This window comes from Clostridium thailandense (assembly GCF_019207025.1).
In the GTDB taxonomy this organism is placed as follows: Bacteria; Bacillota; Clostridia; order Clostridiales; family Clostridiaceae; genus Clostridium_AM; species Clostridium_AM thailandense.
Map to the genome: position 1 here is coordinate 1 of NZ_JAEEGC010000034.1, position 57,671 is coordinate 57,671.

Below are 57,671 nucleotides of genomic sequence, written 5' to 3' on the forward strand. Positions count from 1 at the left end.
CTCTTTTGTAATTGCTTTATAAGAAATATATACTTAATGATTAATATGTCAAGTTTATATTGACTTCTAATGCAGAAACATCTTAAAATGTAAAGAACGATAATTTTAAAGGGAGTTATATTATGAGGGATAAAAGCAAAATTAAGTTAACTAAAGAGAAGAAGGAAGAAATGATTTCTTTAATAAAAAATTATTTTTTAAATGAAAGAGAAGAAGAATTAGGTGATTTAGCTTCAAATCTAATGTTAAATTTTATAATAGAGGAGTTAGCGCCAGAATTCTATAATCAGGGGGTTTATGATTCTTATAAGTATATGAATGACAGAACTGAGGATTTGCTATCCATTCAAATATATTGATTTAGATAAATTTATATTTTTAGATGAAGAGGGAGATAAGCTTAAAGCGAAGGAGCAATTAACATTTAGAAGTCTTCCTAATGTTCAGGAAGGATTTGTTGCACTTATGGAAAACTAACTAGTTGATTTACATATAAGTGCAACAACCTCTTATGTTATTTAATTCATTACTTATTGTTTTCAGAATAAAATTTTGTGATTTAGTAATTTTAAAAAATAAGTTGAAATACATTTTAAAGCATTATATGATGAATTCAGGCATCGATGTACTCTATTAAAAAAGAAGGTTAGTTATGGATATTAATATTGAAATGATATCATCATATAAAATTGCTTATATACGAAAAACAGGCCCTTATGGTTCGGAAAATGTGCAAATAATGGAGCAATTAAAAAGTTGGGCCAGAGAAAAAAAAATACTTAATGAAAGTTCAATTATATTAGGAATAGTCCAAGATAATCCTCAGTTAACAGAACCTAAAGATTGTCGTTATGATACATGCTTGGTTGTTTCCAATGAATTTAAGGTTGATAACAAGTATATCAATTTTGGAAAAACTATGGGTGGAAAATATTGCGTATTTAAAATAAGGCATACGGTAGATGCTGTGCAAAAAGCATGGATGGAAATATTTCCGGAGTTATCAAGAATGAATTATGAATTTGATGATAGAAGACCTATTATTGAACGCTATGCAATGGAGATGATAAATAATCATTATTGTGAAATTTGTGTACCAATATTGTAAAAAAATATTAAAACGAATTCAAAAAGGTTACAAATAAATCTAAGGCAGCCTAAAAAGTCAGGTATAAGGATTGACAATTCTTGTACCTGTTTTTTTATTAAATATTATAAAGATTTTATAATATTTAATAAAATAGGCAGTTAAGTACACTGGATATTATGGAGTGTTTTTGTATAAGTACCAACTATTGACATGTTGTGATTTTTGAGTTAAAGTATATCTATAATTAATATATCAAGACGATATATTAATTATAAATATATAATTGACATTTATGGAGGAAATTATGTTGGAATATGTTATCGAAGGTCTGCTGATGCAGAATGACATGAGCGGGTATGATATTAAACAGAATATTGATAGCGTAAAATATTTTAATGCGAGCTATGGTAGCATTTATCCAACACTAAAAAAAATGGAGGCTGAAGGACTAATAATATCAAAAGAAATAGTTGAAGGTGGAAAGTATAAAAAAATATACAGTATTAACGACAAAGGTAAGAAAAGGTTTTCGGAATGGCTTCAGAAACCTGTTGATATAGTACGGTCGGATAACGAACACCTTGTTAAAATGTCTTTTTATAGCTATGTGCCAAAAGAAAAATTAAAAGATTTAATCTCTGAACTTATTATAAATGTAAGTGCAATGATTCGTAGATTAGAGGTTCTTAAGATGAGACTTGAAAAAAATATGGATGATTTTCAAACCTGGACAGTTGTGTTTGGAATTGACTATTATCGTTTTTTGAAGGAGTGGTATCAGAGGCTTCTAAAAGAACTTAATTAAGAATAAATTTAATTAATGGGGGGATTTTGATGTCAATTGATTTAAATGATTTAGTGAAAGATGCATTGGAACTAAATGCAAGTCATGCAGCTATAGCTGATACGTCAAAAATTAAGTTTCATGAAGAATTTAGAAAGGCGTGTGAGAAAAACGTTTGCCGCAAATATGATACAAATTGGATGGGACCACCTGCAATCGGTCCTATAGAAGTTTTGATGGAAAAAGCAAAAAAATATAAGCAGGGTCTTTTATTCCAAACCGTAATCCAATTGAAAAGTTCATTTGATTTAAAAGGCATGAATGAGGGGTACACTAAACATTGTGAAAACTTCAGAGTAATTCTTGACCATATAAAAACAAAATATGGTTTTAAGGATATGCTTCCTTTAAATGCAGGCTGCTGCAGTGTATGCTCGAAATGTGCTTATCTAGACAAGGAACCATGTCGTAATCCTGATAAAGCTTTTTCTTCCGTTGAAGCATATGGAATGGATGTTATGGCTCTTGAAAAAAACAGTGGAATTCCAATTTATAACGGTAAAAATACGGTATCTTATGTAGCACTCATTCTTTTTAATATAGATGAATAGAGTGGCTTTTTAAAATATACTAGTGATTCTAAGTTGGTTGACAAGCTTTTTTAAGCAAAAAACAGATACTCATGGAGGGATAACAATGAATAACTATACCATAACTTTTGAACCAGGAAATCGTAAAATAATTGTTCCTGAAGGAAGTTCAATTAAAGAAGCACTTACATCAGCTGGTTTAGATTTTGATTTTCCTTGCGGCGGTAGGGGAACCTGTGGAAAATGTCGTATTAAAGTTTTAGAGAAAAACTTAGACCCTACTGAAAAGGAATTAAAATATCTTGAGGAAAAGGAACTTCTAGAAGGTATACGCCTTGCTTGTCAAATAGAAATCCATGATAATATTACTTTGCAGCTCAATACAGAAAAAGAAAATACCCACAACATACTAAAGACTTCTACTGAAAGATCTTATAGTGTTGAACCTCTTATTCAAAAAGTTTATACAGCAGTAAAAGCTCCTACTCTAGAAGATCAATCATCTGATTTCAAACGTTTAAAAGAAAGTATTATGTTAAAATATCCTAATTGCAAGGCTGTTAAAATTAAAATCGATGCACTACAGGATTTGCCTTATAAAATTAGAGAGTCAGAGCAGTCTGTCACAGTAATTATTGATAAAAATGAAATTATAGGTGTTGAACAGGGGAATACTACGAATAAAATGCTAGGTATAGCTTTTGACATAGGTACGACTACTATTGTAGCATATCTGATGGATTTATATACTGGAAAGGAACTAGCGGTTTCATCCTCATTAAATCCGCAGGTTAAGTTTGGAGCAGATGTAATTTCTCGTACTTCCTATGCTAATCAAAATGAAGATGGTATAAAAACAATGCAGGATGCGCTTTTAAAGATAATGAATAAGCTTATTGATAATACTGTAGAAATATCTGGTCTATCAAGGAAGGATATTTATGCTATTACTGTAGTAGGAAATACCTGCATGCATCATCTATTTTTAGGTTTAACACCTCGTTATATTGCTGCTGCTCCTTATGTTCCTGTAATAAGTGAAACTATTGAGCTAGATGCCTTTAAACTTAATTTTAATATTAATAAGGCTGGTAAGGTTTTCGTCCTTCCAAATATTGCTGGCTTTGTAGGAGCAGATACAGTTGCAGTAGTTTTAGCAACTGAAATGGATAAAAGCAAAGATATAAAACTAGCCATTGATATCGGTACTAACGGAGAAATGGTTTTAGGTTCTTCTAAAAAGCTAGTTTCATGTTCTACTGCTGCTGGGCCAGCCTTTGAAGGAGCTCAAATTAGCAGTGGAATGCGTGGTGCTTCAGGAGCTATTGATCACATAAGATTTGGAGAGGCTCTTACATATACGGTAATTGATAATGAAAAGCCAAAAGGAATTTGCGGCTCTGGGTTATTAGATATTATTGCCTGCTTCGTTGAATTTGGAATAATCAATAAAAGAGGAAAAATATTGTCCCCTGATAAGTTTACTAATCCCGCAGCAAAAGCATATGAAAACCATATTATAAGTTATGATGGAGCAAATGCTTTTTTAGTAGTACCTGAATCTGAGACAAGTCATGGTAGGCCTATAATGATTACACAAGACGATGTAACATCCTTACAACTCGCAAAAGGGTCTATTGCTGCTGGTATAAAGATACTTATTGATAAATGTGGTGTGAATATAGATGATATAAATGAAGTACTTCTTGCTGGTGCTTTTGGTAATTATATGGATCCGCATAGCGCTTGTATGATAGGTTTAATACCTAAAGAGCTCGAAAGTAAAATAAGAATGGTAGGAAATGCTGCCGGCACAGGTGCAAAACTAGCTTTGGTATCACGTAGTGAATATGAGCATTCGAATACTATTGCGTCTTCAGTAAAATATGTAGAATTAGCAGCTGAGCAAAGTTTCAATAAAGCATTTGCAAAAGGATTACAATTTTAAAATATAGAAAAATTATACTTGTTTACTTCTGTTTTCAATAACGAAAATTGTTTAGATATGTAAAATAAAAGAAATTCAGTCCGAATTGAGTTTAAGTGAAGAAATACTGGCAGCTTACTATAGAATGTAGGAGCTGCCAGTTATTATTTTAATAAACTTATTTATCTAAAACAAATTGAGGATAAAAAGAGAAGATATTATTTCAGTTCATTTTTGACTAATATGTTTCTTATAAGTTTTTATGACATTAAGAATATAAAGTTGTTCATCTTCTGATAAATCCTTAGAAATCGAATAAATTTCAGATAATATTCTAGAACTTTTAAGCTCTTCAGAATTATTCATTTCCCCAGTACCATTAAGCAGCCATTCTTTATTAATTTCTAAAACGTTGCATAAAGCATTGATAATTAAAGGTTGGGGCATTTCAGTTTTATTATACTCTATATTAGTGATTACACCTCTAGATGTGCCAATTTTTTCTGCAAGCTCATCTTGAGTTAGTCCTTTAGACTTACGAGCAACTTTTAATCTTTCACCTAAATTCAATTTGAACACCACCTTCATCAGTATAGTAGCATAATTTTTTTGTATTGTAAATACAAAAAAAGTATTTTCAATACAAGCTTAAAGTATTTTGAATACATTGATTTAACTGAAATATCCCTATCGATTATTGTTAATTAAAAGACTATAGAGCAAGAAAAAAATTTGATTTGTTTGGGTATTGTGAATGAAATAATGTATTGACAATACAATAGACAAACGTTATTATGTAGTTACAATACAAAAAAATGTAAAACAAAGGGGGATGTTTTTATGAATAATGAAACTATTCTGAATGAGATTATGTTAAATGCAAGAGAAGTACCACTAGAGTGTCAAGAAAGAATTCTTGATATTCTAAAAGGAATGGCGTTCGCAAAAAAATGTTTGATTAAAAATTTATGTGTAGATAATGAGAAAAAAACTCATGAAAAAAATGTATAACTTTATAACAAGTTGGTGTATTAAGCTAAAGTTGAAGATAACAAGTATACTAATTTATATATGGTTATTTTAAAAAAATTGATGTTGAAATATATAGGGGGATATCTATGAACTGCTTTAGAAATATGAAGACAATACAAAAATTATTAATAGCATTTGTTTTAGTTTCACTATTTATCGTGATAGTTGGGTGTATTGGAATAGTAAATATGAAATCAATTAAAATTAATGCTGATTCAATGCATGATTATAATCTTGAGTCCATGAAACAATTAGCAACTATCAGACAAAATATAGGAGATATTCGTTTTGACGTACTAAAGGTTGATGCTCAAAGAAATTTAAACAATCAAAATGAAGAACTCGAAAAAGAAATTAATAAATTATATGATGAAAATACAAATATAATATCAAAGTATGAAAATTCAATATTATCAGATGAAGAAAAGCCAATATTTACAAAACTTAAAGATAATATGCAAACGTACAAGAGTACATATGAAGTAATTATAAAATTTGCTGGTGAAAATAATTATGAAGAAGCTGATGCTAACTATTCAAAACTAACTACTATAAGAACAGAGGTATATGATAACTTGAATGAATTAATTAAAATAAATACGAGGCAAGCAGACACTGCATATAAACAAAACAATTTAACTTATAGTAGTTCTCTTTATGAAATAGCAATAATAACCTTTTTAAGCCTGGTTGCTGCACTTGTTTTAGGAACTCTTATATCTCTCTGGATATCTAAACAAATAGGTAAGATTGGGAAATTTGCAGAAGCACTTGGAGATGGAGATTTGACGCAATCAATAAAAATTAATACTAAAGAAGAATTTGGAAAATTATCTAAAGCATTAAATCAAGCTAATAGCAATATAAAAAAATTAATAAGTGAACTGATGAACAGTGCAGATAATATGAGTACAACAAGTGAAGAACTATCAGCGACTGTTGAAGAAGTTTCAGCTAAAATGGAAGCAGTAAATGAATCAGTGGAACATATATCTAGAGGAGTACAGGATTTGAGCGCAACCACGGAGGAAGTGAATGCATCAACGGAGGAAATAAACTCAAATATAAATGAACTTACCAACGAAGCAAATGCTTCGAAAATATCTGCAAATGAAATAAAAAAGCGAGCATTTGATATAAAAATTAAAGCTTCAAAAAATATAAAAGAAGGCACAATAATATATGACAAGAGTCATTTAAACATTTTAAATGCAATTGAAGAAGCTAAAGTTGTAGAAGAAATTAAAATTATAGCTGAATCTATTGGTGATATATCGAAACAAACAAATTTATTAGCTTTGAATGCTGCGATAGAGGCAGCAAGAGCTGGGGAACAAGGGAAAGGATTTTCAGTAGTTGCAGATGAAGTAAGAAAGCTTGCAGAGCAATCTGCACAAGCAGTTGTAAACATTCAAAATATGGTTAGTCAAGTACAAGGAGCTGTTACTAAACTTTCACAAAGTGGACAAGACGTACTTAAGTTTATGGAGAATAATGTGAAACCAAACTATGAATTAATTCAGGATATTGGCATTCAATATGAAAAAGACTCGGAATTTATGAACAATATTACAGAAGATACTTCGACTTCTTGCAAACAAATAAACGAAGTTATTGAGCAAATAAGTACTGCAATTCAAAATGTATCTGCAACTGCTGAACAGTCAGCAGCAAGTTCAGAGGAAATATACAATAGTGTCAATGAAGTGACTTTTGCTATTAATGATGTTGCAAGATCTGCACAAAGTCAAGCTGAATTTGCACAAAAGTTAACCGATATGATACAAAAATTTAAGCTTTAAAGACAACAAAATTTTAAAAAAGATTTTATGTTTCCTTGTGCGTTAGGAACTTATTCAAAATGAGAGGTTGAGAACAACTCACTCAACCTCTTTAATATTTATACTAAGTCTTTGGAAACTAACAATGCTATTTATTATTTTCATAATTATAGTTACAATCACAATAGCATGAATTAAAATACAGAGGATGGACATATTTACCACAAGGATAGTATTCTCCCATAACTTTAGGTGGAACGATTTGACCCTCAGGCACATTCTTTGCCGTATAAGGGAATACCTGGGACACCTGATTGTTTCTGTAGAAAAGGGTAAGTGGAACTAAAGGCAGGTTACTAATATCAATCCAATTAAAACCATTTTCGGTTGTCACACAAGATGGACGTGATGCTCCAAAGCTTATAACAAGATTGACATAACCATTTTTATCTATAACTGTCTGAAAGTCACCAAGGGTATAAAGCCCAAATAATCCCACTCGTGTTATAAAAGACATACTCCAGTACCGCATGTTCTCATTGCCTAAGATTCCAATATTATGATAGGTGTCAGGGAATGTTGGAGCTTTCCAGCGAATAAATAACAACTTACCTGGGTCTCTTTTAATTTGATTTGAAAGTATATAGACCGTATTTAGGTCAGGTTGCAAAATTCTTGTTGCAATAACACCTATACGACTCCAAGTTAAATCGCAATTTTGGTCTACCATATCACAACAATACTGGAATGAAGTTTCTTTAGTAAAAACATCTGCTGGATTTATCAGATTCTTAGGCTGAGTGGTTTTGCAAACAGTTCCGGAAATGCTTGTATTTAAGCAATTCTTTTTTGCGGCACAGTAAGTGATTTTTGGAAGTCCTACACCACCTGTCTGATCATAGCCAATACTTGGAACATAAATTCGAAGTCCAATGAGCCCAAATCTATTGGGGGTGCCATCCTTTAAAGTTCCTGCATATAAGGTATTATTACCGGCCTCTGGAACAAAATGATCAGAGCCCTGTGGTGGGGCGGTAGACCGGATTTTTATAGTGTAATTACGATTATCTGCATTCCAATCAGCACCAGGCAAAAAAGGATTGGTGCTACCAGGGTCTGGAATTAACATTCGATCAGACGCTGTAGCTATAACAGTGTCAATTTGACCAGCTAAAGTAAAAGACATATATCTTGCATATGGGAATTGTCCCTTGATAACAATTTCAATATCGGGATTCACTTCATAGGGAAAAACATAATAGTTAGCATTGAAGTCTCCCAGCATTAATAAAGAATTACTGGGTTGTTGAATCCATTTCTGCATAAGAAACGCTCCTTAAAATAATATTTTTTGCTTTATAATATGCAGGTATTGATTGTTTGTGATTAAATAGAGGATGTAAAGCGCATCAGATATACATATGATGTAGAGGTTGCGAAACATGATATGCTAGGGCATTGAACATAGGAATCTAAAAACAATAATAATAAGTACAGATACTTCAAATAGAGCAAGAATTCAGAAGTGAAAAAACAGACTTTCTATTATAATAAGAACTATAACAAAGATATAGCTTAAGTTGAAAGGAGTCTGAAAAATGTTTGATATAAGAAAAATTCAGGAACAAGTAATTTATGGAGTTGTCAAAAGTGCGAGTAATGATAAAACAGCAAAAGAAATAGTATATGGAAAAGATGAACCTGCAAGAACAGAGGACAATCCTACATGGGTGAAGTCCACAATGAAGAGATTAGAAAACCATTTTGATAGTACTACTGTTAAGCAGATAAGAATGCACTGTCAGTGTGGATATGGAATGGATGAGAAATTAAAGCTGGTGAAAGAACTGGTAGAAGCATCTTCGAGTATGGAGGAACTTGGAAATTTATATAAGGCAAAAGCAGCAGGTTTATATTCAGAAAATGGAGAACTATATCTTCAATTTTCTTTTTGTCCATGTCCTATGCTTGAAGGCGTGGATAGATTAGAGACAAATACTTGGTGTCAATGCACGACAGGGTATAGCAAAGTTCTTTTTGAAAAAGCCTTTGGATGTAAAGTAGATGTGGAGTTATTAAAAAGTATAAAAATGGGTGATGAGAAGTGCCTTATGAAAATAATTCCACAGAGGAATATTTTTTAGATTGTATAATGAGCAGAAAGACGAACTTTTGAGGTTCGTCTAAAATTTTTTTTGTTAATGTATAAAAGTATTTGTAAAGAGAGAAAGTTAGTGCAGTCGTTTAGAAAGTTGGTTATAATATAAATAAATATAATTAGTCGAAGATTAAAAAGTGAGGAGATAGTATAGTGGAATTAGAAAAGAAAATTAGAGATAAAATTGCCATTTTAGTAGTTTTGGCATTTTTACTTTATATAGGATTTAGCTATTGGAATAATATTATAAAAATATTCATTGAAGGATATACTTTGCTTTTTCCGTTTATTTTAGGAGGATGTATAGCATTTATTCTTAATATTCCAGTTACATTTATATCGAAAAAACTATTAAACTGCAATGATAAAGGTATGGGGAAAATAGTAAAAAAATATAGTACAGGCATTAGTATAGTAGTTTCATTCTTTGTTATAATAGGAATTTTTGCTTTGATTTTCTCCATTATCATACCAAATATTATTGAAACTGCTGCAATGCTACCAAAGACCTTTGACAATTCAACAAAAGCATTTCAAAAATGGATAGATAGTAATACTAAATTATCTAGTAATATTGTTAACTTGGTCAACAACATGGGTATAGATTGGGATAACATTTTCAATAAGGTGAAGTCAATTGTTTTTAATGGTTTAGGCTCAATGTTACTATCAACAGTAGAAGCAGCAACCACTTTTGCGAGTGCTACTGTAGAATTTATATTGGGAGTTATATTTTCTATATATATATTGGCACAAAAGAAGATATTAGGTATTCAGTTTAAAAAGGTATTATACGCTTTTATGAAAAAAGAAAAAGTGGATTCAATTTTAAGAGTATTAAAACTTACCAATCTGACATTTTCAAATTTTATTACAGGACAATGCATTGTATCTGCAATTTTAGGAATGATGTTTTTTATCATAATGATAATATTAAAATTGCCATATGCTCTGATGATTAGTGTACTAATTGGTTTCTTGTCAATTATTCCTGTATTAGGTTCAGCTATTGGATGCGCTTTAGGTATATTATTAATTGTAATGGTCAATCCCGTAAAAGCAGGTGTTTTTATATTAGTCTTTTTAGTAATTAAGCAGATAGAAGACAACTTGGTCTATCCCAAAATTGTAGGAGATTCTGTAGGTCTTCCGTCCATTTGGGTACTAGTTGCAATTACTTTAGGCGGTAAAACCCTTGGGGTAGCAGGGATGATTATATTCATTCCATTGTTTTCAGTAGCTTATGTTTTGCTTCGTAAAGAGGTTTATATAAGGTTAAAGGAAAAAGGCTTAGAAATAGAATAGAGATATTTTTGATGTTTTATAATACTGGGAGGTGGAAAAATGTTAATGATCCGTTTGAATCTAGCGTATTTTGGAGGTAATTTCATAACAAATACAAAACTCTATGCAGAATCAGTCTTATAGACAATGGCGATAGCTGTATAGAGATAATTTAAATCGCCATAATCATTCTAATTTTGAAGTGTTAATAAGTCTGATTTTGCAGCCTGAGCTATTTTGTAATTAGTGATGAAGGAGCGAATTAGAATGAAGTATATAAATGCCATAGAGGTATTACCTCAAGGTTTACTTAACGAGATTCAAAAATATATTTCTGGTGAACTGGTATACATTCCTCAGCTAGAGGGTATAAAAAATAATTGGGGAAGCAAAACTGGTGCAAGAGAGAAAATTGCAAACAGAAATAAACAAATTAGACTTGAAAAAGAAAATGGAAAAACTATTGATGAACTTATGTTTAAATACAATCTTTCCTATGATTCAATTAAAAAAATCGTATATGTAAAAAAGTAGTTATTTATAAACCCCTATAGCTTAAGAACTATAGGGGTTTTGTGCATAAAATAACTATAGTAATCATTTATCTTTTACGATGAGGATAAATTGTTTATTATAATTATGGGATCACTAAGACAATTAATATTTTATAGTGAAAGAAGGGTGGTTTATATGAACAAAAAATATACAGAAATAAATTCTAAGATTATTAGTGAATGGGTTGAAAAAGGCTGGAAATGGGGGCAACCTATTAGTCATGAAGTTTTTGAAAAAGCCAGAAACAATGATTGGTTTGTGTTATTAACACCTACTAAGCCAGTTCCCAAAAAATGGTTTGGTAAAATTAAAAATATTGAAATTCTAGGACTAGCTTCTGGTGGTGGTCAGCAAATGCCTATATTTACTGCGCTAGGTGCAAAGTGTACAGTACTAGATTATTCAGAAAAGCAATTGTTAAGTGAAAAAGAGGTAGCTACAAGGGAAAATTATGAAATTAAAACAATTAGAGCAGATATGACAAAGACTTTGCCTTTTGAGGATGAAGTCTTTGATTTGATATTCCATCCAGTTTCTAATTGTTATATTGAGGATGTTATTCCTGTTTGGAAGGAATGTTATAGAGTGCTCAAAAAAGGAGGAGTTTTACTTTCAGGATTGGATAATGGTATTAATTTTACTATTGATGATAAAGAAAGAGAAATAATTTATAAACTGCCATTTAATCCGTTAAAGGACAAAGAATTATATGAGACTTCAATAAAAAATGATTGGGGAATTCAATTTTCGCATACTATTGAAGAACAAATTGGAGGACAATTACAATCAGGATTTTTACTCACAGATATATATCAAGACACAAATGGTGAAGGCAGACTCCATGAGTTGAATATTCCTTGTTTCTATGCAACAAGAGCAATTAAAAAATGATGGATTTAAATATAATTATGAAGAAAACAGTAGATTTGTCTGGCTTAAGTTACCGGAGGGCTGGGCTAATATAGATATGGAGAGGATTGCATAAAAGAAAGACATTGACAAATTATATATAGGTTTAAAATTTATGCAAGTAATTACTTGCATAAATGGAGGAAAAGATGATAGATGACACACAATGGAAAATTATGAATGCTGCAATTGAGCTTATTAAGAAAAAGGGGTATTCTGCAACAACTACAAAAGATATTGCTAATTTAGCAAAGGTAAATGAGTGTACTATTTTTAGGAAGTTTAAGAGCAAGAAGGATATTGTACTTTGTGCGTTGAATGAGAAAAAGTGGGAACCTCATATTTCTTTTGATACTTTTGAACAATGTGTTTGGGAATTGAAACCTGATTTAAAGATGTTCGCTAGTAAATACTTAGAAAATGTAACATCAGAACTTGTAAAACTTTCAATTGGACTTAGAGCACCACAGATTTATGAGGATATTGCTCCTAAGATTATGGAGATACCAGAAATATTTAAAAAATCGCTACAGAAGTACTTTGAGAAGATGTATGAAAAAAATAAAATTGCAGATACAAATTTTGAATGTTTAGCCTTAATGTTTTTATCAATGAATTTTGGTTTTATATTTTTAAAAGCTTCTTTTGAAAATAAGCTAACAAGCATTGAAAAACAGGAATATATAGATAAGAGTGTAGATATTTTTGTAAGTGGAATTGAAAAGATATAGGAGCTATAAAGTTAAGAAATAGTAGATAAGATTTTTGCTTATCCAGGGGGAATGGCAATTGATTTATTTGATGCTCTTTATGATTCAGGTATTGAAGTTATTTTGCCAAGGCATGAGCAAGCATTGATTCATGCAGCTGATGGCTATGCACGTTCTACCGGTAAAGTAGGCGTATGTCTTGTGTCAAGGGTCCTGGGGCAACAAATCTTGTTACAGGAATTACTACTGCTAATTATGATAGTGTTCCGTTAGTTTGTTTTACAGGACAAGTACCAACAAACTTAATTGGAAAACACGCATTTCAAGAGGTAGACATTGTAGGTATCAGTAAAAACATTTCTAAATATGCAGTAATAGTACGTGACAGAAAAAATTTGTGGAAAACCATTAAAGAAGCGTTTTATATTGCAAGGACCGGAAGACCAGGACCAGTTATTGTAGATCTTCCAAAGGATATTCAACAGGAATAATGATAGAATAACAGGAAAGGTTAGTGAATTTGCAAAGGGTGCTGTTATTATTCATATTGATATTGATTCAATATCAAAAAACATTGAGGCTCAAATACCTATTGTGGCAGATGCAAAGAAAGCAATTGATATTATGCTTAAGAAAGTGGTATCTCCAGATATAGATTCATGGGTAAAAGAAATAGAGGAATGGAAAAAATCTTATCCAATAAATATGAACCAATATCAAGGAATGACAGCAGAAATAATCATAAAGAAAATTAATGAAATGTTTAAAAATTCAGTAGTTGTCACTGATGTTGGACAAAATCAGCTTTGGGCAACACAGTATCTGGAATTAGATGAGAACAGGAAGATTATCACATCTGGCGGATTTGGAACCATGGGATATGGTTTGCCAGCAGCTATAGGTGCAAAGCTTGGCAATCCAGATAAAGATGTTATTTGTATTTCAGGAGATGGCGGTATGCAAATGAATATTCAGGAAATGGCTACAGCTGTTGCATTAGAGCTTCCATTAATTTTATGCATATTTAATAATTCCTGCCTGGGAAATGTACGTCAATGGCGGGAAATGTTTTATAAAAAAAGATATTCTAGTACGTGTTTAAGATATAGAAAGAGTTGTGAGAGGAATTGTAAAAATACCGATATTGGATGTCCAGAATATAATCCTGATTTTTTAAAACTTGCGCAAAGTTATGATGTAAAAGGTATCAGAGTTAATGAAATAGAAGATATTATAAAAGCATTTGAAGAGGCAAAAGCTAATAAGAAAGGGCCTACACTTATAGAGTTTATAATTGAAAAAGAGGCAAATGTTTTACCAATTATACCTGGTGGTAATGGGTTAAATGAAATGATTATGGAGTTTTAAGTGAGGTTTAGGTTATGAAGAAAAAATTGATATGTTTATATATTGTGATTCAAGATTTGTTAATATTGTGCCTATGATTAATCTGTTCCCGTAATTCTTATTAATAAGCAAAGTATTTTTTCCCAAGGTTCCAATGCCGGCGTTAACAGCTGCATGCTTCATAGCAATCAGGCCTCGTCCCTCCATTTTTTTACTGTCCCAATATTCATAGGGGCCGTCACATGGCATTGGAACTGCTATTTCATCATGTAAATCTTCGATTATTTTTGAGATCATCAATACAATCTTGTCGACTTTTTGGCAAGTCTTATAATTAAAATGTCCATATATCAAATCTGGTTTAATTTCAAGCAGGCCTTTTGGTAAAGCCATGCCAATTACTATTATGGATTTACAATTACCATAGATATCACAAGGATGAAATCCTTTTGGTGCTTGATCAAATCTTAAGGTGCTTGTAAAACCACAAACATCAGCGCCTAAACCTAAAGCTTTTTTTCTTATATCCTCTTTCATTATATCCCCCTCTATTTTAAGTTCTAATAGTAAATTGCTTTTATATTAGATATACCAATTAGTACAAATTCCACAGTTACTGCATTTATTAAAGATGAACCTGTCTGTATTTTAGCAACAAAGGAAAATTGGCTTACTGCAAAAACAGATGTAACAATATATGATTTTAAAGACGTTCCCATAATTCTAACACAGAAAGATTGCTGCTATCGTAAACGCTTCGAAAATTCACTAATAGATGCCTCGATAGTTCCTAAAGTCATCTTAGAGACCAGTAGTATTCAGGTCATTAAGGAAACTGCATTAAGTGACCTAGGTGTATGCTTACTTCCTAAGTTTACTGTACAAAAAGAATTAGATAATCATTCTATAGAGAGAATTTCTTATTCAACAAACTATAATATTTCTGCTCAACTTATTTACCATAAAGATAAGTGGATATCTCCACATCTTTTGGGTTTTATTTCTACTGTCCAAAATTGCTACTAGATGAAAGATGAACCTAAAAAATGAAGTATTTTTGTTATATCAAAAATCAGCAGTATTTTTGATATCAGATAAAATACCCTGAGTCAGCATTCTCCATATCATGATAAATAATTCATCGATGGTAAGATCGTCGTGCTCATACCAATGAAGCATTGAAGACAGTACTGCAGAAAAGCAGAAATCAAAGATATAGCCATCATGACTGTTGTCTTGTTGAAGACCCCACGCCTTAAACGCCACAGGAAAAATTGTTCGTTTTAGTTTTCTTAAAAATTGGGGATCGCCATTTTCACCTAGCAATATTTTAAGATATTCTCTTTTCGTATAAAAAAATAATTGAGTTGGTTCCGGTTTCATGCCCTTGACCAGATTCGGAAACAGTACTTTACTTGTATTTTCTTGAATATAGGACAACAGTATTTCTTCTTCCTGTTCCAGAATATCTCTAATATTTGTGAAATACACATAAAACGTGCTTCGATTATATCCGGCTATATCGGATATCTCTTTTACAGTGATCTGGTCGAGTCTTTTCTTTTTAAAGAGTTTCCAGAATGCCTGCACAATATTTTTCTTTGTCTGTTCAGTTACTTTCGGCTGTTTGTTCATCATGTATTTTCTATCCTTTCCATTTTCCAACATTTGGTTCATGTGTGTTGGTTGATGTATAAATTTAACCAATATATAATTATAATATACAACACGTTGTTGGATTATTCAAGGAAAGGATGTAAATGATATTTTAATTTAGTGAGTGGACAAGAAAAGTTTTTAAAACATTTAATAAATAGGGAGGGGATTAAAATAAAACTTAAAGAGAAAAAAAGAATTCTGATAGTACTGGGTATATTGGTTGTGTGTATCTTGATTTTAAAGAATATTACAAATAGAGGGAAAATACATGATTCAGCCGTCTCAAGTCTAATTTCAAAAATAGAGAAACTCAATTCAAAGCAAGAAAATGCAGTTTTGCAGCCGCCTGTTGTAAAAACACTCAAAATATCTGCTTCAAATAAAGATTCGCAGTATGTGTATGCTGGAGTAGTACAACCTCGATATAAAAGCCAATTGGCATTTCAAGTGGGTGGAAAGATTGTAAAGAAAAATGTGGAGGTAGGAGATAAGGTAGAACAAGGAACAGTTCTGATGGAACTGGATTCTAGAGATATAGAACAAATAGTAAAAAATAATGAGGCGTTGGTTTCATCAGCGGAATCTAAATACAAATTGGCAGAAGATAATTTAAAGCGCTATGAACAACTTTATAAGAATGGATTCATATCTCAAGCGGAACATGATAATTATGTTAACTCGGATAGTACTGCGAAGGATGCTTTAGAACAGGCAAATGCACAATATACTCAAAGCATGAATCAATTGAGTTATTGTAAATTGCAAGCGGATAAATCAGGAGTAGTCGAAAGTGTTGATGCTGAAGAAAGTCAGGTTGTTGCAGCTGGACAGAAGCTTGTTACCCTTGTACAGAATAGTGAATTAGAAGTGGAAATCAATGTTCCTGAAAACAGAATCGACCAATTAAAAAGTGCCAAAGAAATCAATGTGAAACTTTGGGCTTTACCAGATGTAAAAGAGAAGGGTACTCTAAGGGAAGTTTCTCCTGTAGCCAATGATGCATCCCGTACTTACAAAGTTAGAATAAGTCTTATTGATCCGACTTCCAGTATTAAAATTGGAATGTCTTCGAACGTTTCTATTAGTGATAATAATTCTTACGGAAAAATGTGGATACCACTTGCTGCTGTCTATCAAAAGGATTCATCTCCTTCAGTTTGGATTGTTAAAGAAGATAAAGTAGCCTTAAAAAACATTACCGTAGAGGATTTGAGCAGCGATCAGGTTACAGTAACTTCTGGCTTAAGCGAAGGAGATGTGGTGGTAACAGCTGGTGTAACCAAATTGCGTGAAGGTCAGAAAGTAAGAATAGGAAGTGATAAATAGTGAAGCGTTTCAATTTGACAAAATGGTGCCTTAATAGAAAACAACTTATTTATTTTTTAGCCTTTATAATAGTTGCAGCAGGGATTTTTGTATATCCTAAGCTTGGAAGAAATGAGGATCCTGAGTTTACCATACGGGAAATGTACATTACAGTCGCTTGGCCAGGTGCAACTGCAAGTCAGGTTGAACAGCAACTTACCGATAAAATAGAAAAGAAGCTTCAGGATATTCCTAGTAAAGATTACATAAAAAGCTATTCGATGCCTGGAAAAGCGGTTATTTTTATTGATTTAAAAGATGAAGTACCTACTGATAAAATTAGGGACACCTGGGTTGAGGTACGGAATGAAATTAATGATATGAAAGGTTCTTTGCCATCGAATATAGTAGGCCCCAATTTTAATGACCGATACGATGATGTGTACGGATGTATTTATGCATTGACATCTGATGGATATACTTATGAAGAAATGAGAGAAAAAGCGGAAAATATTCGAAGAACCTTGCTGGATGTGAAGGACGTTAAGAAGGTGGAGTTGATTGGTGTTCAGACGGAAAAAATATTCATTCAGGTAGAAAATACTAAAATGGCACAGCTTGGTATTACTCCGAATATCATTGCCAGCACTCTTCAGGCACAGAATTCTGTTATACCAGCAGGGATGATTCAGACTTCCACAGACAATGTATATCTTCGAGTGAGTGGAATGTTCGATGACGTAAACAAAATTTCTAATTTGCCCATTAAAGCGGGCGGCCAGACTTTTCGCCTAGGAGACATTGCGAGCATTACACGAAGTTACTCTGACCCACCTGATCCTAAAATGTTTTATAATGGAAAGCAGGCAATAGGAATTGCAATTTCCATGGAGCAGGGTGGCAATGTTCTAAGCTTAGGTAAAAATTTAGATAAAACACTACTTCAAATTAAAAAGGATTTACCTCTTGGTTTGAGTATAGATCAGGTGGCAAATCAGCCCGAAGCTGTCACAGAATCCATTAATGATTTCTTAGAAACCTTTGTCCTGGCACTGGCTATTGTAATGATCGTGAGTTTTGTAAGTCTGGGACTCAGAACTGGATTAGTTGTGGCCATATCTATACCTCTAGTAATTGCAGGGGTGTTTGTAGCAATGTACTTTTCAGGGATTCCGCTGCATAAAGTTTCACTGGGAGCTTTAATAATTGCCCTTGGTTTGCTGGTTGATGATGCAATTATAGCCATTGAAATGATGTCAGTTAAGCTGGAGGAGGGATGGGATAGGTTTAAAGCCGGTTGTTTTGCTTTTACCTCAACGGCTTTTCCAATGCTCACCGGAACTTTGATTACCTGTGCTGCGTTTACTCCTGTAGGTTTTTCAAAAGGAAGTGCATCTGAATATACAGGAAGTGTATTCAGCGTGGTTACTATGGCCTTGCTTTTCTCATGGATTATCTCAGTATGCTTTGTTCCAGTATTGGGCTTTGATTTAATCAAAATTAAAGATAGCAAAAAGAAAAATGATGATGTATATGATACCAAATTTTATAATATATTTAGAAAAATTTTGAACTGGTGCTTAAATCATCGCAAATTTGTGATTGTGGTAACAATAATATCCTTTTGCTTCTCTGGTTACACACTGTCTCATTCTGTTCCTAAAGAATTTTTCCCATCTGCAACACGACCTGAACTTTTAGTTGATATGACTTTGCCTCAAGGTTCTTCTATTACGGCAACGCAAGAGGCTGCCAATCGCTTATCGGAGTCTTTAAAAAAAGATAAAGATATTGTCAATTACTCTTATTATGTTGGAATGGGTTCTCCACGGTTCGTATTATCCATGGAGCCTGTGTCACAGAATACCAATGTTGCACAGTTTGTCATATTGACGAAGAATGTTGCTGCAAGAGAACGTGTAAGCAAGAGCGTCCAGAAATTGTTTGATACTAGCTTTGAAAATATTCAAAGCCACATTAAGACCATTCAGAATGGTCCACCTAGTAACTATCCGGTTATGATCCGTGTTACAGGCTACGATAGTGATAAAGTACGTCAAATTGCAGAAAAGGTACGTGATACTATGGCTGCTAATCCTAAATTGTACAATATAAATTTCGACTGGTTTGAAAAAACAAAAGTTATGTCTGTTAAAGTGGATCAGGATAAAGCCAGAATGCTTGGTATAGATAGCCAGCAGATTTCCGCAGCCCTGCAGGGACAACTATCAGGAAGCACATTATCACAATTCAGACAAAATGATAAAACTGTAGATATTGTACTGAAAATGGACTCGGCTAACAGCCGCGATCTGGGTTATGTGAAGAATTTAAATATCACATTACCTAGTGGAGGTTCTGTTCCTTTAGACCAAGTCGCTCAAATAAGTTATAACGCTGAAGATGGTTTGATAGGAAGAAGGGATTTAAAACCGACTATAACGGTTCAGGCCGAAGTACTGCCGGGGACAACCGGAAATGATGCTGCTACGAATATATATAACCAACTTGAATCCTTTAGAAACAAGCTTCCTTTCGGATATAGTATAGACATTGGCGGCGCCCTTGAAAGAAGTCAGAAAGGATTAGCTCAGGTTAGAATGGTAGTTCCCTTTATGATAACTTTAATCATCGTACTGTTGATGTTTCAGCTTCAAAATGTACCTAAAATGATAATGACATTACTTACCGCACCACTTGGAATAATCGGAGTTACATTAGCTTTAGTCGTATTTAAAAGTCAGATGGGTTTTGTTGTGGTACTGGGTATTTTAGCGCTAATGGGAATTATCATAAGAAATACTGTTATTTTGGTCGATCAAATTGGAAAACATATTAAGAAAGGGGAGTCCATACGTGATGCTATTATCAATTCGACTATTTTGAGGTTTAGACCCATTATGTTAACGGCTGTAGCCGCAATCATGGGGATGATACCATTAATTACAAATTCTTTTTGGGGGCCGATGGCAGCGGCAATGAGTGGTGGTATATTGATTGCAACTATATTGACTTTGCTGGTACTTCCGGTTATTTATGCCATCTGGTATAAAGCAGATAAAGAACTTGGAAATCAAGTAATTTTAGATAATCAAGAAGAATATGAATAGGTAGAGCGAATATGTCTGCGTCAAGATGCTTGTTAATATAATCTTAATATTTAAAATATAAAAACTATATTGACAAGTTTGATGCAGGACATTATAATAGTATCAAGATAACTAATTAGTTACTAAAAAATATTAACCAAAACATACTTTTAGTTTTACAGGTGAGTATTTTAAAGCTAAAAGTAAATATCGAAGAAAAGGGGTGAGTCCACCAAAACAGTAGGTTAACCAAAATGTGTGATTAAGTTAATTTTTAAGTCAAAGTCTCAAGTTAAATCTATTTTTAAAAAGTTCTAACTCAGTAATTTTAGTTTTAGTCTAGATTAAACTTATGTGTATTTTGTTTATTTAAAGATTCAATAATTAAGTATTTTTCTAGGTCAAGAAGTTTTTAGGTTAGAAAGAGAATAAAATAGTCAGTAAGTTTTAAATTCAAATCAATTAAGAATTAAGTGTAAATTTATAAAAAGAATTTTTCTTACTATAGTGAGGATTGAGTTACAAAGTTAATTAGTCAAATTAAATTTAAAGATTTATGTGTCACATTTAGGAAATTGTTTAAGGTGAATAGTATTTGAAAAACAGGTTCATAAAAGTATAGAAACCAGAGTACCTAATTTAATATCATGGGTAGTCTGGTTTCTGTTTTGTTATTGATAACTATCATTTTTAATAGCAGTCGATTAATCCGCTTATGTAAAATCTTTTCTAGGTATTTTCAATTTTGCATTTTTTCTATTTATTTCAAGGTTAGTTCGCCTTTTAAATCAATAAACATACAAATGAAGCCTTTTTCAGCAGCTCTTCCTGTCCTACTAATTCAATGTATATGAAGTTTCAGAAAAACAAAGGATCTGACGTTTTTTTATAGACACCCACGGCCGACATTTAACTTATGCTCCGGAAATGGCATTTACAGATTTGACCTTACATATTATAATTATCTTGGGAAATATATACTAATAGGGATAAATAGTAGTTTATTAATGATGTTGCAAACAACATTTATAGTTTTTAGTATAGTATAATATACATACAAAGTTAAATGATAAGGAAGATAATAATGGTTTATTTAAATGTCTTTATATTTCCAAATGATGATATGGAATTTGATTTTTTAATAGAGGAAAAAAGAACATGCTATGACTCATTTTATCCATTTAAGATATTATCAAGAAATGGTTTTGAAAGAATTGATTTTGCACCAATTACTATTTTATATGGTGGAAATGGTTCGGGAAAATCTACGGCATTAAATGTTATAGCAGAAAAAACGGGAATAATTAGAGATTCTATCTACAACAAATCTAATTTCTATTCTAACTATGTCAATATGTGTGAGATGCAGCTTGAAGATGATGATATTCCTGAAAATAGTAGAATTATAACAAGTGATGATGTATTCGATTATATGTTGAATATTCGTAACCTTAATGAAGGGATTGACCAAAAACGGGAAAAAATCTTTGAAGAATATTTGGATGCGAAATATTCTAATTTCCAAATGAAGTCTATGGCAGACTATGAACAACTAAAGAAGGTAAATATGGCTAGAAGTAAAACTCAGTCACGATTTGTGAGAAATGAACTGATGGATAATGTGAGGGAATATTCAAATGGAGAAAGTGCATTTCGATATTTTATTGAAAAAATAGATGAAAATGGATTATATATATTGGATGAGCCTGAAAACAGTCTTTCTCCAAAACGTCAGCTGGAATTAGTAAGATTTATCGAGGACTTTGCACGATTTCTAGGTTGTCAGTTTATTATATCAACACATTCTCCATTTCTACTTGCCCTTCGTGGAGCAAAAATATATGATCTTGATGAAAATCCAGTTGATGTGAAAAAATGGACAGAATTAGAAAATGTGCGTACATATTATGAGTTCTTTAAAAGATATGAAAATGAGTTTTAATGTTAATGTAAAAGGGATGTTGCACTCAACAATCCCTTTTTATAATGTTTACATAGGAGGCGATTAATAGAATGGGCAAAAGTAGAGAATTTTATCAAATAGGAGAAGTATCAAAAATATGTAATATTCCAATAAAAACACTGCGCTATTATGATGAAATAGAATTATTAATACCACGAAGAATTGATCCAGATAGTAATTATAGATATTATTCAAATGATCAATTGGTTTTGGTGCTTGTAATAAAGCATTTTAAAGAAGCAGGTTTTTCATTAAAGGAAATAAAAGTGCTTTTAGGCAGAGAAGATTTAGAATACAACACAAGAAAAATTAATGAAAAATGTATAGAGATTGATAATAAAATTAATGATTTAAAAATGTTAAAAGAAAAATTACAGTTTTGCATTAAAGAAAGTAAGAAAGAAAAGAAAAAACATGAGGACTTTAAAATTGAGATAAAAGAGATTCCTATTTCTTATATTGCTTATCTTAGAAGTAAAGGACCTTGTACTATTGAAGAATTTACGGTTAGATACTGCAAATTGATTTCATTAGTCGAAAGAAACAATTTTCATATTACAAAGAATGCTATGGCTATATATTATGATGATTGTATTGACTTTGAGGAAAAAGAAAAGGAGGAATATGATATTGAAGTTTGTATAGCCGTATCTGAAGAAAGAGAAATAAAGGGTTTAGTTAGAAAATTTGGAGGATTTAAAGCTATTACTGCTATTCATTATGGAAGCTATGATAATATGATAGATACTTATAGAAAGATATTCAAATACATTTATGAAAATGGATTTGAAGTTTACGGTGAGCCTATAGATAATTATCTTGTAGATATAATAAACACATCAGATGAAGAAAATTATGTGACTGAATTAATAGTTCCAATAAAATAATTAATAGTGTTTTAAATTGAAATTTAAGTAGAATAAGAGGGTTTAGATGTGAGACAAGAAAGGTTACATGAAATCGATATTTTAAGAGCTATAGCATTTGTTTTTGTTGTTACTCAACATACTTTAGGAGGATTTTCTAATATTAAAGGACTTCCTTATGCCAGTTTTGCTATAATGAAGTTAACATATGTAATTGCTAAAGTAGCAGTACCAATTTTTCTTTTTATAAGTGCAGTAGCTTTATTTTATACACATTCAGAAAAATTTGAATGTAAAAGCTATTATTTCAAAAGAATAAAATATTTATTGATACCTTATATTGTATGGTCGGCAATCAATATGATTATGTTGGATAATAAGGAAAGGTTTAATAATTTCTTGATCCAACTAATTGCAGGGAATGCTGCATACCATTTTTGGTATATGGGTATGGTTATAAGAGTTTTTTTTATGTTTCCTATCATTCTTTGTATTGCAAAAAAAGTACATTTGATGAATGTCAAAATTAGGACAAGTATTTTTATATTGTTAGTTTGTCTATATTATCCAGTATCAAGAATCCAAAATACTATATCTGATAATGTAGGGAAACTTATATTTGGAACACCAACTGATATACAACAAAGAATTATAAATATATCTGTTTTGTTTTGGTATCTTTACTTTATATTAGGGATTTACTTAGCTTTAAACTATGAATATATTAAAAAGAAACTTATACAGTATAGAGCTATTGTTTTTATAATATATGGGATATCATTGATATACGCTTATTTAAATGAAATAGAAAAGATTAGGTTTATAAGGTTTCTATCCTTATCATATATGGTATTTTCAGTATTAACATTCTATTTAATTGCTCTTAGTCTGAAAGAAAAAAATAAAGTTTATAAGCTAATGAAATTTATTAGTGATTATTCCTTTACTTCATACATGGCACATATTATCGTTATAAACTATGTAGTTAATATAACGATGCTAGTACTTAATACTAGAAACTATCTTATAGTGGGAATTTTTGCTTTAGTTATAACATCATTAACAACCCCTGTTATTATAAAATTTATTAGTTATTTTCCATTTTCTGAATATATAACTGGAACTAAACGTTCATTTAAAAGTTCTGTTTTAAAGATAAGGCCTTCAAAAACAGCTTAGTATAAAATTATTTCCTATATTTTTTATAATTTATTTTTTTATTTGACCATGTTTTTTATTTTCTCTAAATCTACGAACCTTTATAAGAGTTGCACAAGTATTGTCACACCACTTTCTTGTGTGGCTTTTACTTTCATCATAAAAAATCCATTTACAATCGGGATTTTCGCAAAGCTTAATCCTTTCAATATCATATTTGGTTATCATATCAATAAAAGAAGAAATAATTTCAAATATAATCAAATGTAAATCAGATTTAAGTGGAATAGTTTTTAAATAAAACTTATTTTGTTCTTTTTTTAATACCTTATAAAACGAGAAAGCTTTAAGATATTCATTTAATTTATTTATATCTTTTGAAGCTATTGTTTTTTTTGCATATAGATTATCTGTAATGCAACTTAAAAAGTCTCTAAGCTCCAGTAATCTATCAATCATTTCTTTATCAGGTATATTAGTAAATGATAAATTCCACTTTAAATAAAAATTTTTGAACCAATTTTCATCCTTTAAAGGGTCTGTAAAAGTTTTATGTGTTTTGTACCATTGACTATTAATAAAATCCATGCATAAAAAATCCATTCTATGTAACCTCCTTTTATGATGTTGACCGTTACTAGGATAGGTGTTATTATTTTATTATATCAGTGTAACTATATTATGTAAAAATGATAGTTACATTATGCTAATAGAGGAGGGAAATATATGAAAAGCTATGTTAGTGACTTTATAAAGAAGATTGAAGGATACGGCTTTAAAGCACAAGTTATTTCTTTTACAAATATAGAAGCAATACAATCCGAACTAGAGAATACAAAACAGACTTATGAGGATGTTGATACTTATATAGGAAAATACTTAGACAAGTTTTACTATGAAAATTCAAAGAACCTTCTAGAAGCAAAATCAATTATAGTTATAGCAGTTCCGCAACCAATAGCAAGAATACATTTCACATTAGATTCAAAAAAACATTCTGTAATTATGCCGCCAATGTATCTATTAAATGCAAGCAGTGAATTTGAGGAAAAACATAAGAAGATAGCTGAAGTAACTGCAATTCTTGAGAAGGTACTTTCTTATGAAAATTTCAAGGTAATTAAGTTAAATATTCCATGTAAACTTACAGCAGTAAAAAGTGGTTTGGGTGTATATGGAAGAAATAATATTTGTTATATAAATGGTGAAAGCAGCTTTTATTGGCTTGGAGCATATATATCAGATATGCCCTGTGAAAATGACGCCTGGCAAGAACATTCTGTTACTATGGATACATGCAAGAATTGCGACTTGTGCCTGAAAAACTGTCCAACAGGAGCAATAGCAAAGGACAGATTTATAATTCATTCGAATAAATGTATTACATTACAAAATGAAAGTAAAGAAGATTTTTCAAAGGATCTGGATTCGAAGTGGCATAATTGCTTGATAGGATGCTTGCGATGCCAAATTATTTGTCCTGTAAATAAGAAGCATATCAGGAATGTAGAAGATATTACTGAATTTGATGAGTGGGAAACGAGAAAGATATTAGATGAAACGCCATTGGAAGAATTGTCGGAAATAACCTATAAAAAATTGGAATTGATTAGTTTTATAGAAGATTATGATTTACTTGCCCGCAATCTGAAGGTTCTAATGTCATGGTAGTTAGAAGGGAACTAGTCTATATGAAAATTTTAGATAATCCTTCAAGATATCTATAGGTAAAAGAAAAAAGTTACTAAAAATTCATAATGTAAAGCTTAAGATGGTGATAAAATAATTAATAGAGTTTAATAGCGAAAGTAGACTACTTGCTTTGTGTAACCGATCTGCTTTATTTATTAAACTACATAATGGTTATAAGGAGTACAGAACTTATGTTAATTATTCAAAAACTTAAGCTGAATTTTAAATTAATTAGAGAATTAGATTTTATTCTCATTTTTTTTGTAATGATACTTTCCGTATTTGGATTAATGAATATCTATAGTGTTACCAATAGGAAAAATGGATATTATTTTTTTAATCATCAAATGATCTGGATTTTAATTAGTATTTTTATTGTATATATAATTTTATGTATAGATTATAGTAAATTTATTTGCTATATTGATTTTGCATATTGGTTTAATGTAGTTCTATTAGTATATACATATTTTTTTACTAGTCCAATCAATGGGGCCAAGGTATGGATACAATTGGGGAGTGTAGCGGTTGAGCCAGGTGAATTTTGTAAGCTTACAATAACCTTAATGCTTGCTAAGAAAATACAAGAAATGAATGGTGAAATAAACAACTTTAAAAATTTATGTACTTTATTTATATATTCTATAATACCAACTATATTAATTCTTATTGCTCCAGATTTAGGATTAGTTTTAATAGTATTTTTTACAGTTCTGTCGATTCTGTTTATTTGTAAATTAGATTTAAAAATGATGCTTTCAGGTTTGCTAGCATTAGTTGTAATTGTAACTGTAGCTTGGAATTTTGGATTAATAAAGGAGTATCAAAAGCAGAGGTTAACTTCTTTTATTAGCCAAGATTCAGACTTATCAGGTACTAATCTTCAGGTGTCACAATCTAAGATTGCTATTGGCAGTGGCGGTTTGATGGGACAAGGATTTAATAAAAGCACTTATATACAAGGTGATTTCATACCTGAATCACACACGGATTTTATATTTGCTGTAGTAGGTAGTGAATGGGGACTCTCAGGAACTGTGGCATTATTAGCTGTATATGCTATAGTTATGGTCAGAATTATTAAAATAGGAAAGAACTCAAAGGATATTTCAGGTACAGTAGTATGTGTCGGGTCTTTTGGTGCTTTAGTATTTTCTATCCTGCAGAATATAGGGATGACTGTAGGAATTATGCCAATAACAGGGATAACTCTTCCGTTTATAAGCTATGGCGGAAGTTCTGCGCTTTGTAATTTTGTAGCTATAGGTTTAATTTTAAATGTAGGAATGAGAAGGAAAAAGATAAATTTTTAGCACACAATGTATACTACAATCATGCTTAAATCTAAAAAGTCGAGTAAGTGCTCATAATATTGAGCATTGAGTATCAATAAAGTAAGTTGATTTGAAGTATGGACATATGTAGTTTTTCTATGTTATAATTTTTTAAAGACTATGAAGAGAAGAGTAGATAAATATATGAATTTACAGAGAGCTCTATAAGGTGAGAATGAGCACGGATTTTTTATTGAAAAAGGTCTCAGAGTTGCACACCGAGTCTGGTTTCAGGGGTAGGCTGTGACGGTATAACCCGTTATAAGTTATAGAGTATAAAATTAATTATGTACTTGAAAAGGTCTATATGGTGACATATGGATAAACTGAGGTGGTACCACGAAGATATAACTTTCGTCCTCAAGATTAAAATCTTGGAGGTGAAGGTTTTTTTATTTGTGCAAAAATCTACTAAATCATAAATAAATATTTAAAGGTGGTATAGCTAAAATGTATAAGGAATTTGAAAGTATAGAAAACTTAGAAAAGATAATGCCAGATTCAAATGAATTTGTAGTGGAAAGAGTTAAAAAGTTAAATAAGCTTTATGAATTAGGAGTTAATCCATATCCTTATAGCTACAAAGATATAACTCATACTAAGGATATTTTGGATAACTTTGAAAATATAAAAGAGGAACAAGAATTCACATTAGCAGGAAGAGTTATGCTAATAAGAAGGATGGGAAATGCTACATTTGCTAATATTATAGATGAAAAAGGAAATATACAAATATTCTTAAGTAAAAAGTTAATAGGTGCTGAAAGTTATAAAATCTTAAAATTAATTGATGTAGGAGATATTATTGGAGTTATTGGAGCTGTATTTAAGACACAGACAGATGAAATCACTATTAGAGTAAATCAGTTTGAATTATTGTCAAAGTCCATTAGAACACTTCCAGAAAAATATCACGGTATACAAGATACTGACTTAAGGCAAAGGCATCGTTCATTAGATATGATAATGAATGAGGGGGTTAAAGAACGATTTATTAAACGTTCAAAAGGGATAACAGCTATCAGGGAATATTTAAACAATTTAAACTTTATTGAGGCAGATACTCCTATTCTGGATACTAAATACGGCGGAGGAGAAGCAAAGCCATTTACAACCTTTGTTAACGCATTGGATTGTAATGTGTATATGAATGTTTCTCCAGAATTATATTTAAAAAGACTTATAGTTGGAGGAATTGAAAGAGTTTATACCTTTGCAAGAGCATTTAGAAATGAGGGAATTGACAGAACACATTATCCAGAATTTAGCTTGTTTGAATGTTATATGTCTTATGCTGACTATAATGATATGATGGAACTTATGGAAAATATATATGAATATGTATTCAATAAAGTTAATGGAACAACAAAGCTTCAATATGGAGACGTAGAAATTGATTTTAAAACTCCGTGGAAGAGAGAGAAGATGTGTGACCTTGTAAAAAAGGATACAGGAATCGATGTTGAGAGAATTACCAGGGAAGAAATTATTAAAAGCATTAAAGATAATGAGCTCTTAATAGAAAGTCAAAATGAGGGATTAGTTATTGATGAATGTTCAAAGGGAGAATTAATAGTTAATTTGTTTGAAGTATATTCTGAAAAGAAATTAATTCAACCAACCTTTGTTATAGACTTTCCTGAAGAATCTTCTCCATTATGTAAGGTTCATAGACATAATTCGGATTTAATTGAAAGGTTTGAACCCTATGCTTATGGTGTTGAGCTTGGAAACGCTTATTCAGAACTTAATGATCCATTAAAGCAAAGAATACTTTTACATGAACAAGCGTCAAAACTAAGAGCTGGGCTTGAGACAGCTAGTCCAATGGATGAGGAATTTGCTGTTGCTATTGATACTGCAATGCCACCTACTGGAGGATTAGGAATTGGTATTGATAGAATGATAATGTTTCTTACGGGCTCTTATAGCATAAAAGATGTTATAGCATTTCCTCTAATTAAAAGATAATAATAAAATAATATAAGAAAAAGGACTCATATCACTGATAAGAAGTGTTGGTATGAGTCTTTCTGTTGTTATATTTCAGAGCCAATAATTAAAATAAGTATTGACTCTCCAGTTACTGGATGTATTATTCTTTCAAGTATAGATACGGCCGACACATACCTGCGCATAAGTTAAGTGTCTGGAAGTGATATCTATACGAAGTCTGAAAGAGGTGTATATCAGTGAGCGAAAAGAGTATAAAAATTAGTGAAAATCATATTGAAAATGAAAAGTTAAGCAAGCTTATTATGAAGTTTTCTATTCCCTGCGTGCTTGCAATGGTAGTCAATGCTCTTTACAGTATTGTTGACCAGATTTTTATCGGTCAAGGGATAGGCTATATTGGTAATGCAGCTACCAATATAACTTTTCCACTTGTAGTTTTAGCCTTAGGTTTTTCATTGCTTTTAGGAGATGGAGCGGCTGCTTTTTACAGTATAAAATTAGGAGAGAAAAACAAAGAAGAGGGCGCTAAAGCAATAGGTAATGCAATTATTTTGATGGTGCTTTTAGGTTTGGTCTTTTTAGCAGTTGGATATATTTTTATGGAAAAGTTACTATGGAGCTTTGGAGCTACAAGCACTAACATTTCTATAGCACTAGATTATATGAGAATAATTCTAATAGGATTTCCCTTTATGATTTTAGCAGCAGGCTTAAATTCAATAATACGTGCAGATGGCAGTCCGGAATATTCGATGCTGGCCATGATACTTGGAGCTGTCATAAATATTGTTTTGAATCCTATACTCATATTTCATTTTGCTATGGGGGTTAAAGGTTCTGCTATAGCGACAATAATAGGACAAATCTTATCCTGCACGATTTCTCTAAGGTATATTAAGAAGTTTAAAAATATAAAGGTCAAAAGGGAACATTTGAAAATTGATACAAAGATAAGTAAGGCAATAATGCTTTTGGGAATGTCGAGTTTAATCACGCAAGTAGCAGTAACTATAATAATAATAGTAAGCAATAATATGCTTAAACTTTATGGAGCTCAATCAATTTATGGAAGTGATATTCCTATATCAGCAATTGGTATTGTAATGAAGGTAAATGAACTTCTATTAGGGGTTGTAATAGGCATAGCTATAGGTGGTCAGCCAATACTTGGATATAATTACGGTGCTAAGAATTTTAAACGTGTGAAAGATACCTATTTTATGCTTATAAAAATATCAACTGTTGTATCAATAATAGGATTTATTATATTTCAATTCTTTACGCAAAGCATAGTAAATCTATTTGGTCAAAATAATGCACTATATAATGAATTTGCATTAAAATCCTTTAAGATATTTTTGATGCTTTGTATGTTTATAGGTTTTGAGCTTACAACCTGTGTTTTCTTTCAAGCAATAGGTAATCCTGCAAAAGCAATGTTACTTACCTTATGTAAGCAGACCTTTTTTATAGTGCCGTTTATGATAATTTTACCTAAGTTTCTAGGTGTTTTAGGAGTTCTGTATGCAGGACCCTGTGCAGAAATATTATCAGTTATAGTGACTATTATCCTTATTACCTCAGAACTTAAGAAATATTCAAAGGTGGAGGTATAATAATGAAGACTAAACTTAAAAAACTTATAATAAATGAAAGCATTGATAATGCAAAACATCGCTTAAGCAGAGAGTAACCCTGCGAAACAAAAGAACATGAGCTTTTTTAAAAGCCTCCTTCACTGTCCTCTAAAAATGTTTAACTTATGTTAACTGTTATCAAGTAAATATTTTTTATAAGTTAACTTTCAGCTTTTGATGCCTATAAATTAAATAATTTATTAAGATATCATATTATTCAGAAATGGATTTTATGGTATCTTTATTTTGTAATTAATTTATAAGATGCAGCTTATAGCCTCGTGTAAATTAGTATGGAAATAAAATTAGTTTTAGATATTATAAAAAATTTAAATTTAAGTGAAAATAAAATGAACCATCTAGTAAGTTTATCCATCTAATTAGTGTAAAGCAAAAAAGTAGCGCTGCAGTTTGCAAAGAAAGGTAGGAAGTCAATTGAATAAAGAAACATTTATAGCTAATGTTCTTGAAGCTGAATCTACTTTATATCATGTATCTAAATCGATTTTGACTCATGATCAAGATTGCGAGGATGCCGTTCAGGAGGCAATTTTAAAAGCCTATGATAAAATAGATACGCTGAAGAAAGAACAATATTTTAAAACATGGTTAGTTAGGATACTCATAAATGAATGTTATGATTTAAAACGCAAAGAGTATCCCGAGGTACCTTATGAAGAATACTTTGAGTCTACCAAGGCTGATGATAGGAAGGATTATAGCGAATTATATTTGGCTATTCAGAATTTACCAGAGCGTATTCGTATTACAATTGTTTTGTATTATGTAGAGGGATATTCAGTAGGAGAGATTAAACAGACTTTAGAAATACCTGCAGGAACTGTAAAAAGCAGATTAGCAAAAGGACGAAAATTATTAAAAATAAAGCTAGAGGATATGGAGGTAGTTTATGAATAAATATGATTGGAATAATGCCTTTCCAGATACACCTGAAAGTTTTAAAAATAAGGTAAGTGCAACATTAAATAGCTTACCAGATAAAAAGGAGAAGGATGAAATGGAAAATGTAAAAATATATAAAAAAGGATCTACGAAGAAAAAATTTATTATTGCATTAGTAGCTACTATGGTAATAGGGACAACTGTATTTGCTGCAGGAAAAATAACTTCTATAACTTCAAGTTCAAGCAGCAGACCAACATATACTACTATACCTACAGCAGAAGAAGTAAAGAAGGAGTATAAATTTAATCCTAAACTAGTTAATAAATTTGATAATGGTTACACTTTTGTAAATGGATGTGTTGTAGATAATAAAGGAACTGATGATAAAGGTAATTTTGCAGGAAAAACAAAATCACTTGATTTCGATTATACAAAAGGGAAGGATGAATTAAGTCTTTTTATGGAAAATGGAAGATTAGGTGAAAGATCAGAGAAAGCTACTGTTATTGCTAATTATAAGGGTATAGATTTATATTATTATTCATATGCTAATAAGCTTGAGCCAGCAAATTATAAAATGACAGAACAAGATAAGAAGGATAAGGCATCTGGTAAATATGTATTTAGTTATGGATCTGATTATGACAAGGAAAAAGTCTCTCAAGTTCAATGCTTAAATTGGATGGAAGGTGGAATTAACTATTCCTTCTTAGGAAGAGATTCGAATATATCAAAGGATGAATTAGTTAAAATGGCACAACAGGTTATAAGTACTAAATAAAAACGGTAGTGCGTATAGATTTAAAGTTTTTTAAAATAGAATGAAAATTCTTGCTTATCACTATGAGGGACAATATTTAGTGAAAGTTTATTTTTGAGAGTGATTAGATTTTCTATATAAAGCAATGGGGGCTGTCGTACTAAAAAATTAGTGCGGCAGCTTTTGTACGTTCAGCATGTTTGCATTTTCAAAGTGGACTGTTTTAAATGACGAACTTTACAAGACAGATTTAATTAAACGTCACAATGTAGTTCGACTGATTTTGAGACTTTTAGCAACCTTGGTTTGATTGCAGTTGCACATCTCAATTACCTTTAGTGCAATATTTTCAATAACCCGAGTAAATTGCGTATAGTTATAAGGCCAGGAAAATTCGCAAAGCATCTGCATTTCATCTGGTGTGATTCCTAAAATTTGTTTTCCAATAGATATATTTAATTTGTTAAGATATAGTTTTACAATTGAATCTATGCGCGCTGAATCATCTCTTAATGCTGGTAAAGTAATGATAAAACAATGCAGCTGATTTATAAATGCTATCATATTTGAATCAAGTGTTCCGTTATAAGAACTTATACATGAAAGTAAAACTCTATTTCTTTTACAAATTTCCATATCTCATATTAGTATAGTTATTACAGTAAAAAACAGATGAATTTGTTCAGAATCTGTATGATTTTAGTGAAAATAATAATATGGTCATTCTTGATACAAATGATATGGAAGGCACTGAAAGCACAACTGCTTATGTACAAAAAAGAGGAATTTCAACTAAACAGATGCTTATATACATTATGTCTGACATGGGCAAGATTCTGAAACGGTTGATTGACAAAGGATGTGATAGCACCATTTTCATTATGGGGGGAGATTCACTAGTTGGATTCGCACGTGAGGCTGGTATTAAGGGTATATCTCCTGTATGTGAAATAGATTGCGGAGTTGTACTCTCACAGCTTAATTATAACGGAAAGATGTTAAATGTAATTTCAAAATCCGGCGCATTTGGTAAAAAAACGTTATTTAGCGATTTATCAAAAATGCTTATAAGATTAAATGAGGGAAAGGAAGTTATAAAATGTTAGAAAAATATAATTTAAAAATGCCACAGGCTGTATATAGTAGTCAAAATTCATTGGAAAATATAAAAACGATTCTTTTGAGAAACAAAGTGAGTTTGATGTACCAGAATCTGATTTGGATCTTTTAGTTGATGCAGGAATGCAAGTTACACGTTTATTAGATAACAATATGCGTAAAGTTCCCCAAGAAGATGCTCGTGCAATATATAAACAAATTATATATTTACAAGATGTACATATGATAAAATATAATTATAAAAAATGACTATAGTATCAATTAAGTAAATCATTGAAGATAAATTAGTAAGCTCAGATATTTCGGTTATTTATGATAAAAGTGGAATAGAGGATGTTATGAATAATGGATAAAGGTTTTATTAAAAGTAAGATAAATATACCAAAAGTAAAAGACAAAATAGTAAAAAGAGAAGATTTGTTTAATAAGCTGAATGAAGCTATAAACTATAAGCTTATATTAGTTACTGCTCCAGCTGGTTTTGGTAAAAGCACATTGATAGCTTCATGGTTAAATTTTAACATTAAGAATAAATGTTTTACGGCCTGGTTATCTCTTTCTGAAAGAGATAGTGAAGCTATAGTATTTTGGAAATATGTTGTTTATGCACTTGATAAAATAAAAGAAGGAATTATGGAAAATTCCATTTTAGCATTTAACTCTTTTCAATTTAAAAGCAGCTTTGATACAGAAATTTTAGCAGTAATATTAAATAATCTTGATGAACTTAGAAAAGATTTGTTTTTAGTTATAGATGATTTATATATGATTGACAACAAAGAAATATATGAGCAGTTGAAATTTTTTATAAGAAATGTGCCACCTAATGTTCATATAGTAATTATAAGCAGAGCAGTTCCTGACATAGGCATAAGCAAGCTTAGAGCTACAGATAACATGCTTCAGCTATCTCAAAAAGATTTGAGTTTTACTCAGAAAGAGATAGAAACCTTTTTTAAAGAAGTTATGGATGTAGATATATCTAATGGCACTTTAAATATTTTAGAAGAACGTACTGAAGGATGGGCAGTAGGACTTCAAATGGCTGGACTTTCTTTGAAAAATACTAAAAATGAAGAAACCTTCTTAAATGGTTTTAAAGGAGATCATAGATATGTCCTGGATTACTTAATGGAAGAGGTATTTTCGCTTCTCGATAGAGAAACACAGGATTTTCTTATGAAAACTTCAATATTAGGAGAAATGAACAGTGATTTATGTAATAGAGTTACACAAATAAAAAATAGCCAGGAGCTTTTAGAAAAAATAGATACGGAAAATTTGTTTATGATACCTTTAGATGAAAATAAAGAGTGGTATAGATATCATCATTTATTTAAAGAATTTCTGGGAAATAGAAGAGCTGTGGCAATGGAAGACATTTTACCTGAACTTTATAATGGTGCTGCAGAGTGGCATAAAGAAAATGGCTTCTATGATGAAGCAATTAATTTTTATATTGAAGCTAAGAACTATGATGAAGCAAGGATTATAATAGAAAAAATTGATATGGATTTAATGTTTAGTGGTGATATGAAAAAAGTTTATGATTGGTGCATGAAAATCCCTAAGGAAATGTTTTATGATAGACCTCGCCTTTGTATGAATGCAGCATGGTTTAAATGTGCGAGCGGAGACTATAAAGCTTCTGATAATTACTTAAAGTGTGTAGAGCAGTCTTTAAAGTTACAGATTGATGAAGTGGATGTAAAATACTTTTTCACAGAAATAATGATTATTAGAGGAATGCTTGCCATATTAGAAAGAGATATTACTAAAATTAAGGAATATGCAGATAAGGCTAAAGATTATGGAAATAAACATAATATCTTAAAAGCAGCAAATGCTTTATTAAAAGGAACTGCAGCCATTTATGAAGGTGATGTAAAAGCTGCTGCAGCATTTTATGAGGAATGTCTTGAGATTAGTAAAAATATTGATAATTACTATACAGCTTCTATAGCTAACAGAAGCTTAATCATATCAAAAATGATGAGAGGCAAAATTTATGAAGCAGAAAAACAATGTATAGACTTAATTGAATATTTAACTAAAAGACATGTTATTAATATACCTGCAGCAGCTGCTATATATAATGATTTAGCTGACATATATTATGAGTGGAATGAGCTTGATAAAGCAGTAGAATGGGTAAAAAAAGCTTTGGAACTTGCTAAAAAAGGAGAAGTAAACTGGATTTTATGTGCAAGCTATATGACTTTAGCAAAAATATTTTTTGCCGGTTCTAATATTGAAGATGCTTTAAAATACTTAAGCAAATCCGAAACATATAGAATAAATGATAAACTATTCGATGTAAAATTAGAATTTCTGAGGGTTAAAGCAAATTTACATTTAAGAAGTGGTAATTTTGAAGGAGTAGAAAATTTAATAAATAATGATATTTTTAATTGTTTAACAAAATTCAATATAGCCTATTCCTATTATTACTTAACAAAAGTTAGATATCTTATATTTAAAAATGCACTAGCTGAAGCAGAAATTTTAATAATTAGTCTTTCTGAAACTTTTGAAATGAGAAAAGTTAATAAGGCATTGGCAGAAGCCTTAATTTTGAAAAGTATTATTTGTGAGAAAAAAGGTAATACAACGGAAGCACTAGAGGTTTTGATAAAAGCAATAAACATTTCCTATAAAGAAAAGTATCTTAGAATTTTCTTAAATGAAGAGACGCATTTAAAGGAGTTTATTCTAAGTAAAAGTACAAAGCTTCAAGCTTTGCTTAAGAAAGAAGCTCAAAGTTTTTTAAATCAAATAATTGAAAACTTCAATAATAAAATTAATATCATGGAAAAGCCTGCTTACTTGGAGATATTGAGTGTAAGAGAAATAGAGGTTCTTAAATATTTGCAAAAAGGACTTACTAACTTAGAAATAGCAGAAGCTTTATTTGTATCTGTGAACACGGTAAAAACACATCTTTTAAATATATATACTAAGTTAGATGTACACAGTAGAACTGAGGCATTAACTAAGGCTAAGGAATTTGGAATTTTTTAATTTTCAGGGGTGATTGGAAAAATCACCCCTTTTAATCATACCTGTGGGTGATAAAAATACATTTTTAAACTAGTAAAATATAATCAAGAAATGTATTTAAGAAAGTATAAGTCTGAAAGAAATGTTTTCAGGCTTATGTTACTGTCTTAAGAAAGGAATTGATATAAAGATGAAAAAACACACAGGAAATGATTTCACCACAGGAGATATTAAAACGCATATATTAAAATTTGCTGTACCAATGGTTATAGGACTTTTTTTAACTATGGGGTATACCATAATAAATACTATTTGGATTGGAAATTTACTTGGAAAGGAAGCTATGGCAGCTACTTCAGTAAGTTTTCCTATTACTTTTATACTCATTGCTATAGCCACAGGCTCAACTACAGCTATTTCTATATTAATATCTAGAAATTATGGAGCAAAAAACTTTAATACTATTAACAAAATAATAGAGACATCTTTTTCATTATTTTCTATACTAGCTGTGGTTCTTATATCTTTAGTATTTATTTTTAGAAATGAATTATTAAATTTAATGGGAACTCCAAAGGAAATATTTAATATGGCATCAAGTTACCTAGAAATATTGCTTTTTGCTACATTTATTAATTATATATATTCTGTTATTAATTCAATTCTCTCAGGAATGGGAGATACAAAAACCTCGTTAATATTTCTCGTTTTGTCGACAATTGTAAATGCTGTATTAGATCCATTTCTTATAATGCAATTTAAGCTTAATGGCGCAGCGGCAGCATCCCTTATTTCAGGAGGCATTGCAATTATTTCTGCAGTAACATGCCTAAAAAGGAAAAAACTTAAGATTAATATTATTCCTAAAAGACTTAGTTTTGATAAGGAAATAGTTTTAGAAATATTAAAAATAGGTATGCCAGCAACTATTCAACAGTGTTTAATGCCAATTAGCCTTATATTTATTACATCATTTATAAGCAGATTTGGTGCAGATGCTATTGCAGCTTATGCGGCAGCAAGTAAAGTAGATTATTTAGCTATAATGCCTGGTATGGCTATAGGAACCGCAGCCTCAGTTATAACAGGACAAAATATTGGGGCCAATAAATCAGATAGAGTAAAAGGAGTTTTTAAATGGGGATCATTGTTAAATTTTTCTATCGTTACTATAGTGGCTGTTTTAATTTCAGTTTTTCCAAATCAAATTCTTATGATCTTCGCAAAAGACTCTAGAATTTTAAATATAGGATCAACCTATTTAAGAATTAATGCTTTAGTTTATTTGATATTCAGTATAACCTATGTAACTAATGGTATTATAACAGGTTCAGGAAAAACTATGGTAACTATGACAATTTCAGCAGTATCACTTTTGCTCCTTAGAATACCACTCGCTAATTTTATGTCACAAACCAGCATAGGAATTAAAGGAATTTGGTATGCTATTTTAATTACCTCTGTATTTTCTACTATTTGCAGTATGCTTTATTATTTATCAGGAAAATACAATGAAAATTTAATTATATGTGGAGAAGAAGTGTATAATTAAGCATAAGCAGGCTGAATATATTTAAGATAAAGTGCTTTTAAAGTATTAAAGAGTAAGACTTTAAAGCACTCTTTTGTTTTATTACAATGGATTTTAACTATGTAGTGTTCAATAATATGGAGGCACTATATCAAATTTATAAAAGTAAACTCTAATGGATTTCTGTCAACTAACCTTGAATAAGTAGATTTTGGATATCCTACCATAACAGCACCAGTAATTTTCTTGTTCTTGGGGATATTAAATAATTCAATTAATGGGGAATTATCTTTCATAGCAACTCTTTCAAACATTCCAGCCCAGCATGAGCCTAATCCTAGCGTTGGTGCATACAACTCCAAATACGCTAATGAAAAAATAGAATTTTCTCTTCCTCGTGGAAAGTTCAAATCAGCAGTTGCCAGGATAAGGCTAGATGCTCCTCGCAAAATTGTATCAATTTCTTTTTCACGATATGGCTTTGTAAAGTTGCTTGATACATTATCCTTCTCAAATTCTTCAATGACAAGTTTAACAGCCTCATCAAGTATTTTTCTATCATCTATGATGACATAGGATATGCCTTGCAGATTATGTCCACTAGGAGCAAAATGAGCAATATTCACAAGAGTTATTAATTTTTCTCTTGGGACAGGAGTTTCTTTATATGTGCGAATGGAACGCCTTGAACGAAGAAAGTTTTCTGCCTCCTCAGGGCTTAACTTTGGAAATTTTTTTGAGCTGATTTGATTGGATAAAGGTGTTTTTATATTATCAATTGCTTCCTTTGGGCATATAGCTACACAATGACCACAGGAAATACAATCTTTACTACAAATTTCTTCAGGTCCATTTTTGCTAAGCCTTAATACATATTCTGGGCACTCATCTACGCATAAACCACATTTAATACATTTCTCTTGATCTACAGTTATCAAATTCATTTTTATTTCTCCTTTACTTTAAACAAATAATAAGGTCTATTTATAGTTATATATCGTTATGAAAGACTTATGATTTATATCATAGGCCTAATAATATAAAATTAATGAAAGTAAATTTCTTTTAAGTTAGTATACCATTAAAGAATTTTTTTAAATAGATGTTAAATTATCATAGGATAAATAATCACATCATCATTACCATTAAGATTAATAATAATTTGTTTGAAAAATTTTTGTTTTCTAAATGTCTATTCATTTTCATATCTTCCTCTCTAAAGGTATTATGGGAACACCAGAAGGGCAAAAACTTTTACATCATCCTTTAGTAGGAGACTTATACTTAAGCTATATTTCCTTTAAGTCTACAGAAATAGAGGGAGCAAGTATTACCATTCAAATGCCTATAGATGATTATACAAAAAATAAATTGGAACAGCTTATGTTAACAACATAAATCAATACTGTTTGGAGTCGTATATAAATTGAAAGTGTCCAAGGTGGTTTGTTGCAAATTGAGATTCATATCCCCTAAAATCTTTCATTAGTGGCGGAGCCATGATTCCAGCACTATTTACTAAGATGTGAAGGGGGCGGTTAGAAGCTAAAAACCTTTCTGAAAATTTATCGATAGAAATAGGATACATAAGATCTAAACTTTCTAACTCTATATTTTCTATAACTTCTTTTGCAGTTGTAGAAAAGTTATACCCTGAATTTATTGATGCTTGAATAGTATTTTTCATATATTTCTCCTTTTCTATACACAGCCTAATTATTAAAATGAGCTCAAATCGCTAGCGTTATACTTAGTATATTTCTTAGAGTGCAGTGTAAGTCAATAGGAAATTTCAAAAATATTGATCAATAAGTATAGTAACATTTATAATAGTAACTATATTATTACATAAAACTATAGATTGTTATTTAGAGGTGTGCAGTTATGAATTTCTCAATAAAAGAAGTAGCAGAAAAATTAAATATATCACAGTATACATTAAGATATTATGAAAGGGAAGGCTTGATACCTTCAGTACAACGTGACAACAATGGTAGGAGGGTATACACAGATGCTGATTTAGGATGGCTTCAAATTGTATGTTGTATGCGAGCTACAGGAATGTCTATTTCATATATAAAAAAATATGTTGATCTTTGCATTAGCAGCAAGGATACTTTAGATGAAAGGCGTAAGATTATGCTTGAACAAAAAGAAATAATAGAAGAAGAGATAAAAAAATATACTGATCTTCTTGAACTTGTGAATATGAAGTTAGATTATTATGATAAAAAAGTTTCTAAAGATGAATTAAAAGAGTTAATTATTGAAAAAAAGAAGTAACTGATTCTATTACATAAAAAAGGTCTAAAATATCCTTGTTAATGTGAACTGCACCACAAGTAAGTGCAGTTTTTATTATATGTTCTCTCAGACTATGGTTTGAATGATGTTCCGCTTTGGGGGGTCTAACTTTTACGCAGAACTAGGGACATTTGTGTTAAAGTAGGGGTTTGGCGTAATTGTTGTGTTTGTTGTGGCTTTAACATATAAACATTTATGAGACTTGATAGTTATATACAACATGAATTTAAGGAGTATACTTATAACCAAATGAGAATATTAAGATATGTAATAGTAAATCCTAATATTACACATGTATTATATAAGGAGGACAGCAAATGAAGACTAAAAAAGCAATTAGTATTATATCAATATTTATGGGCATTTTTATATTAATATTTTCATTTTTATATACTGATAATAATACGAGTTATGTTTATAATTCGAGAGTAACAATCTCTAAAGTGACAGAAGGGTTCACATATGCGGATTACTATAATAGCAGATATGAATTCTCAATTAAATACCCAAGCATTTTGATCAATGGTAATGAATCAGAAAATGGAGATGGAATTACCTTAATCGATGAAAGCGGGACGGTAAAACTTACGGTATTTGGAAGCAATAATATATTTGACATAACCCCAAGCCAAGCATACAAAAATGCATTGAAGGAGGTTAAAAAAGCTTCGTATAAAAAACAAAAGGATAATTGGTATATTATTTCCTCGATTAAAAATAATAAAATTATATATAAAAAAGAAGTCGTAGGGAAAGGTTCAACTAATACTTTTATATTTGAATATCCTTTAACACAAAAAAAATTATATGACGAATTTCTTTTGAATCTTAATAATTATTTTAAAACTCCAGGAATCCATGAAGTTCATTAGTAAAAGAAATAGGATTGATTTTTAAGTTTTTAAGTCAGTATCTAAATATAAAAAGATCTAGCTATAGACGGCATAGGCCGCCTTTTTTTATACAGTAACAATAGTTAGTCCTATAGCATAAACTGTTAGAGTGAACAAAAAAGATAGGAGAATGAAAATGGCCTATGTGAGATTGAACCTTTATAATAGAACTCCTCAAACTGTGGAGTATGCTTTTTTAACAGATCCTAATCAAGCACCAACGACGTGGGTAGCTATCCCTCCTGGAGGAATGAGAGTAACCTATCCATATGTAGGACGAGATTATATAGTGTACCGTTACTTAGGAAGCAGTACTATGTCTAGAATCATACAGATACAAGCTTACAATGATCCAGTTCATTGGTGGAAGTTTGTTCCACTTTCTGTAATTCCTAATCTTGTTGGTGCGCCTGAATATGTAGGTAAAGATATGAGAAAGAACTATCGATGTATGCAAGAATATTTGTATAGAGATTATAATAGTTATCAGGCATTTTATTGCCCTTTTATGTGTCCTTATCTAAGATATCAAAGGTCTAACTATAGACGGCAGTGGTACTTGCATAAAATAGATGATAACTTTTGTGAGATAAATACGTCTGAGCAGTGGTCTGATTCTATTAAAACTTTGGGTCCCTTTGAGTCTAAATATGAGGCAGTAGAAAAGCGAGTTGAATTAGCAAAGCAAGGTATATGCAAGCTAGATAAAATTCCTGATTTCAAATTTTATGTGCATAAATTTAACACAGGTTTATGTGAGGAGAATTTCTTAAAACAAGAAGATTATCAAAAAGAACTTCCTCATCCTCAGAAAATAGTTCAATCTTGGGGCCCGTATGATTCAGAGGATGAGGCAATAGCAAAACAATATGAACTATACAAACAAAAAATATGTACGAAGATTCCATATCTAATGTGAGTATGCTAATAAATGTTCTATTTTTATATTTACGCTGAAATTAATTATGGGACGCATGTAGATTTACTAATATAGATTTAGAATAGGGGGATGTCGCACTATAAGTCAACTTTCAGTTGTGATTTTCTAATAGAACGACAACCCTTTTTTACATAAAGCTATTGGAGGCATAATTAAAACGATAGAATTTAAAAAAGCATTGTGTGTTCACAGGTGCCTGACTCGGACCGGTAAAGTTTGTTCTTTTTAAAATACTATAAGCTAAGTAATCGGGTGTATCGAAAGAAACAGTTCCAATAATCTGCACTCCAGACTCAATTTCTGGAAGAACTTTGACGTACTGGGCATAATCACTCCATACCTCTTTCCAACCTTTAGAAGTAAATCGAATGGCATAATACTGATCTATCCAATAGCCTGTTCCTCCTCCAAGCCTTACTGTAATTATCAGGTTGGTATCCCAATTTATCTGAACGGCTGTTATAAGACCTCTTTTTTCATAGACCTGCTCATAGATACCATTCACGTTATCATAAAGAATAAAAATCCCGGTAAGACCTTGAAGGTTTAAAATTACAGCTAACTGAAATTCCCTAGTATGTTTTAAATTCATTTTCATAATGGTGATGTTTTCGCTTTTTATAAGTTCGGAGTATTGAGGAAACTTGGATTTTAAGCTTATATATATCCATTTAGGTATAGTATAAGCTTCTTGGAAATTCCTTTTATAATAACTTTGAGGGTAGGTATAACCATACATTTAATAAACTCCTTTTAGCATAATCTTAACAATGTATAATATGTATTTATGAGGGCCTTTGTGTTGGCAAGTTTTTACTATTTTTAATAAGTGTTTAAAACACCGAAAATAAAGTTCAAACATAGTATGATAAGGAAGTATGTTTATAAATTTATCCATTCAATAGAAATGCTGAGAATAGATACTATTGAATGGATTCTCCTGAAATCTTTGTAGATAGTGATTATATACTTGCTTTAAAGACTGCCGACAAATATTGTTGTGCTTGGCTTAGCAGAGCTGGTTCTATAGCTTATGATCTGATCTCAGATAATATAAAAAGTCAGTACAAAGATAAGGAAGATTTTATAATGCAATTTGCAGGTGTATCAAATCCTCATCATGAAGCATTTGAAATATCTGGATGCAGCTGCAGGGCAAAAGACCGGATTACTTTTAGAGTATGGATGTACTATCACTATACCGGCGAATATATACCGCCCTATAAGCGGCCGGATAACAATACATTTATAGAATTAATAAAAATTGAGGAAGAAACGTGGTTAGTCGATAAAGTTACCACAAAACCATAATTCTGATTTATGAGGATTTATAGAGGGTGATACCTTGGAATTTTGGTACCACCCTTTAACTTTACTTATCTCCAGGATCCATTAATACAAGTTATATCTTTTCCACCTACATTAATTTTTGCTCCATAAGAGTATACTTTGTCAGCATAAAAGCAATCATTAGGGTTTTTGGCTTCAGTAATTCCCTGAATTTCCGGTTCCAAAGTTTCGCCGTCAGGAGTTTCTATTGGCTCCCCAGGAGCAACTTTTTGAGGAGGGAAAAGAACCAGTGTCTTTTTAGATCCGCTTAATTGAATGCTGCAGATTTGATTACTGTATAATTTAAGCTTTTGACCTTTGGTATTAAAACCGAAAAAGGCAAAATAAGCGGCAGGGTCTCCAGCTAATCCAAATAAATGGTAAATGCCATCTAGGGACTTTAGCGGAGCATTAAAAGAAATGTAATAAGTTTCGGGAACCGTTGAGTTCCTTACAACTTCATACATTGCAGCCTTACTCATGCACTGCATTTCCTGAGGCATTCTGTCCAATAAATAAGGGCAAAGGTAATGAGAATATGGACAAATATTATACATTTATATCTCCTCTATTGAATATTTACATAATATATTATGTTGACATGAATGTATAAGTTCCTACATAGCTACTGTTTATCTCCACACTCCATCAGAGCCGCAGGTTTTTATTGCATTTGACGCCATCATAACCGTGGAACCGGGAGCATACTGCTTCCCATCCCACCAGCAGCTTACACTTTCAGTAAACCCACTTGTTTCCTCAGGGACGGTTAAGGGATAATCCTTATGAACTTTTGGTCCCTGTAATTTTATTGCACATATTTGGTCACTGCTAAATACATGTTCAAGTTTGGAACCGCTGGCTATAACAAAATATGAATAGTTTCCTGCAAAGAAGTTTATGTGGTAGATACCATTATAAACCTTGTCATAAGGAGGCTTGAAATAAATATTGTAGGTTTCAGCAGGGTCTGAATCGAGAACAATAGAATACATGGAATATGCAGTCATGCATTTAGCCGGTAGTGGAGCTGAAGGCGGCTGAACAGGAGTTGTGAGTCCTTTTAAGGCTATTTTGCAGAGCTGATCAGCGGTAAATTGATGTTCTGTCTTATTTGAATCTATTGCTAAAAGAATAAAATATTTAGGATTTCCGGCCACCCCAGTTATTTGATAAACCCCGTTATACTTGGCCGCTAAGCTGGGTTGAAAAGTTAATTCATAAATTTCAGATGGCTGGTATTTCATTGCAGTTGCAAAAATTTGAGCGTTGGTCATACATTGTCTTTCAGATGCCAATCTACGCGGCAGGAATGGGTACTGGTAACAACAATCTGGATACATAATATACATATAACTCTCCTATTTGTGATGCTTACACATTATAATATGTAAACAGCAACGTAATAGTTCATTTCTTGAAAATTTCAATTGTAGCCGATAAATTTAAATATGTATAATATGAAATTTGAATACAAAGATAAATAGCAATAATATATTATTACTGGTATAATTAATTAGTCTTCATTAAGATATTTAATGGAGACTAATTTAAATATGAAAAGAGAGTATGTTTATGATGGAAGAAAGTTTAGAAAAGAAGATAAGCAAATTAGATGGAGACATTGAAGCTTTAAGAAGAGCAAAGTATTATTTATCTAATAAAGAAGAGATTAATGAAATTATTGATGTTTTAAATAAGGAGAGGCAAATTTATTCAGATGAAATTTATCTTTGGGATGGAAAAGCATATACAGAATGTCTAAAAGTAGTACTAGAATTAGTAAACAAAGAGTTAGGTAAGGATGAGCAAATTGAATTGCTGGAGGTTATAAAAGAACAACATGGCAGAAAATCTCCTAATGTAAGCAAGAAAAGCTATGGACTTAATGCATGGCTTAAATATTTAGATGTGGAATGTCAGTGGATTAATAATGAAGACAGCGAATGGTCAACATTAATTATAACTGGATTTACACCTCGTATACAGAATTAGAAATAGGTTAATCGTTTTTCTAAATGTTTTAAGATTCTTATTTTATTATCGTCAGACAATATTGGTGCATTCTTATATTTAAGAATAGTAGTGAATTTCAAAGGTCGTGCTTCGACTCTTCAAATGAGACTCACGATACATATGACCGTGTTGGAGAAATCCAGTACGGTTTTTTATATGATAAATAAGGACATTTATAATTAAATAAAGGGAAATGTACCCTAAGATTAGAAACATACAATGATTTTTCAATCATCTGATTCAGATATTGTATTAGCAAAAAGCTTGTATTAAAATGAATAAGGGAAAATTTAAAAGTCATTTTATATACGAGTGTATACGTATTTAATAAACAAATTTAGTTTAAAACAATAAATGTAAAAGGAAGCGAATGTAATTATGAGTTCTAGAAATCGTAATATAGATATGTGCAACGGCCCATTGTTTAAGAAGATATTTATCTTTGCTTTGCCCATTATGGCTATGTATATCCTACAATTATTATTCAATACTGCTGATATGGTAGTAGTGGGACATTTTTCAGGCAGTAAGGCATTGGCAGCAGTGGGAGCCACAGGTTCACTCATTAATCTTATTATAACTTTATTTATGGGTTTATCCGTAGGTACCACCGTAGTTGTGGCTCGGGATTGTGGTGCAGATCAGTCAGATGCTGTAAGTCGATCTGTTCATACATCTATTGCTATCAGCATTATCGGTGGATTGATTGTAATGGTGATGGGTATCATCCTTTGTAAGCCTTTGCTGAAGATGATGGGCACTCCAGAGGATATTATCGGATTGTCCGTAGTATATATGAAAATCTACTTTATTAGCACACCTGCTAACATGGTATACAACTTTGCAGCAGCTATCTTGCGTGCTACAGGTGATAGCCGTCGTCCAATGTACTATCTTATGATTGCCGGCACACTACACGTGATATTTAACCTTTTTTTTGTAATAGTACTGCATATGGGAGTAGCAGGTGTGGCCTCTGCCACGGTCATTTCTGAGTATATCTCAGTACTGCTTATTATGATTTGCCTTTCCAGATGCGAGGGAGCCATACGTTTCATACCTCGTAAGATGTGTATTGATAGATATAAGCTAAAGGACATTGTGAAAATCGGTTTACCGGCAGGCATGCAAGGATTATTGTTCTCTATTTCCAATGTGCTGATACAGTCAGCAGTTAATTCTTTCGGATCCACCATGGTGGCAGCCAGTGCTGCTGCAGGAAATGTTGAGAACTATATCGGCACCACAATGAATGCCTATTATAATGCAGCACTCTCTTTTACTGGACAGAACATGGGTGCAAAGAAATATGATCGAATTGACAGCATTGCAAAGGTGTGTACAGTATTAATCTTTGTTACATGGATTCTCTTGGGCGGTTTGACAGTAATTTTTGGAAAGCCACTGCTTGGTATCTTCACCTCTGATTCGGAAGTCATTAAGCTTGGCATGCTGCGTATTAATATCATGATGGTTGCATTCTTCACCTGCGGCATGATGAACGTGTATCCAGGGCTTACCCGAGCTATGGGCTATTCTATATCGCCTATGATTTCCACACTGGTAGGTGCCTGTCTTATGCGAATTCTATGGTTGGCTACAATCTTTGCTTGGTATCCTACAGAGATTGTACTCTTTGCCTGCTATCCAGTTACCTGGGCGCTTGCTGGAATCGGACAGATAGGCATTTTCTTCTATGCTAGGCGCCAGATTCGCAAGCCTACTGTGATACAGGTTGGCACTGTGGATATATAATTTATTGTTTTATTATATTAAAAAAGCCGCCACGATAAATGTGACGGTTTTGTAAATTTTTTGTTCTTTATGTAATTATTATAGCACAAAATGGTAAAAAAGTCAAGAATTGAAGTGATACTATATGTGTTGTATATATTATTAGAGGTGATAATTTTATGGAGCAAAAAAGCATGACAGCACTCGTAAGTGCATTTTCAAGAGCATATCATTCAGTGAAAAACAAAGAGAAAGTATTTGATGATTACTTAGCAAAGGATATTCTGAGTCAGAATGAATATGAACAAATTGCAAGCAATATGTCAAAGGGTATCAAATTTTTTAATCCATCATTTGAGGGAACGCAGGATGAAGCTTTGCGTTGGATTGTTGATAATCAGTTATCTCCGACCCCACTTGGTAGAGCGGCATTTACAGAAAAGCTGCTTGAAAATGCTGTGAAAATTGGTGCAAAGCAATATTTAATTTTTGCTGCTGGGTACGATACATTTGCATATCGACAGCCTGAATGGGCATCAAAAATTGAAATTTTTGAAATTGACCACCCTGTTACTGGTGCAGACAAGCAAAAGCGTATTAAATCAGTGATATCGGAAAGGCAAGCAAATTTGAATTATGTATCTGCGGATTTTAGAAAAAATAAATGGCAAAGCAATTTGCTTGCCTGTATAGGATTTGACAAAAGAAAAATTAGCTTCTGTAGTTTGCTTGGAATAAGTTACTATTTGTCTAAACAGGTATTTGAAGAAACAATCGATGCAATTTCAAGCTTTATACCAAAAGGCAGTAGTATTGTTTTTGATTATAATGATGAGAATGCTTATACAGACAAAGCAGGAGAACGGGCTAAAAAACTAGCGACAATGGCTGGTGCTGCAAATGAAAAAATGCTGGGAAGTTATTCTTATGTGGAATTGGAGAAATTATTAGATAGAAGCAATTTTATGATTTATGAGCATTTAACACCGAATGAAATAACAGATCAGTACTTCAAAAAATATAATAAGGCAAATCCAAATCATCAAATGACAGCTTTTGATAATGTGAATTATTGTCTTGCTGTTAGAAAATAAACAAGAAAACTGATTATAGTTAAAATATATTATTCACAAACTTAAATATGAGAAAAAGGGGATGTTGCACTTTAAAATGGAACATCCCCTTTATAATTTGAGGAAAGTATGACTTGACCTAAAATTAATTCTACGAAATACAGCTCCATAAATGACAATACCTGTGGAGAATATTTTATAGGATAGAAGTATAACATATAGAGAAAGTAGATAGTGGGAAGTAATCTAAATTATGTCTTCCCGAAAACAGTTGACTCGCCCCTTAGGGCTGGGTTTATACTAGTTATTGAGGTGGGATATTGATGGAGAATCGAATAAAAATCGGCGATTTTGCTAAAATAACTGGGAGTACAGTGAAAACAATTATCTATTACCATAGAATCGGTTTATTGCAAGAACCAAAGCGTTCTTCAGGAGGATATCGATTATATGGCTCAGTGGAGCTAACTCGTATGCGCTTAATTAAACACTTAAAATCCTTAGGACTTGATCTGAAGAGAATCAAAGAAATATTGGGAGATATACACAAAACAAAAACATTAAGGGAAGTCTTACAGTCCTTGAGAATTGAGCTTCTAAGCGAGAAAATAAAAATAGAGGAACGAGTAGAGAAAATTGATATGTTGCTTAGAGAAGAGATGATTCTCCTTGATAGTGATACTTTTGCCTCTCCTTCTTTTCAAATGGTCACAGAGATACTAGGACCGAATCAAATTGATAAATATGTTCAAGCATGTCCAGAACTCTTCGAACAGCAGCGGAAATTGTTTGGCATCTTGGACGATTTTCAATGGGGTGAGGACTATCGTGGAACTTTTAGAGCATTAGCAGAATATTTTAAAACTCACCCTCAAGAATATCAAGTTTCTTTAGGCTTTGGAAAACGTCTTGCCAGACTATCAGAGTTGTCCGAAGATGATCCGGAAATTGAAGCTTTGGCCCGAGAATCTGCTGAATTTATAAAAAGGATCCCTTCGTTAAAAGAGATGTTATATAATCAAACCGGGCTAACAAAGCCACTTGAAAGCTTATATAATGAGGTGATTACTGGTGTTTTATCTCCAGCTCAGATGAAATATAAGCAGCTTTTTCAGCAATATTTGAATTATAAATTTGCTAATAAAGAAGGTATTTAAATTTAGGAGGTAATTTATCATGGAAGGTAATACAAAATTATCGAAGCAAAGAGCTTATCTTGTGCCTATTGTTATTATGATTGTAATGGGAATTGTTTTATTTCTTCCAGCGGGTACGCTGAGGTTTTGGGAAGCATGGATTTATTGGCTGGAATTTTCTATAGTAACATTTTTCATTACTGCATATTTTCTAAAGAAAAGTCCTGAACTTTTATCAAGAAGAATGAAGTATAAAGAAAAAGATACTACGAAAAAGCCTCCATCTATATTTAACTTGTTTTTTATTGGTTACATTATTCCCGGCATTGACTTTCGTTTTCATTGGTCAAGCGTACCTATTTGGATTGTAATTACATCAAATGTTATTGTTTTATTGGGATATATTTTTATTGTCTTGGTTTTTAATGAAAACAGGTATGCTTCTACTATTATACAGGTTGAAAAAGAACAGCGGGTTATAACAACAGGCCCATATTCAATAGTTCGTCATCCAATGTATTTAGGAATGTTATTAATGTTATTATTTACCCCCCTTGCGCTTGGTTCTTATTGGGCAGTAATACCTTTTCTTCTCTCTGTGCCAATGAATATATTTAGGATAAAAAATGAGGAAGAAGTGCTTTTAAGGGAGCTTTCGGGGTATAAAGAATATTGTTTAAAGACACGTTATCGTTTGATTCCGTTAATTTGGTAAAAACATTTATTTGTTTTGTTAGTTAAAACTGTAGCTTTTCAAACCAGATGTGTTCTTGCTGCGTCTGCCATACAATTGTATAATTATATGGTAGGAAAGGATGTGATACTATTCCAGTAAATTCATTTGAAAACTATCCCATGACTTGGAAACCTGTCATAGATAGAAGCGTTAAATCTATATATCTTTCTTTAGCAAACCAACTGGAGCAAGATATTATTGGTGGCACATTACTGCCGGGAACAAAATTACCGCCACAAAGAGAACTGGCAGATTTTCTCGATATCAATGTCAGTACCGTTTCAAAGGCTTTTAAGGTATGTGAACTGAAAGGATTGTTGAGTGCCACTATCGGTAGTGGCACTTTTGTTTCCTTTGACGCACTAGCTAATGCTTATCTGCTTACGGAAGGTGGGCTTCAAAGTTTAATTGAAATGGGCGCTACAATTCCCGAAGCATCGTCAAACAAGACACTTATGCTTCAATTAAAAAATATGGTGAACGAGCCGAACTCTTGTAGGTGGTTTAATTATAATAGACCAAGTGACACGCTTTGGCAAAAGGATGCCGCGGTGATGTTGATGAAAAAGTGTGGCTATGATACAGACCGAGAAAGCATTTTATTCTCTAACGGCGGTCAAAATGCAATAACAGCGATTTTGGCAGGGCTTTTCAAATATGGTGATAAAATTGGTGTTGATCCACATACCTATTCTGGGGTGAAAACATCAGCAGCTATGCTGGGAATTCAATTAGTTCCAATAAAGCAAAGCCATAACGAAATGAGCGAAGACGCTCTAATATATGCTTGTAAGAATGAAAATTTGAAAGGTATTTATCTAATTCCCGGCTATCAGAATCCGACCACACATATCATGTCGTTGGCTCGCAGAAAAGTATTGGGACAGATTGCAGAAGAACACAATATTCTTGTTATTGAGGATGGAACCTATCATCTTATGAGTGAGCCAATATCAGCTGTGGCATCATTTGCATCGGAAAGAACAATCTACATTGCAAGTTTATCAAAATCAGTTGCGCCTGGTCTTCGTCTAGCTTACGTATCCGTTCCAAAGATGTATAAAATACCGCTTTCCAAAGCGCTTTATAATATGAATGTTTCGGTTTCTCCACTAATGGCAGAGTTATCAGCTCGTTTGATTGTATCAGGTAAGATTAACGATATCATTGAAAAGCACAAAAAAAATACTATTGAAAGAAATAAAATGGTTAATGAGTATCTTTCTCAATATGATTGCAGGGGAGATGAAAAATGTATTTTCCGTTGGTTATATTTGCCGACAAATGTCACAGGGACAAAGTTTGAAGCATTAGCTTTGGAACATGGTGTTCAAGTCTACGCTGCTGAACGTTTTGCGGTTGGGAATACAATTCCCGAAAAAGCAGTTCGTCTGGCAATTTGTGCACCTGAAACCGTAGAAGAATTGAAGCGGGGCTTAAAGATTTTGCAGCAGTTGTTGTATTCCCTTAAATAATCAGTAGAAAATTGTACGCCACACATTTATATAATTGTATGGCGAATGTTTATATGCTAACATGGGCTATAAGATGAATGTTTGCATATAAAGGGGGATACGTATTATGAAAACACTTCGTTTTGCTATTAAGCAAATAGTACCATTGTTATTTTCATATCTTTTTGTGGGCTTGGCATTTGGAATTTTGATACACGAAGCAGGTTACTCTGCTATATGGGCGTGTTTAGCTGGAACCTTCATCTATGCAGGTTCTATGCAGATTGTTATGGTTTCCCTTATGACCTCTGGCGCACCGCTAGAAATGGTTGCAGTTATGACCTTCTTCGTCAATGCAAGACACATTTTCTACGGCATCGGATTTGTTGATAAGTTTCGCAAGATGGGATGGAAATATCCCTATATGGTTTTAACACTAACTGATGAAATCTATTCAGTATTTTGTGTGATAGAATACCCTGAAGATGTGGATGAAAAAAAAGCAGACTTCTATATTGCTTTTATATGCCATTTACTATGGATTTTCAGCTGCACAACTGGAGCTTTGCTTGGTCAGGTGCTTCCATTTGATATGAGAGGTATTGAATTTTCCGCTACCGCATTTTTTACTGTGGTTTGTGTCAATCAATGGCGTCAGTTTGCTTCTCACATCCCTGCTATTGTAGGCTTTGCTTGTGCCATTGTATTCTATATCCTATTGGGTGCAAACAACTTTTTGATTCCTGCGTTATCAGTTAGTTTGATCGTATTAGTAATTATGAAGGATATTATAAACATGCAAATGGGGGGAATTAAGTATGACAATTAATTTTGGATACTCTTTCGTAACTATTATTGTAGTGTCATCAGTAACTGGACTAGTTCGTGCTATACCATACCTTTTCTTTGGCAGAAAGAAAGAGCTCCCAACAACTGTTCGATATCTGGGTTCCGTGTTACCTGCATCTATCATGATTATTCTAGTGGTTTACTGTGTGAGAAACATTAAATTGTCCGTATTTCCATTTGGACTCGCGGAGCTACTTTCAATTGCTATTGTTATAGTTGCTCAAGTAATAAAGAAGAATACTTTTCTTAGTATCTTTCTCGGCACAGCTTTTTATATGATCTTGATTCGAACAGTGTTTATGAAATAGTGTAAATATTTAACATTTATAATGATGAACCATGAAATATATTTATACATAATACTGGCAACCATTTCTTATGAAAATGGTTGCTTTGTCATTTAATGTTCCATTAGGTCACTTAAAGACACCTCTTGTTCACTTTTGGGGTTGTTTAGAGGATGTATTTTAGCAGTCTCTTTATTGTCGTTTACACTTTCAATGTAAATTCGTGTTCCATTATGTGTTACATCAAACATAATTGGTGATGAGGCAATTTCTTTTGCACGTACTTTATCCATAGTAATAACCTCCATTCATTATTTTTTAGACAATCATAATTTTTACATTAAACTAATAAAATATTCTTCATCTAAAAAATGATATGGTAACAATTGATGGGATGATACAACATTGTATTTAGTAATGTAATTGTTTATAATGATTAGGGCTATAGATTGCTTCCCAAAAATGAATGCAGGTGAAGGATACAATAATTTATCAAGATGGATGAGTTATAATATCTAGAAATAAGATAAAAAAATTACATTTCGAGAAATAAGGAGACTTAAGAATGAGTGAGAAATTTAGAAGAGTTATAATGACAATATTCGGTGTTCTGATAACAGGCTTTAGTGTGGGAATGTTCAATTTTTCAGCTTTTGGGATGGATCCTTTTCAGGTATTTGCACATGGTATCTGGGGTCATATACCATTAGGCTATGGAATTTTTTATTCGATATTAAATTTGATTATGTTAATTTTTATCTTTATTATTGATCGATATAAGATTGGTCTTGGCACTTTTATTAATATTTTTTTATTAGGGTATGACGTACAGTTTTCATCTTGGTTATTTAAAATGTTGATTCCAAGTCCAACATTCGGACTTAAGATAATATTTTTAATTATAGGAATTATTGTTATGTGTTTTGGATGTTCCTTATATTTTACTGGAGATTTGGGAGTATCTACCTACGATGCAGTAGCTCTTATTTTATCAGAAAAGAAAGTAGCACGTTTTCAGTTTTGCAGAATTGGATCCGATTTCATTTGTACAATATTAGGCTATTCACTTGGTGCTACCGCAGGAATAGGAACAATTGTTACCGCTTTTTTTATGGGTCCAATTATCACAGTATTTAATAGTAAAGTATCAATTCCATTTCGATATGGAAAATCAGTGGATAATATAGATTCTGTTGAGATGCTAAAATAGTAAGTAATGTAAAATTAGATTTTGCCTCAACAAATGAGCAGAAGAATGGATTATAATATAAAGGTAGGATATCCCTTTACTTATTTTATTAAATTTTCAACTCATGAGCTGAAACCTATATTCTGTGAAAGATGTTTTTTGAAAAATGAACAAAATCTAAGGAGAAGGATAATAATGAAACCAATATGTAAAAAAGAATACCTTGAATTGAAACCGCCCGGATTTGGTGATACAGTGGCTGATAAGGATAGAATTTTGCAGGCATTAAAACCTAAATATGGAGATGTATATATTTCTATGTCTACATTAAAGTTTTATTACAAGCTGTTAAGAAATTTTGACTGGGAACTAACTGTCACAATGGTTCACAATAGTTATTCTTGGGAAATTATTATAATAGAACGAGGAAATACTACAGATAAGAATTTTGCCTATGCAGCCGATCTTGGAAGTACAACTGTTATTATGCAACTAGTTGATCTGAATTCTGGGAATATACTAGGTGAAGAAAGCATAGTAAATCATCAGGCGACCTATGGCGCAGATATACTCAGCAGAATCTTTTATGTGAAGGATAATGATGATCATTTAAAAGAAATTCAGCAATGTACACTGAGTAATTTTATAGAACTTATGGACAAACTTTATTCCTTAACAGGAATTTCCCCAGCAGAATGTGGCGCTTTAATTATTGGTGGAAATACAACAATGATCCATTTCCTGTTTGGTATTGACCCATGGTTTATATTTTCTACACCATATACTCCTTCTTTCAACAGATGCGAATTTATTTCGGGGAGAGATATTGGACTGCCTTTTAACGGATTAGTTTATTGCTTTCCTTCTGTAGCTAATTATCTTGGGGGCGATATCATCAGCGGTTTACTAACTACTGATATTCATAAAAGAAGTGAATTGGCTTTGTACATGGATATTGGGACAAATGGTGAAATGATTTTGGGGAATAATGAAGTTATGATTGGGGTGGCAGGAGCTGCGGGACCAGCTCTTGAAGGAGGTATAAGCAAACAAGGGATGAGGGCTAGTGCTGGAGCTGTGGATTCGGTTAGAATCGTTAATAATGAGATGATCATTACTACTATACAGAATGAAAAACCAATAGGTATATGCGGTTCAGGAATTGTTGATCTTTTGGCTGAGATGCTTCTTGAAGGCTGGATTGATTACTCCGGTAGATTTGTTCCTGGCAAATCAGAGCGTATCGTTTTAAGAGAAGGAGAATATGCAGTAATATATGCATGGGAAAATGAGTCTGGTTCCAATGAAGAACTTTTGTTCAGCCAAACAGATATTTTAAACTTCATGGATACAAAAGCTGCAGCAAACACGATGGTAGCCTTTTTATTAGATGAACTAGGAATTGTACCTCAAGAGGTAAAGCGGATATATATGGCCGGAGCTTTTGGTACTTATATTAACCTGGAATCTGCAATTACTATTGGACTATATCCGGATCTACCTAGAGAGCGGTTCGTTCAAATTGGTAACGGTTCACTCAAAGGAGCTTGCATGCTTCTAAAAGATGAGGAAGAATTATTAGCAGTGGAAAGTATAGTTAAGAATATAAATTACCTGCAACTGGGAGAAGCAAAAGATTTTCTATCAAAAATGTATGCAGCTAAATTCTTACCACATACTGACTTTACATTATACCCGACTGTTATGGAAAATATAAAGCACAGGAGATGTAAAGAAGATTCAATAAGTAATGGATAACCTTTTTCTAAATACGTTGAAATGAGTTGAGAGTTCTCGGGGATTAATGATTGCATTTAATATTCAAAATTGGTTTAAACAAGCTGTTATGTCGTAACAAGTTCAGCATCATGAAATTAAAACACTAAAAGGATAAACTTTCTTTTATACCGGTATAAGCTATTTAAAAAATAATAACAGATTATTTTTTGAAATTTAACTTGCCAATTTTAAGTTTATCTATATATAATAACTAAATTAACCAAATTGAAAGTGAATAGTGGAATTATGGATTTAAAAAGCTTAGGGACAAAAGTTAGTTCAAAATGGAGGATATTGCTTATCGTATTTGTTCCTTTCATAATGATATTTGTATTAGCCATTATGTTATCGTCAAGATCAGTTGTTGCAAATAACGGTATGGCAGATTTATCAAACATTGATTTTAGTCATAATAAATTAGTTTCATTAGATGGGCAGTGGGAATTTTATTGGAATAAACTGCTGAGGGCTGAAGATTTTAATTTAGGACAAAGACAGAAAATAGATTCCTTCATGAAAGTCCCAGGAATCTGGTCTCATAATGCTGGTACACATTATACCAGTCAGGGGAAAGTCACATACAGGCTGTCGCTTTACTATCCGAAGGATTTGAAAGATCCTGCTCTTCGTATTCAAAATGTTGCCAATGCTTATAAGCTGTATGTAAATGGAGAACTGATGGCAGAGGTTGGAAGTTCATTGGATAATAAAGCAAAGTTCAAAAATGATGATAAAATAATTATTATTGACTTACCGAAGAATACGCAGAAGATAGAGCTGGTTTTTCAGGTAGGTAATTTGAATTGTGCCACAGGAGGACTTCGCATTGCCCCTGTGTTTGGGTCAAGGCAGGTATTGGAACATCAGAGAATGATTATGATAATGTTGCAGATGTTTTTCATTGGTGGTGTTTTAATATTTGGTATTCATTATTTTTCTCTGTTTCTTCTTCAGAAGGGAAACAGGACAGCACTGTTTTTCAGCATTATTTGTTTAACAACAGCTCTACGTTCTATGATATGGGGTGAAACTTCTCTGACTATACTCTTCCCCAGTTCACCCTTGGATATGAGAATATATATAAACTATTTAACAGGATATAATTATGTTGCTATTTTAATTATGTTTGTTTATAGCCTATATCCTTTGGAATTTAATAAAAAAGTAATGGGCTTAATACTGCTTCCTAGCCTTATTTTTGATGTATTTCTTCTGACTACGAACCCTGAGTTTATGACATTTTATACGAATTACTTATATATTCTTTTAATTTTGCAAATGATTTATATTATGGGCGCATTGATGAAATCTGTACTTAGAAAGAGAGACAATGCAGTTTTAATGTTTATTGCCATATGTGTTTTGATTTGGGCAATTTATGTAGATATAATCGACTTTGTATTGATTGGAAGCATCTCTTTGTCTTACATGACTTTATTAGGGAATTTTGCTGTTATTTTGGCGATGTCCCATATCCAGGCGAAACAGCAGGCTAGGAACCACGAAAAGCTTATTCTGTATAATGAAAAATTATTGGAGGCAGACAAGCTGAAGGATCAAATAATGGCGACAGAGATGTCGTTTTTGCAAGCTCAGATTAAGCCTCATTTTTTATACAATGCGCTTAGCGCAATTGCCAACGTCTGTGAAAAGGATGGGAAGCAGGCTAGTAAACTAATTATTGATTTAGCTTTTTATTTAAGAGGGAGTCTGGAATTTAACAATCTTGATAAAATGGTATCTGTAGAAAAAGAGTTGCAGTTTGTTGATACTTATTTCCATATCGAACAAGCACGGTTTGGACAGAAAA

The 57,671-nt window shown here is 31.9% G+C and carries 54 protein-coding genes, 2 pseudogenes and 1 other annotated feature (1 of these 57 running past the window's edge); of the genes and pseudogenes, 44 read left to right on the forward strand and 12 right to left on the reverse strand.

Annotated features, from left to right (window positions below):
- The first annotated feature begins 122 nt into the window (after positions 1–122).
- The 5 genes from I6U48_RS07815 (at position 123) to I6U48_RS07835 (ending at position 4,412) form a co-directional block, all read left to right on the forward strand.
- Positions 123–359 (forward strand): DUF2164 domain-containing protein, encoded by a 237-nt coding sequence (locus I6U48_RS07815; protein ID WP_218319855.1) that lies wholly within the window; start codon positions 123–125, stop codon positions 357–359.
- A gap of 293 nt (positions 360–652) precedes the next feature.
- On the forward strand, positions 653–1,108 hold the full coding sequence (locus I6U48_RS07820) for an AraC family transcriptional regulator (RefSeq protein ID WP_218319856.1): 456 nt from the start codon (positions 653–655) through the stop codon (positions 1,106–1,108).
- Positions 1,109–1,394: 286 nt separating this feature from the next.
- Complete coding sequence (locus I6U48_RS07825) at positions 1,395–1,895, forward strand: PadR family transcriptional regulator (RefSeq protein WP_218319857.1); 501 nt, start codon at positions 1,395–1,397, stop codon at positions 1,893–1,895.
- A gap of 29 nt (positions 1,896–1,924) precedes the next feature.
- A complete protein-coding gene (locus I6U48_RS07830) occupies positions 1,925–2,485 on the forward strand; it encodes a DUF2284 domain-containing protein (RefSeq protein WP_218319858.1) in 561 nt (186 codons plus the stop codon).
- Positions 2,486–2,570: 85 nt separating this feature from the next.
- Entirely contained in the window at positions 2,571–4,412 is a 1,842-nt protein-coding gene (locus tag I6U48_RS07835; protein ID WP_218319859.1) for an ASKHA domain-containing protein, read from the forward strand.
- 207 nt (positions 4,413–4,619) lie between these two features.
- Here the strand turns inward: I6U48_RS07835 and I6U48_RS07840 are convergent, their stop codons facing one another.
- A complete protein-coding gene (locus tag I6U48_RS07840) occupies positions 4,620–4,970 on the reverse strand; it encodes a helix-turn-helix domain-containing protein (protein ID WP_376774537.1) in 351 nt (116 codons plus the stop codon).
- A gap of 261 nt (positions 4,971–5,231) precedes the next feature.
- On the opposite strand from I6U48_RS07840, the gene I6U48_RS07845 reads away from it, so the two are divergent.
- Together I6U48_RS07845 and I6U48_RS07850 are read left to right on the forward strand one after the other, a co-directional pair.
- Positions 5,232–5,402: a hypothetical protein gene (locus I6U48_RS07845; RefSeq protein ID WP_218319861.1), complete on the forward strand. Its 171-nt coding sequence runs from the start codon at positions 5,232–5,234 to the stop codon at positions 5,400–5,402.
- Positions 5,403–5,509: 107 nt separating this feature from the next.
- Positions 5,510–7,225: a methyl-accepting chemotaxis protein gene (locus I6U48_RS07850; RefSeq protein ID WP_218319862.1), complete on the forward strand. Its 1,716-nt coding sequence runs from the start codon at positions 5,510–5,512 to the stop codon at positions 7,223–7,225.
- A gap of 127 nt (positions 7,226–7,352) precedes the next feature.
- Here the strand turns inward: I6U48_RS07850 and I6U48_RS07855 are convergent, their stop codons facing one another.
- Positions 7,353–8,528, reverse strand: coding sequence for a hypothetical protein (locus I6U48_RS07855; protein WP_218319863.1), 1,176 nt, complete (start codon positions 8,526–8,528; stop codon positions 7,353–7,355).
- 274 nt (positions 8,529–8,802) lie between these two features.
- Between I6U48_RS07855 and I6U48_RS07860 the strand changes: the two genes are divergently transcribed.
- From I6U48_RS07860 to I6U48_RS07885, 6 genes and pseudogenes are all read left to right on the forward strand, one after another.
- Complete coding sequence (locus I6U48_RS07860; protein WP_218319864.1) at positions 8,803–9,348, forward strand: DUF6144 family protein; 546 nt, start codon at positions 8,803–8,805, stop codon at positions 9,346–9,348.
- Positions 9,349–9,515: 167 nt separating this feature from the next.
- Entirely contained in the window at positions 9,516–10,667 is a 1,152-nt protein-coding gene (locus I6U48_RS07865) for an AI-2E family transporter (RefSeq protein ID WP_218319865.1), read from the forward strand.
- Between the two features lie 246 nt (positions 10,668–10,913).
- On the forward strand, positions 10,914–11,180 hold the full coding sequence (locus I6U48_RS07870) for a CD3324 family protein (protein ID WP_218319866.1): 267 nt from the start codon (positions 10,914–10,916) through the stop codon (positions 11,178–11,180).
- Positions 11,181–11,336: 156 nt separating this feature from the next.
- Positions 11,337–12,092 carry a class I SAM-dependent methyltransferase gene (locus I6U48_RS07875; protein ID WP_218319867.1) on the forward strand — a complete coding sequence of 252 codons (756 nt, stop codon included), beginning with the start codon at positions 11,337–11,339 and terminating at the stop codon, positions 12,090–12,092.
- A gap of 167 nt (positions 12,093–12,259) precedes the next feature.
- Entirely contained in the window at positions 12,260–12,841 is a 582-nt protein-coding gene (locus tag I6U48_RS07880; RefSeq protein WP_246615241.1) for a TetR/AcrR family transcriptional regulator, read from the forward strand.
- Between the two features lie 18 nt (positions 12,842–12,859).
- Positions 12,860–14,188 (forward strand): annotated as a pseudogene (locus I6U48_RS07885) (thiamine pyrophosphate-dependent enzyme).
- A 12-nt stretch (positions 14,189–14,200) separates the two neighbouring features.
- Here I6U48_RS07885 and I6U48_RS07890 read toward each other — a convergent pair.
- Positions 14,201–14,704: an epoxyqueuosine reductase gene (locus I6U48_RS07890; protein WP_218319868.1), complete on the reverse strand. Its 504-nt coding sequence runs from the start codon at positions 14,702–14,704 to the stop codon at positions 14,201–14,203.
- A gap of 87 nt (positions 14,705–14,791) precedes the next feature.
- Here I6U48_RS07890 and I6U48_RS30460 point away from each other — a divergent pair, with 87 nt between their 5' ends.
- Positions 14,792–15,193 carry a LysR family transcriptional regulator substrate-binding protein gene (locus tag I6U48_RS30460; protein ID WP_376774539.1) on the forward strand — a complete coding sequence of 134 codons (402 nt, stop codon included), beginning with the start codon at positions 14,792–14,794 and terminating at the stop codon, positions 15,191–15,193.
- A 39-nt stretch (positions 15,194–15,232) separates the two neighbouring features.
- On the opposite strand, the gene I6U48_RS07900 is transcribed toward I6U48_RS30460, so the two are convergent.
- The gene (locus tag I6U48_RS07900) at positions 15,233–15,805 is read right to left on the reverse strand and encodes a TetR/AcrR family transcriptional regulator (RefSeq protein ID WP_246615243.1); all 573 of its coding nucleotides are present in this window, start codon (positions 15,803–15,805) and stop codon (positions 15,233–15,235) included.
- 243 nt (positions 15,806–16,048) lie between these two features.
- Between I6U48_RS07900 and I6U48_RS07905 the strand changes: the two genes are divergently transcribed.
- The 5 genes from I6U48_RS07905 to I6U48_RS07925 all read left to right on the forward strand — a co-directional run bounded on the left by I6U48_RS07905 (position 16,049) and on the right by I6U48_RS07925 (position 24,228).
- Positions 16,049–17,152, forward strand: a complete 1,104-nt coding sequence (locus I6U48_RS07905; RefSeq protein ID WP_312890932.1) for an efflux RND transporter periplasmic adaptor subunit — start codon at positions 16,049–16,051, stop codon at positions 17,150–17,152.
- Positions 17,152–20,241 carry an efflux RND transporter permease subunit gene (locus I6U48_RS07910; protein ID WP_218319869.1) on the forward strand — a complete coding sequence of 1,030 codons (3,090 nt, stop codon included), beginning with the start codon at positions 17,152–17,154 and terminating at the stop codon, positions 20,239–20,241. Before I6U48_RS07905 ends, I6U48_RS07910 begins: the two co-directional genes overlap by 1 nt.
- Positions 20,242–21,304: 1,063 nt before the next feature.
- On the forward strand, positions 21,305–22,162 hold the full coding sequence (locus tag I6U48_RS07915) for an AAA family ATPase (protein WP_218319870.1): 858 nt from the start codon (positions 21,305–21,307) through the stop codon (positions 22,160–22,162).
- Between the two features lie 71 nt (positions 22,163–22,233).
- Positions 22,234–23,070 carry a MerR family transcriptional regulator gene (locus I6U48_RS07920; protein WP_218319871.1) on the forward strand — a complete coding sequence of 279 codons (837 nt, stop codon included), beginning with the start codon at positions 22,234–22,236 and terminating at the stop codon, positions 23,068–23,070.
- A 48-nt stretch (positions 23,071–23,118) separates the two neighbouring features.
- Positions 23,119–24,228 (forward strand): acyltransferase, encoded by a 1,110-nt coding sequence (locus I6U48_RS07925; RefSeq protein ID WP_218319872.1) that lies wholly within the window; start codon positions 23,119–23,121, stop codon positions 24,226–24,228.
- Positions 24,229–24,258: 30 nt separating this feature from the next.
- On the opposite strand, the gene I6U48_RS07930 is transcribed toward I6U48_RS07925, so the two are convergent.
- The gene (locus I6U48_RS07930) at positions 24,259–24,810 is read right to left on the reverse strand and encodes a CGNR zinc finger domain-containing protein (protein WP_218319873.1); all 552 of its coding nucleotides are present in this window, start codon (positions 24,808–24,810) and stop codon (positions 24,259–24,261) included.
- A 123-nt stretch (positions 24,811–24,933) separates the two neighbouring features.
- On the opposite strand from I6U48_RS07930, the gene I6U48_RS07935 reads away from it, so the two are divergent.
- From I6U48_RS07935 to I6U48_RS07960, 6 genes are all read left to right on the forward strand, one after another.
- Complete coding sequence (locus I6U48_RS07935; protein ID WP_218319874.1) at positions 24,934–25,878, forward strand: 4Fe-4S double cluster binding domain-containing protein; 945 nt, start codon at positions 24,934–24,936, stop codon at positions 25,876–25,878.
- Positions 25,879–26,090: 212 nt separating this feature from the next.
- Positions 26,091–27,212 carry a rod shape-determining protein RodA gene (rodA, locus tag I6U48_RS07940; protein ID WP_218319875.1) on the forward strand — a complete coding sequence of 374 codons (1,122 nt, stop codon included), beginning with the start codon at positions 26,091–26,093 and terminating at the stop codon, positions 27,210–27,212.
- Between the two features lie 132 nt (positions 27,213–27,344).
- Positions 27,345–27,598 (forward strand) — a binding site (T-box leader).
- An 85-nt stretch (positions 27,599–27,683) separates the two neighbouring features.
- Complete coding sequence (gene lysS, locus I6U48_RS07945) at positions 27,684–29,204, forward strand: lysine--tRNA ligase (protein WP_218319876.1); 1,521 nt, start codon at positions 27,684–27,686, stop codon at positions 29,202–29,204.
- 221 nt (positions 29,205–29,425) lie between these two features.
- Complete coding sequence (locus I6U48_RS07950; protein ID WP_218319877.1) at positions 29,426–30,805, forward strand: MATE family efflux transporter; 1,380 nt, start codon at positions 29,426–29,428, stop codon at positions 30,803–30,805.
- Positions 30,806–31,261: 456 nt separating this feature from the next.
- Complete coding sequence (locus tag I6U48_RS07955; protein WP_218319878.1) at positions 31,262–31,744, forward strand: RNA polymerase sigma factor; 483 nt, start codon at positions 31,262–31,264, stop codon at positions 31,742–31,744.
- A complete protein-coding gene (locus I6U48_RS07960; RefSeq protein ID WP_218319879.1) occupies positions 31,737–32,513 on the forward strand; it encodes a hypothetical protein in 777 nt (258 codons plus the stop codon). The genes I6U48_RS07955 and I6U48_RS07960 overlap by 8 nt, the downstream gene beginning before the upstream one ends.
- Positions 32,514–32,753: 240 nt before the next feature.
- On the opposite strand, the gene I6U48_RS07965 is transcribed toward I6U48_RS07960, so the two are convergent.
- Positions 32,754–33,128 (reverse strand): hypothetical protein, encoded by a 375-nt coding sequence (locus I6U48_RS07965; protein WP_218319880.1) that lies wholly within the window; start codon positions 33,126–33,128, stop codon positions 32,754–32,756.
- Between the two features lie 53 nt (positions 33,129–33,181).
- On the opposite strand from I6U48_RS07965, the gene I6U48_RS07970 reads away from it, so the two are divergent.
- The 3 genes from I6U48_RS07970 to I6U48_RS07980 all read left to right on the forward strand — a co-directional run bounded on the left by I6U48_RS07970 (position 33,182) and on the right by I6U48_RS07980 (position 38,163).
- Entirely contained in the window at positions 33,182–33,598 is a 417-nt protein-coding gene (locus I6U48_RS07970) for a nucleotide-binding domain containing protein (RefSeq protein WP_376774540.1), read from the forward strand.
- 358 nt (positions 33,599–33,956) lie between these two features.
- Positions 33,957–36,632, forward strand: a complete 2,676-nt coding sequence (locus I6U48_RS07975; RefSeq protein WP_218319882.1) for a winged helix-turn-helix domain-containing protein — start codon at positions 33,957–33,959, stop codon at positions 36,630–36,632.
- A 169-nt stretch (positions 36,633–36,801) separates the two neighbouring features.
- Positions 36,802–38,163, forward strand: a complete 1,362-nt coding sequence (locus I6U48_RS07980; RefSeq protein WP_218319883.1) for an MATE family efflux transporter — start codon at positions 36,802–36,804, stop codon at positions 38,161–38,163.
- 125 nt (positions 38,164–38,288) lie between these two features.
- Here the strand turns inward: I6U48_RS07980 and I6U48_RS07985 are convergent, their stop codons facing one another.
- Entirely contained in the window at positions 38,289–39,086 is a 798-nt protein-coding gene (locus I6U48_RS07985) for a nitroreductase family protein (protein ID WP_218319884.1), read from the reverse strand.
- Between the two features lie 283 nt (positions 39,087–39,369).
- Between I6U48_RS07985 and I6U48_RS07990 the strand changes: the two genes are divergently transcribed.
- The gene (locus I6U48_RS07990; RefSeq protein ID WP_246615245.1) at positions 39,370–39,540 is read left to right on the forward strand and encodes a hypothetical protein; all 171 of its coding nucleotides are present in this window, start codon (positions 39,370–39,372) and stop codon (positions 39,538–39,540) included.
- 28 nt (positions 39,541–39,568) lie between these two features.
- On the opposite strand, the pseudogene I6U48_RS07995 reads toward I6U48_RS07990, so the two are convergent.
- A pseudogene (locus tag I6U48_RS07995) lies at positions 39,569–39,829 on the reverse strand (oxidoreductase); the annotation flags it as partial.
- Positions 39,830–40,026: 197 nt separating this feature from the next.
- Here I6U48_RS07995 and I6U48_RS08000 point away from each other — a divergent pair.
- From I6U48_RS08000 to I6U48_RS08010, 3 genes are all read left to right on the forward strand, one after another.
- A complete protein-coding gene (locus I6U48_RS08000; RefSeq protein WP_218319885.1) occupies positions 40,027–40,425 on the forward strand; it encodes a MerR family transcriptional regulator in 399 nt (132 codons plus the stop codon).
- Positions 40,426–40,763: 338 nt separating this feature from the next.
- On the forward strand, positions 40,764–41,318 hold the full coding sequence (locus I6U48_RS08005) for a hypothetical protein (protein ID WP_218319886.1): 555 nt from the start codon (positions 40,764–40,766) through the stop codon (positions 41,316–41,318).
- Positions 41,319–41,475: 157 nt separating this feature from the next.
- Positions 41,476–42,258 (forward strand): hypothetical protein, encoded by a 783-nt coding sequence (locus I6U48_RS08010; protein WP_218319887.1) that lies wholly within the window; start codon positions 41,476–41,478, stop codon positions 42,256–42,258.
- 148 nt (positions 42,259–42,406) lie between these two features.
- Here the strand turns inward: I6U48_RS08010 and I6U48_RS08015 are convergent, their stop codons facing one another.
- Positions 42,407–43,018 carry a hypothetical protein gene (locus I6U48_RS08015; RefSeq protein WP_218319888.1) on the reverse strand — a complete coding sequence of 204 codons (612 nt, stop codon included), beginning with the start codon at positions 43,016–43,018 and terminating at the stop codon, positions 42,407–42,409.
- 191 nt (positions 43,019–43,209) lie between these two features.
- Between I6U48_RS08015 and I6U48_RS08020 the strand changes: the two genes are divergently transcribed.
- The gene (locus tag I6U48_RS08020; RefSeq protein WP_218319889.1) at positions 43,210–43,590 is read left to right on the forward strand and encodes a hypothetical protein; all 381 of its coding nucleotides are present in this window, start codon (positions 43,210–43,212) and stop codon (positions 43,588–43,590) included.
- 65 nt (positions 43,591–43,655) lie between these two features.
- On the opposite strand, the gene I6U48_RS08025 is transcribed toward I6U48_RS08020, so the two are convergent.
- Positions 43,656–44,090: a DUF1496 domain-containing protein gene (locus I6U48_RS08025; RefSeq protein WP_218319890.1), complete on the reverse strand. Its 435-nt coding sequence runs from the start codon at positions 44,088–44,090 to the stop codon at positions 43,656–43,658.
- A gap of 150 nt (positions 44,091–44,240) precedes the next feature.
- Positions 44,241–44,960, reverse strand: a complete 720-nt coding sequence (locus I6U48_RS08030; RefSeq protein WP_218319891.1) for a hypothetical protein — start codon at positions 44,958–44,960, stop codon at positions 44,241–44,243.
- A 223-nt stretch (positions 44,961–45,183) separates the two neighbouring features.
- On the opposite strand from I6U48_RS08030, the gene I6U48_RS08035 reads away from it, so the two are divergent.
- The 8 genes from I6U48_RS08035 to I6U48_RS08070 all read left to right on the forward strand — a co-directional run bounded on the left by I6U48_RS08035 (position 45,184) and on the right by I6U48_RS08070 (position 52,914).
- Positions 45,184–45,603: a hypothetical protein gene (locus tag I6U48_RS08035; protein WP_218319892.1), complete on the forward strand. Its 420-nt coding sequence runs from the start codon at positions 45,184–45,186 to the stop codon at positions 45,601–45,603.
- A 399-nt stretch (positions 45,604–46,002) separates the two neighbouring features.
- A complete protein-coding gene (locus I6U48_RS08040; RefSeq protein WP_218319893.1) occupies positions 46,003–47,379 on the forward strand; it encodes an MATE family efflux transporter in 1,377 nt (458 codons plus the stop codon).
- Positions 47,380–47,537: 158 nt separating this feature from the next.
- Positions 47,538–48,452, forward strand: coding sequence for a class I SAM-dependent methyltransferase (locus tag I6U48_RS08045; protein ID WP_218319894.1), 915 nt, complete (start codon positions 47,538–47,540; stop codon positions 48,450–48,452).
- Between the two features lie 302 nt (positions 48,453–48,754).
- A complete protein-coding gene (locus I6U48_RS08050; protein WP_218319895.1) occupies positions 48,755–49,588 on the forward strand; it encodes a MerR family transcriptional regulator in 834 nt (277 codons plus the stop codon).
- A gap of 19 nt (positions 49,589–49,607) precedes the next feature.
- Positions 49,608–50,282 carry a methyltransferase family protein gene (locus I6U48_RS08055; RefSeq protein ID WP_218319896.1) on the forward strand — a complete coding sequence of 225 codons (675 nt, stop codon included), beginning with the start codon at positions 49,608–49,610 and terminating at the stop codon, positions 50,280–50,282.
- Between the two features lie 140 nt (positions 50,283–50,422).
- Entirely contained in the window at positions 50,423–51,778 is a 1,356-nt protein-coding gene (locus tag I6U48_RS08060; RefSeq protein WP_246615247.1) for an aminotransferase-like domain-containing protein, read from the forward strand.
- Positions 51,779–51,884: 106 nt separating this feature from the next.
- Positions 51,885–52,586: an AzlC family ABC transporter permease gene (locus I6U48_RS08065; protein WP_218319897.1), complete on the forward strand. Its 702-nt coding sequence runs from the start codon at positions 51,885–51,887 to the stop codon at positions 52,584–52,586.
- Complete coding sequence (locus tag I6U48_RS08070) at positions 52,576–52,914, forward strand: branched-chain amino acid transport AzlD family protein (RefSeq protein ID WP_218319898.1); 339 nt, start codon at positions 52,576–52,578, stop codon at positions 52,912–52,914. The genes I6U48_RS08065 and I6U48_RS08070 overlap by 11 nt, the downstream gene beginning before the upstream one ends.
- Positions 52,915–53,006: 92 nt before the next feature.
- Here the strand turns inward: I6U48_RS08070 and I6U48_RS08075 are convergent, their stop codons facing one another.
- Entirely contained in the window at positions 53,007–53,186 is a 180-nt protein-coding gene (locus tag I6U48_RS08075; RefSeq protein WP_218319899.1) for an H-type small acid-soluble spore protein, read from the reverse strand.
- 272 nt (positions 53,187–53,458) lie between these two features.
- Here I6U48_RS08075 and I6U48_RS08080 point away from each other — a divergent pair, with 272 nt between their 5' ends.
- From I6U48_RS08080 to I6U48_RS08090, 3 genes are all read left to right on the forward strand, one after another.
- Positions 53,459–54,103: a YczE/YyaS/YitT family protein gene (locus tag I6U48_RS08080; protein ID WP_218319900.1), complete on the forward strand. Its 645-nt coding sequence runs from the start codon at positions 53,459–53,461 to the stop codon at positions 54,101–54,103.
- A 45-nt stretch (positions 54,104–54,148) separates the two neighbouring features.
- Entirely contained in the window at positions 54,149–55,840 is a 1,692-nt protein-coding gene (locus I6U48_RS08085; RefSeq protein ID WP_281421804.1) for an ASKHA domain-containing protein, read from the forward strand.
- Between the two features lie 267 nt (positions 55,841–56,107).
- On the forward strand, positions 56,108–57,671 hold the 5' portion of the coding sequence (locus I6U48_RS08090) for a sensor histidine kinase (protein WP_218319902.1). Its footprint extends 356 nt past the window's final position; only the first 1,564 of its 1,920 coding nucleotides appear in the window; the start codon lies at positions 56,108–56,110; its stop codon lies beyond the right edge, outside the window.

Bases quoted from the DNA above. Each gene is read 5' to 3' on its own strand.
- I6U48_RS08075 (WP_218319899.1), bottom strand. From the start codon at position 53,186: ATGGATAAAGTACGTGCAAAAGAAATTGCCTCATCACCAATTATGTTT.
- I6U48_RS07855 (WP_218319863.1), bottom strand. From the start codon at position 8,528: ATGCAGAAATGGATTCAACAACCCAGTAATTCTTTATTAATGCTGGGA.
- I6U48_RS08040 (WP_218319893.1), top strand. From the start codon at position 46,003: ATGAGTTCTAGAAATCGTAATATAGATATGTGCAACGGCCCATTGTTT.
- I6U48_RS07935 (WP_218319874.1), top strand. From the start codon at position 24,934: ATGAAAAGCTATGTTAGTGACTTTATAAAGAAGATTGAAGGATACGGC.
- I6U48_RS07825 (WP_218319857.1), top strand. From the start codon at position 1,395: ATGTTGGAATATGTTATCGAAGGTCTGCTGATGCAGAATGACATGAGC.
- I6U48_RS08000 (WP_218319885.1), top strand. From the start codon at position 40,027: ATGAATTTCTCAATAAAAGAAGTAGCAGAAAAATTAAATATATCACAG.
- I6U48_RS07815 (WP_218319855.1), top strand. From the start codon at position 123: ATGAGGGATAAAAGCAAAATTAAGTTAACTAAAGAGAAGAAGGAAGAA.
- I6U48_RS08005 (WP_218319886.1), top strand. From the start codon at position 40,764: ATGAAGACTAAAAAAGCAATTAGTATTATATCAATATTTATGGGCATT.
- I6U48_RS08045 (WP_218319894.1), top strand. From the start codon at position 47,538: ATGGAGCAAAAAAGCATGACAGCACTCGTAAGTGCATTTTCAAGAGCA.
- I6U48_RS08015 (WP_218319888.1), bottom strand. From the start codon at position 43,018: ATGTATGGTTATACCTACCCTCAAAGTTATTATAAAAGGAATTTCCAA.
- I6U48_RS07875 (WP_218319867.1), top strand. From the start codon at position 11,337: ATGAACAAAAAATATACAGAAATAAATTCTAAGATTATTAGTGAATGG.
- I6U48_RS07820 (WP_218319856.1), top strand. From the start codon at position 653: ATGGATATTAATATTGAAATGATATCATCATATAAAATTGCTTATATA.
- I6U48_RS08070 (WP_218319898.1), top strand. From the start codon at position 52,576: ATGACAATTAATTTTGGATACTCTTTCGTAACTATTATTGTAGTGTCA.
- I6U48_RS07890 (WP_218319868.1), bottom strand. From the start codon at position 14,704: ATGAAAGAGGATATAAGAAAAAAAGCTTTAGGTTTAGGCGCTGATGTT.
- I6U48_RS07975 (WP_218319882.1), top strand. From the start codon at position 33,957: ATGGATAAAGGTTTTATTAAAAGTAAGATAAATATACCAAAAGTAAAA.
- I6U48_RS08060 (WP_246615247.1), top strand. From the start codon at position 50,423: ATGACTTGGAAACCTGTCATAGATAGAAGCGTTAAATCTATATATCTT.
- I6U48_RS07920 (WP_218319871.1), top strand. From the start codon at position 22,234: ATGGGCAAAAGTAGAGAATTTTATCAAATAGGAGAAGTATCAAAAATA.
- I6U48_RS08085 (WP_281421804.1), top strand. From the start codon at position 54,149: ATGGATTATAATATAAAGGTAGGATATCCCTTTACTTATTTTATTAAA.
- I6U48_RS07860 (WP_218319864.1), top strand. From the start codon at position 8,803: ATGTTTGATATAAGAAAAATTCAGGAACAAGTAATTTATGGAGTTGTC.
- I6U48_RS08035 (WP_218319892.1), top strand. From the start codon at position 45,184: ATGATGGAAGAAAGTTTAGAAAAGAAGATAAGCAAATTAGATGGAGAC.
- I6U48_RS07835 (WP_218319859.1), top strand. From the start codon at position 2,571: ATGAATAACTATACCATAACTTTTGAACCAGGAAATCGTAAAATAATT.
- I6U48_RS08030 (WP_218319891.1), bottom strand. From the start codon at position 44,960: ATGTATATTATGTATCCAGATTGTTGTTACCAGTACCCATTCCTGCCG.
- I6U48_RS08055 (WP_218319896.1), top strand. From the start codon at position 49,608: ATGGAAGGTAATACAAAATTATCGAAGCAAAGAGCTTATCTTGTGCCT.
- I6U48_RS08065 (WP_218319897.1), top strand. From the start codon at position 51,885: ATGAAAACACTTCGTTTTGCTATTAAGCAAATAGTACCATTGTTATTT.
- I6U48_RS07870 (WP_218319866.1), top strand. From the start codon at position 10,914: ATGAAGTATATAAATGCCATAGAGGTATTACCTCAAGGTTTACTTAAC.
- I6U48_RS07980 (WP_218319883.1), top strand. From the start codon at position 36,802: ATGAAAAAACACACAGGAAATGATTTCACCACAGGAGATATTAAAACG.
- I6U48_RS07915 (WP_218319870.1), top strand. From the start codon at position 21,305: ATGGTTTATTTAAATGTCTTTATATTTCCAAATGATGATATGGAATTT.
- I6U48_RS07930 (WP_218319873.1), bottom strand. From the start codon at position 24,810: ATGGATTTTTTATGCATGGATTTTATTAATAGTCAATGGTACAAAACA.
- I6U48_RS08080 (WP_218319900.1), top strand. From the start codon at position 53,459: ATGAGTGAGAAATTTAGAAGAGTTATAATGACAATATTCGGTGTTCTG.
- I6U48_RS07845 (WP_218319861.1), top strand. From the start codon at position 5,232: ATGAATAATGAAACTATTCTGAATGAGATTATGTTAAATGCAAGAGAA.
- rodA (WP_218319875.1), top strand. From the start codon at position 26,091: ATGTTAATTATTCAAAAACTTAAGCTGAATTTTAAATTAATTAGAGAA.
- I6U48_RS08025 (WP_218319890.1), bottom strand. From the start codon at position 44,090: ATGAGTAAGGCTGCAATGTATGAAGTTGTAAGGAACTCAACGGTTCCC.
- I6U48_RS07960 (WP_218319879.1), top strand. From the start codon at position 31,737: ATGAATAAATATGATTGGAATAATGCCTTTCCAGATACACCTGAAAGT.
- I6U48_RS07850 (WP_218319862.1), top strand. From the start codon at position 5,510: ATGAACTGCTTTAGAAATATGAAGACAATACAAAAATTATTAATAGCA.
- I6U48_RS07965 (WP_218319880.1), bottom strand. From the start codon at position 33,128: ATGGAAATTTGTAAAAGAAATAGAGTTTTACTTTCATGTATAAGTTCT.
- I6U48_RS07830 (WP_218319858.1), top strand. From the start codon at position 1,925: ATGTCAATTGATTTAAATGATTTAGTGAAAGATGCATTGGAACTAAAT.
- I6U48_RS07900 (WP_246615243.1), bottom strand. From the start codon at position 15,805: ATGATGAACAAACAGCCGAAAGTAACTGAACAGACAAAGAAAAATATT.
- I6U48_RS07880 (WP_246615241.1), top strand. From the start codon at position 12,260: ATGATAGATGACACACAATGGAAAATTATGAATGCTGCAATTGAGCTT.
- lysS (WP_218319876.1), top strand. From the start codon at position 27,684: ATGTATAAGGAATTTGAAAGTATAGAAAACTTAGAAAAGATAATGCCA.
- I6U48_RS07985 (WP_218319884.1), bottom strand. From the start codon at position 39,086: ATGAATTTGATAACTGTAGATCAAGAGAAATGTATTAAATGTGGTTTA.
- I6U48_RS08010 (WP_218319887.1), top strand. From the start codon at position 41,476: ATGGCCTATGTGAGATTGAACCTTTATAATAGAACTCCTCAAACTGTG.
- I6U48_RS07990 (WP_246615245.1), top strand. From the start codon at position 39,370: ATGGGAACACCAGAAGGGCAAAAACTTTTACATCATCCTTTAGTAGGA.
- I6U48_RS08050 (WP_218319895.1), top strand. From the start codon at position 48,755: ATGGAGAATCGAATAAAAATCGGCGATTTTGCTAAAATAACTGGGAGT.
- I6U48_RS08020 (WP_218319889.1), top strand. From the start codon at position 43,210: ATGGATTCTCCTGAAATCTTTGTAGATAGTGATTATATACTTGCTTTA.